We start from the raw sequence: 47,337 nt of genomic DNA, 5'->3' as shown, positions 1-47,337 counted from the left end.
GGGCCGGCCCGCAGCGGGCTTCCGGGGGTGCGGGGTCGGTCAGTTGAACTGGTCCGGGTGCGGACCGGTCCGCAGGTCGCGGTCGGTGGCGGCGATGGCGGCCATGTCCTCGTCGGTCAGCTGGAAGTCGAAGACGTCCAGGTTCTGGCGGATGCGCGCCGGGGTGACGGACTTCGGGATGACGATGTTGCCGAGCTGGAGGTGCCAGCGCAGGACCACCTGGGCGGCGGACTTGCCGGCGCGGGCGGCGATCGCGGTGATCGCCGGGTCGTCCAGGACGGCGCCCTGGGCGAGCGGGCTCCACGCCTCGGTGGCGATGCCGTGCTCGGTGTGGAAGGCGCGCAGCTCGGCCTGCTGGAGGCCGGGGTGCAGCTCGACCTGGTTCACGGCGGGCACCAACCGGCTTTCGTCCAGCAGGCGCTGGAGGTGGGCGGGCTGGAAGTTGGAGACGCCCGCGGCGCGGATGCGGCCCTCGGAGGCGAGGCGCTCGACGGCGCGCCAGGAGTCCAGGTAGAGGTCGCGGGCCGGGGTGGGCCAGTGGATCAGGTACAGGTCGAGGTACTCGAGGCCGAGCTTGGCGAGGCCGGCGTCGAAGGCGCGCAGGGTGGCGTCGTAGCCCTGGTCGGCGTTCCACAGCTTGGTGGTGACGAACAGGTCCTCGCGCGGCAGGCCGGAGGCGGCCAGGGCGCGGCCGACGCCGGTCTCGTTGCCGTAGATCGCGGCGGTGTCGATGCTGCGGTAGCCGGCCTCCAGGGCGGAGGCGACGGCGGCGGTGGTCTCGGCGTCGGGGACCTGGAAGACGCCGAAGCCGAGCTGGGGGATCTCGACGCCGTTGTTGAGCTTCACGGTGGGGACGGTGGGGTTGTTCATGGTGCGTGCTTCCATTCAGCGGGGGAGGTCGGTGAGGGTGTGGCGGACGGTCTGGGCGCTGATGAGTCCTCGGTGTGGTTCCCGGCGATGTGGTCGAGGCCCCCGGCGCCCAGGCGTCGCCCGTGGTCGGCGAGGACCTCCTGCGGTGTGCGGGTCACCGGGCGAGTTCCGCCAGCGCGGCGGTGGCGAAGGAGTGGTCCTGCTCCGGGGCGCCGCCGCCGAGGCCGATGGCGCCGACGAGCTTGCCGTCGCGGTGGATCGGGACGCCACCGGCGATGAAGAGGAGCGGCCGGTCGAGCGCGGTGGCCAGGGTGTGGAACGGTCCGTCCGGCTTGACGAGGTCGACCAGGTCGGCGGTGGGGGCGCCCAGCTGGAGGGCGGTGTACGCCTTGCGGGTGCTGGTCTCCCCGGAGATCAGCACGGCGCTGTCGTCGCGGAGGAAGGCGAGCAGGTGACCGCCCGCGTCCAGGACGGTGACGCTGACCGCGACCCCGGCCGCCTGGGCGGCGCGGCGGGCGGCGGCGACGAGGGTCTCGGCGTCGGCGGTGGTCAGCGGGGTGAGGGTGGTGCTCATGGTGGCGCTACTCCTGGAAGGAACGGGGAGAGGGGAACTGGGGAGGGGAACTGTCAGTGGTGGACGGGGACGGGAGCGGCGGTGACGACGCCCTCCCGTACGGGGGTGCGGCGCTCCAGGACGGCGGACCAGACGGCCAGCAGGAGCGCGGCTCCGGCGAGCAGCGCGCCGACCCAGTTCGGGGCGGTGTAGCCGAGGCCGACCGCGATCACCTGGCCGCCGAGCCAGGCGGCGAGGGCGTTGCCGAGGTTGAAGGCGCCGATGTTGACGGCGGAGGCCAGGGTGGGCGCGCCGTGCGCCTGGTCGAGGACCCGCTTCTGCAGTGGCGGGACGGTGGCGAAGCCGAGCGCCCCGACGAGCAGGATGGAGACCGCGGCGAGGATCTTGTTGTGCGCGGTGAGGGTGAACAGGGCCAGCACGACGGCGAGTCCGCCGAGGGAGGCGTAGAGCATCGGCATCAGCTTGCGGTCGGCGAACCTGCCGCCGAGCAGGTTGCCGAGGAACATCCCGACACCGAACAGGACCAGCAGCCAGGTGACGGCGCCGTCCGAGTAGCCGGCGACGTGGGTCATCATCGGCGCGATGTAGGTGATCGCCGCGAAGACACCGCCGAAGCCGAGGACGGTCATCGCCATGGCGAGCAGGACCTGCGGGTTGCGGAACGCCGTGAGCTCGCGGCGCAGGTGGGCGCCCTCGGGGCGGGGCAGGGCGGGAACGAGCTTGGCGATGCCGAGCAGGCCGACCACGCCGAGCGCGGCGACGCCGGCGAAGGTGACGCGCCAGCCGACGGCCTGGCCGATGAAGGTACCCAGCGGCACGCCGACGATGTTGGCGACGGTGAGGCCGGTGAACATCGTGGCGATGGCGCCGGCCTTCCTGTCGGGGGCCACGAGGTCGGCGGCGACCACCGAGCCGATGCCGAAGAACGCGCCGTGGGCGAGGGAGGTCACGATGCGACCGGCGAGCATCACTCCCATGGTCGGCGCCACGGCGGAGAGCAGGTTCCCCGCCACGAACAGGCCCATGAAGATCATGAGCATCGTCTTGCGGCCGATCCGGGTGCCGAGCACCGTCATCAGCGGGGCGCCGATGACGACGCCGATCGCGTAACCGGTGACCAGGAGCCCGGCGGAGGGGATGGACACTCCGTAGTCGCCGGCGATCTCGGGCAGCAGGCCCATGACCACGAACTCGGTCGTACCGATCCCGAAAGCCCCGATGGCCAGGGCCAGGAGCGCGAGAGGCATGGTGTGCTGCCTTCCATACGATTGCTGTTGCGCCTTACGTGCTCAAACAATAGTTGCACGCGCGGGCTAAGTGCAAGTGCGGGCATTCACCTGTCGCTGGCGGTGGGCGATAGCGGCAAACATGCGGCGCGGACGGGGCCGGGATCGCGCCGATCCCGGCCCCACCCGGGCTGGTCGGGCATCCCGGCGCCGCGGAGAGCAATGCTTGCATGGGCGGGATATGTGCGCTGGCCGATATTTTATGCAAGGGCTTATCCTTGAGGGCGTCGCACCCGGAAGGAGCCACGCCGATGACCGCCACGGACCCCGCGCTGACCGCCCTCGCCAACGGCTGGGCCGCCCTCTATCTCCTGGCCGGCCGGATCGAGGCGCACATCGAGCGCACCCTCCAGGCCCAGCACGACCTGAGCGTGCGCGAGTACTCGCTGCTCGACGTGCTCAGCCGCCAGCACGACGGCGAGGGCGGGCACCTGCAGATGAAGCAGGTCGCCGACGCGGTGGTGCTCAGCCAGAGCGCCACCACCCGCCTCGTCACCCGGCTGGAGGACCGCGGCCTGCTCTCGCGCTACCTCTGCGCGACCGACCGCCGCGGCATCTACACCGACGTGACCGGGCCCGGCCTGGAGCTCCTGGAAGCGGCCAGGCCGACCAACGAGTCCGCCCTCCGGGAGGCGCTGGACGAGGCCGCCAAGAACCCCGAGCTGGCCCCGCTGGTCGCCACCGTCGAGGAGATGAACACGTCGCGACGGCTCCCGGAGCCCGCTGCTGCCACGCGCTGAGCACGACGAAGCCCCGGAACCTCGCCAAGACGGTGCCGGGGCTTCGTGCTGACTACTTCCGCTCGGGCGCGTCCGCTACGCCCCCACGCCTCCTGCCGCGCTCCCGGGTCCCGCGTACAGGTGCCGCTTCGCCCTCAGCGGTGCGCCGCTTGTCCGACGAGGGCCGGCGCCTCGCCGAACACCGGCGTTCTGCCGTGAGCGTGCGCGCCTCATCCCCGCAGGTGAGGGCCGCTTCGACGGCCCGGCCCCGCCGGCGGCTCGCCCGCCGGCAGGTCGTGGTGCGGTCGCTTCACAGGGCCGGCTGACGGGCCTCGGTCAGCATCGCGCGTCCGGCCCGCCATTCGCCCAGCCCCGTCGGCACCAGGCCGATCAGGCAGCAGACGATCACGATGCCGCCCGCGATGGACACCGGGGTGACCGACTCGTCGGCGGGCACCGCCCGGGTCGGGTCCCCGGGCGCGTACCGGACCTCGACCACCGTGCCGAGCGCCACCGTTCCTGCCAGCCGGTTCCCCGAGTAGGTGCGGCCGTCGACCGTCCAGTGGCCCCCGCAGTGCGGGTTCCTGCTCAGTTCGTTGCAGCTGGTGACGGTGGCCGTCGTCCGGGTGTCCATCGCCACGTTGTCGCGCACCTGGCGGACCACCGTCGCAGAGCCGCACAGCGCCAGCATCACGAGCACGAAGGTCATCGCGCCCCACGCGGCACCCGGCGCCACGGGCCGACCCGACGCCTCGGCCATCCGAGTGGCCGCGCCGCTGTTACGCACCGTCAGATAGCCGCCGCACAGGATCGGCAGCATGACCGCGACGATCACGCTGACCACCAGATACGGCTTCCCGGAGAGGGCCACACCGATGAGCTCGATCCCCGCCGCGATCAGATAGCCGGCACCCAGCAACACGCTCTGCCGGTGCCAGCGAAGAACCTGCCGTGCCGATCCGTCATCCCCCCGCACGATCATGGCCCGACGCCAGCACTCGCCCTCACCGCCCCTGTCCGCCGGTCCTGTTGACGCCCCCGGCCCCTGCCGTCGACCGCCGGGACGCCCGTTTCGCGCAGCCGTCCCCGAAAGCCACTTCACGTGGGGGGCGTCGGGACGTAGTGTGCGAGCCGTGAACGAATTGATCTTTCGCGGGAAGGACCTGTACGGACACGCGAAGTACACGCGTCTCGCGCTACTCGGTGCCCTACTGGTCATTCAGGTGGCGTTCGGCGCCTACCGCCTCGGCGTCGTGGCCACCTGCTGGATGGTGGGCGCAACCATCGTGATCGTCGCCCCCTTGGCGCTGATGGTCCAACGGAGTTGGAGCCGGGTGGGGGCCGACGGGGTCACCATCTGCTGGGGCCTCGGGCGCGGCCGCACCCACGCCTGGCAGGACATCAGGTGGGTCGACATCCGCGAGACCAAGAACCGCCAATACGGGAACTCGCGCGCGACCCGGATATTCCTCGCGGGCGGCCGGCGGCGCTCGCTGCCCGGCCTCCAGGACAGCTCCACCTACCCGAGGCCCGACTTCGACGTGGACGTCCAGCGGGTCCTCAACTGGTGGGAGCTCAGCACCCACCAGGACACGCGGATCCGGCCCGCACGGAGCCTGCGCGACCGCATCTCCCCCACCGTCGTCGGGGTCCTCGCCGGAATCGTCATCGCGGTGGTGAGCTTCGTGGTCATCGCCGCCCAACAGCACTGACAGGCCGGGGGCGGCCGGACGCTGCCGTGACCGCACCCGGCACGCACACCACCCCGAGACGGACTCGGGATTCCTGACTTCGGCGTTTCGAGGCGATCGGCGCGTTGTTCTGTGGGCGGAAGGGCGGAAGTCGCCTACGGCAGACGCCCGCTCAGAGCCGCAGGTCCATCCGCTGCTCGACCGTGTCCAGGCCGAACTTGCGGGCGGAACGGGAGACGGTGAGCTCGAAACCGGCCTTCGCGTACAGGTGGTGGGCTGCATCGAGGCCCGCGATGGTCCACAGCAGCACGCCCTCGTACGAACGGGCGCGGGCCTCGTCCAAGGCGGTGTCCAGCAGCCGGCCGCCCAGGCCCCGGCCCCGGGCGACCGGGTCGAGGAGCACCCACCGCAGCTGGCCCCAGCCCGGGCGTTCGTCCGCCCGGACGAGGCCGGCGGCGCCGACCACGCGGCCGTCGAGCTCGGCGACCCACAGACGACCGGGCGCCGCACCGCCCTCGCGGGCCCGGGCGAGGACCAACTCGGCCATCCCGGCGGCGACATAGGCCTCCATGGTCTCGTCCGTGCCGTACTCGCGGGCGTAGAGGACACCGTGCAGGGCGGCGACGGTGCCGAGGTCCCCGGGGCGGACGGCCTCGCGGACGGTCGCGGATCCGGGTGCGGTGGCGGCCATGGCGGCATCCCTTCCAGGAGGACACTTCCACTGAAACAGTCGTTTCAGTGGAACGATAGACCACGTGTCCACCCCCACCCCCGCCGATGCGCCCTCCCGTCCGTCGCGGCGCCGCGAGGAGATCCTCGCCGCGACCGTCCGCTACGTCGCCGAGCACAACGTGTCCGACCTCTCGCTGCGCCCGCTGGCGGCCGAGATCGGCTCCAGCCCGCGGGTGCTGCTGTACCTGTTCGGGTCGAAGGAGCAGTTGGTCCGGGAGGTCCTGGCGGTCGGCCGGGCCGAGCAACTCGCGCTGCTGGAGCGCTGCGAGGCCGAGGGCGGCGACGCCCGCGAGACCCTCGAACTGCTCTGGGAGTGGCTGACGAAGCCCGATCACCGGGGCGCGCTACGCCTGTTCTTCGAGGGGTACGTCCGTGCCGTCGGCGGCTCCGGGCCCTGGCTGGACTTCGGCACCGCCTCGCTGGACGAGTGGTTGCCGCCCCTGGAACGCGTCCTGGACGGCACCGGCGCGAATCCCACCGTGGTGCTGGCCGTCCTCCGCGGCCTGCTGCTGGACCTCCTCGCCGACGGCGGCGGGGGCGGCGGGAGCGGGAGCGGGAGCAGGGACGGGGACGGGGACGGGGACGGGGACGGCAACGAGGGTGGCGGGAAGCACGCCGCCCGCGTCCACGCCGCCTGGCACGCCTTCCTCGACACCACCCTCGGCTGACGCCCGGCAGGGGGCCTGCGCCAACGTGACGCTTCGTGTTCGTGTGCCGGCGCTCGCGTCCTGGCGGTGTGCTGCCCATGTGCAGGCGGGGATCTGACCACGGGCCAGCAGGTCGGGCCGGAACTGGTGTTCCCGCTGCCGGTCCGCACGGTGGCCGTGGCGCCGGATGGCCGGCTGGTGGTGGGCTTCGGCTGGGAGGTCGCCGTGTTGGCCCGCCGTTGACCGGGCCCGCACGCACGTCTCGCCGCCGGACGGCGCCGGCGGCCCGTGGTCAGTTCGCGCCGGGCGGGAGCCAGCGCAGGGCGAACCAGAGCTCCATCCGGACCTCCGCGTCGCCGAGGTCGACGGCGAGCAACTCGCCGACCCGGGCGATGCGTTGGCGCACGGTGTTTCGGTGGAGCTGGAGCGCCGCCGCGGTGCGGTCCCAGCTGCCGTGCAGGGCGAGCCAGGTGCGCAGGGTCTCCCGGAGCACGGCCGGCCCGGGGGTGCCCGCGGCGGTCAGCGGGGCGAAGGTGCTGCGGGCGAGGGCGGCGGCGTCCTCGGGGGCGACCAGGGTGTGGACGCTCGGCCCGACGGCCTCGCGGTGGTGGACGGCGGCGGCACCGGTGGCCAGCGCGTGACGCAGGGCCCGGTCGGCCTGGGCGTCGGCAATCCTCAGCTCCGCCGTGGGGGCGGGTGCGCTGACGCCGAGCGTCCAGCCGAGCCGGGCGGCGGATTCGGTGTCCACGACCCGGTCCGGAGCCGCCGAGCCGGGCAGCAGCGCCCGCAGCCAGGTCCCGTCCAGGTGCAGGTGCGGTGTGCCGAGGGCGGTGCCGAGGGCGGCGAGTTGGACGGCCTCCCCGCCGCCGCCCGCCCGGCCGGTCAGCCGGCCGTGCACGACCACCCAGGCGCCGTCGGGCGGCAGCAGGGCGGCGGCCGCCTCCTCCGGTGCGGCGCCGAGCAGGAGCCGCACCAGGGCTCCCGCGCTGCGGGCGTCCGTGCCGAGCGCGTGCCGCGGGCTGGTGAGCAGCGAGAGCAGCACCACGGCCACCCCGGCCACGGACCGGTGGACGGCGGTCGGCGGTTCCTCGGCGGCGGTGACGAGCGTGAGCGGGCCGCCGGAACCGTCCGAGCCGGGCAGGGTCCGCACGGTCAGGTGCCGCCCGGCGTGGTGCTGGGCGGCGGCGGTCGGAGGCTGGGCGCGGCCTGCGGCGCGCGCGGTGGTCCGTTCCGCGAGGGCGCGCAGTTCGGCCAGGACCGGCACGGGCGGGCGCGCTCCGGCGCTGAACAGTTCGACGCCGCGCCCGTCCAGCAGTGCCGTCCAACCGCCCAGGTGCACGGCGAGTTGCTGGACGACCGCGCGCAGCGCGTCGGGGCGGGCGGCCGCGGAGGCGAGTGCGGACTGGGCTTCGGAGATCTGCCGCAGGCCGCGGTGGGCGGCCTCGGCCATCGCCGAGTAGGCGGCCCGGCCGACGGCGACGAACGGGGTGCCGTCGGGCACCCGCAGCAGGGGCAGGCCGTGCCGGTCGCAGGCGGCGACCAGGTCGGCCGGCACCTCGTCGTAGACCGGTGCGACGCCGAAGCCGAGTGCGGCGGCGCCCGCTTCGACGACGCAGCGCACGTAGGCGTCGATGCCCTCGGCGTCCTGCGGGAGGCGGACTCCGGCGGTGAGCAGCAGTTCGCCGCCGAGCAGGTAGGGGCCGGGGTTCTCGACCTCGGTGGTGCCGACGGTGCCGATCAGCCGGTCGTCGGCCGGTCCGGCGATCCGGCGCAGTCCGAGCACGGGGTCGGCGAGCAGGACGGTCAGCGGGACGGCGGGGCTGCCGGAGGCGGGAGTGGGGGCTGGGTCGGGCACGCCGGCGGCCTTTCGTCGGAGGTTTTGCACATCTGACCCCACGATATTGGATGAATCCGATACTTCTGCAGGCCAGGTGGGGCGGTTTAGGTTCAGCGCACGGCGTTTTCCCTCGGGCACCCCCGGCTCGCCCCCAGTTCCCCGCCTTTCCTGTGCGCCCCGCCAGTCCCGCCCGCTGCCCCGCCCGTCGCCCAGCCTGCTCCCCCACCCACAGCCCTGGCCCGGCCCGCTCCCCCAGCGCGTCCGGCCGGATCGGAGGACCCCCCATGACCCTCGATTACGTCGTGATGATCGGCTACCTGTTGGGCATCGTCGGCGTCGGCTGGTGGGGCAAGCGGCGCGCCTCCTCGAAGGCGGACTTCCTCGTCGCGGGCCGCCGTCTGGGCCCGGTGCTGTACACGGGGACGATGGCCGCCGTCGTGCTCGGCGGCGCGTCCACCATCGGCGGCGTGCGGCTCGGCTACTCCTACGGCCTGTCGGGCGCCTGGATGGTGTTCGCCATCGGGCTCGGCCTGCTGGCGCTGAGCATCCTCTTCTCCGCCCGGATCGCCCGGCTGCGGGTGTACACCGTGGCCGAGATGCTGTCGCTGCGCTACGGCGGGGCGGCGAGCGTGATCTCCGGCGTGGTCATGTGGGTCTACACCCTGATGCTGGCGGTGACTTCGACGATCGCCTACGCCAGCGTCTTCGACGTGCTGTTCGACGTGCCCCGCTGGGCGGCCGTGGTGATCGGCGGCACCATCGTGGTCGGCTACTCCGCGCTCGGAGGCATGTGGTCGATCACCCTCACCGACATGGTGCAGTTCGTGGTGAAGAGCATCGGGGTCCTGTTCCTGCTGCTGCCGGTCGCCGTCGTGAAGGCCGGCGGCCTCGCCCGGTTGAAGGCCGAACTGCCGTCCGGCTACTTCTCGTTCGGCTCAATCGGCGGCGACACCATCTTCACCTACGTGCTGATCTACACCTTCGGCATGCTGATCGGCCAGGACATCTGGCAGCGGGTGTTCACCGCCCGCACCGACCGGGTGGCCACGTACGGCGGCACGGTGGCCGGCGCCTACTGCCTGGCGTACGCCGTCGCCGGCGCGGTGATCGGGATGGCCACCAAGGCGCTCTACCCCCAACTGGCCAGCCCTGACAGCGCGTTCGCGACCATCGTGAAGAGCACACTGCCGGCCGGGGTGCGCGGCCTGGTCCTGGCGGCGGCGCTGTCCGCGATGATGTCGACCGCGAGCGGCGCGCTGATCGCCTCCGCCACCGTGGCCAACAACGACATCTGGGCCCGGGTACGCACGCTCGTCGGCCGGGGAGGGCCCGGCACCGCGGCCACGGACCATGACGAGGTGCGGTCCAACCGGCTGGCGATCGTGGCCCTCGGCGTGCTGTCGATCAGCGTCGCCTGCGTCTTGGACGACGTGATCTCGGCGCTCACCGTCGCGTACAACCTGTTGGTCGGCGGTCTGCTGGTGCCGATCCTGGGCGGGCTGGTCTGGCGGCGCGGCAACCTGCCGGGCGCGCTCGCCGCGATGGTCGCGGGCGGCGGCACCGTGATCGCGCTGATGGCCGCCAAGGGTGTCCTCGCCAACGAGCCGATCTACTTCGGCCTCGCCGTGAGCCTGGTCGCCTACCTGACCGTCAGCCTGGCCACCCGCCCGACCGATGCCACCGTGCTGGAGCACTGGCGCGGCCGGCTCGCCGGGCAGGCCGAGACCCCGGCCGCTCCCGCCGCCACCGCCCCGGCCGCCGCACTCTGAGAGGAAGCCTCATGGGCCTGCCCGCCGCACCGACCGTCACGTCCGGACCGCCCACTGCGTCCGTACCGACCACCCCGCCCGCACCGGACGAGGCCCGGCTGCGCCGCGAACTCGCCGCCGTGTACCGGCTGGTCGCCCACTTCCGGATGACCGACCTGATCTTCACCCACATCTCGGTCCGCGTCCCCGGCCCCGAGCAGCACTTCCTGATCAACCCGTACGGCCTGCTGTTCGAGGAGATCACCGCCTCCGACCTGGTCAAGATCGACCTGGCCGGGAACCCGGTGGAGCCGACCCCCCATCCGGCCAACCCGGCGGGCTTCGTGATCCACAGCGCCGTCCACGCGGCCCGCCAGGACGCCCACTGCGTGCTGCACACGCACACCCGGGCGGGCTGCGCGGTCGCCGCCCAGCGGGACGGGCTGCTGCCCCTCAACCAGATCTCGATGGAGTTCCACGACCGGGTCGGCTACCACGACTACGAGGGCGTCGCGCTCAACCTGGCCGAGCAGGATCGACTGGTCGCCGACCTCGGCGGGCACCCGGCGCTGATCCTGCGCAACCACGGCCTGCTGACCGTCGGCCGCACACCGGGCGAGGCCTTCCTGCGGATGTACTACCTGGACAAGGCCTGCGAGATCCAGATCGCCGCCCAGGCCGGCGGCGGCCCGCTCGTCCTGCCGTCCCGCGAGACCGCCGAGCTCACCGCCCGCCAGCTGACCGGCCAGGAGCACGGCTCCGACCTCCAGGACGACCGGGCCGCCGAGCTGGCCTGGGCGGCCCTCCTGCGCCTCGCCGACCGGATCGCCCCCGACCACGCGAACTGACCCCGTCGACCCGGCGCAACGCCCGCCCGCCGACACCCCGACGCCCGACACCGGCTCCCCGACAACGCCCCGACGACGCCCCGCCCGACCGACTCCAGGAGCAGCCATGAGCACCGCCCCCGGCCCCCACGCCCCCCACAGCCCCCTCGGCCCCACCGACTCCTCCCGGGTACCGCGCTACGCCGGGCCCGCCACCTTCGCCCGCCTGCCCCGGATCGACCAGGTCCCGCGCGCGGACGTCGCGGTCGTCGGCGTGCCCTTCGACACCGGCGTCTCCTACCGGCCCGGCGCCCGCTTCGGCGGCAACGCGATCCGCGAGGCCAGCCGGCTGCTGCGCCCCTACAACCCGGCCCAGGGCGCCTCGCCGTTCGCGCTCGCCCAGGTCGCCGACGCCGGGGACATCGCCGCCAACCCGTTCGACATCCACGAGGCGGTCGACACCGTCGAGGCGGCCGCCGGCGAACTGCTGGACACCGGCGCCCGGCTGATGACCCTCGGCGGCGACCACACCATCGCACTCCCGCTGCTGCGCGCCGTGGCCCGCCGGCACGGGCCGGTCGCGCTGCTGCACTTCGACGCCCACCTGGACACCTGGGACACCTACTTCGGCGCCGAGTACACCCACGGCACACCGTTCCGCCGGGCCGTCGAGGAGGGAATCCTGGACACCTCCGCCCTCTCCCACGTCGGCACCCGCGGGCCGCTCTACGGCAAGCAGGACCTCACCGACGACGAGAAGCTCGGCTTCGGCATCGTCACCTCCGCCGACGTCCTGCGGCGCGGCGTGGACGAGGTCGCCCAGCAGCTGCGCGAGCGGGTCGGCGACCGCCCCCTGTACATCTCCATCGACATCGACGTGCTCGACCCGGCACACGCCCCCGGCACCGGCACCCCCGAGGCCGGCGGACTCACCTCGCGCGAACTGCTGGAGATCCTGCGCGGCCTGAGCGGCTGCCACCTGGTCTCCGCCGACGTGGTCGAGGTCGCGCCCGCGTACGACCACGCAGAGATCACCGCGGTGGCCGCCTCGCACACCGCCTACGAGCTGACGACGCTGATGGCCCGCCAGATCGCGAGCGAACGGACGGAGCCGGGTCCGCGAGCCGGTGCGGGCGACCGCACCGACGCACACCCGGACGGCCGCACCGACGCCCGCACCGACACCCGTACCGACGCCCGCACGGAGTCCCACGACGCCACCGGCGAGGTGCGCGCATGACGCACCTCCGCAACGGCGGCGACCTGGTGGTCGAGTCACTCGCCACGCTCGGCGCCCGCTGCGTCTTCGGCCTGCCCGGCCAGCACGCCCTCGGCCTGTTCGACGCGCTGCGCCGCTCCGACCTGCGGTACGTGGGGTTGCGGGTGGAGAACAACGCCGGCTTCGCCGCCGACGGCTACGCCCGCACCGCCGGGACGGTGGCCCCGCTGTTCCTGTCCACCGGGCCCGGCGCGCTCACCTCGCTGGCCGCGCTCCAGGAGGCCGCCGCCGCCTCGGTGCCGGTGCTCGCCGTCTCCAGCCAGATCCCCTCGGCCGGACTGGGTGGGCGACGGCGCGGCTATCTGCACGAACTCGTCGACCAGCAGGCCAGCTTCCGCGACGTGGTGAAGTCCGTGCACACCGCCCGGACCCCAGCGCAGATCCCCTCCGCGCTGGCCGCCGCCTGGGAGTCGGCGCTGAGCGCGCCGTACGGGCCGGTGTGGGTGGAGATCCCGCAGGACGTCCTGCTCGCGCCGGTGACCGTACCGCCGGTCACCGGGCTGCGCGCCGAACCCCGGCCACCGGTCCCCCGCCCGGAGCTGATCGCCGAGGCCGCGGTGCTGCTGGCCGAGGCCGAACGCCCGGTGATCCTGGCCGGAGGCGGTGTGGTCCGGGCCGGAGCCGGTGACGAACTGCTGCGGCTGGCCGAGCTGTTGCGGGCCCCGGTGGCCTGCACCTTCGGCGCCAAGGGGGCCTTCCCCTGGGAGCACCCGCTGTCGCTGCGGTCCTGGCTGGAGGACCGCCACACCACCGATCTGCTGGAGGACGCCGACGTCCTGCTCGTCGTCGGCTCCGGCCTGGGCGAACTGTCCAGCAACTACCACACCATGGCGCCGCGCGGCCGGATCATCCAGATCGAGGCCGACGCGGGCAAGCTGGAGGCCAACCACCCGGCCTTCGGCATCCACGCCGACGCCCGCCTCGCCCTGACCGCCCTCTCCGACTCGGTGCCGGCCGCCGTACCGGACGGCCGGGCCGAGGCGGTGACCGCCGAACTGCTCAAGCGCGTCCAGGAGCGGATCGACGGCCAGGGGCTGGAACTCGAACAGGACTTGCTGGCATCCGTTCGCCACGCGCTATCGGACGACTCGCCGGTCTTCTTCGACATGACGATCCTCGGCTACTGGGCCTGGTCCGCCTTCGACGCCCGCCGCCCCGGAGCGATGCACTCCGCCCAGGGCGCCGGCGGCCTCGGCTACGGCTACCCCGCCGCACTGGGCGCCGCCGTGGCCACGGACGGCCGCCCGGTCCTCGCCGTCTCCGGCGACGGCGGCGCGATGTACTCGCTCGCCGAACTCGCCACCGCCCGCCAACTCGGCCTCAACGTCACCTGGTTGATCATCGACGACGGCGGTTACGGCATCCTGCGCGAGTACATGACGGGCGCCTTCGGCGAGGCCACCGCCACCGAACTGGCCCGCCCGGACTTCGTCCGTCTGGCCGAGTCCTTCGGCGTCCCGGCCGCCATGACCACACCCGACGACCTCGCACGGGACCTGGCCGCCGCACTCGCCGCCCCGGGCCCCAACGTGCTGGTCCTGCCCACCCTGCTGCGGATGTTCGCGCCCACCCACCTGGACGGCTGAACCACGGAGGGAGCGCGACGGCCGGACCCCCGCCCCGCCCTGCGGTCCCCGCCGCCCGGCGCGCTCCCCCCATCTGCCCCGCACCACCACGCCCCCGGACCGTCCGACGCCGTTCCGCCGGCCCTTGGATAGGCTGCCGCAATGGCCCTCGACTCCCCCCGGCTGCTGCGCGCCGACGCCGCCCGCAACGCGGAAAAGATCATCCGGGCTGCCCGGGAGGTCTTCACCGAACAAGGCCCCGACGCCCTCCTCGACGACGTGGCACGCCGGGCCGGCGTCGGAGCCGCCACGCTCTTCCGCCGCTTCCCCGACAAGGCCGCGCTGCTGCGGGCCGTACTGGACGAGCGCTTCGGCGAGAACGTCCGCCCCGTCATCCAGGCTGCCGCCCACGACCCCGACCCCGCCTCCGGACTGGCCCGCGTCCTGGAAGCGGCACTGGAATCGGTGGCCGGCGACTACAACGTGCTGGCCGCCGCCCGCTCCGCCGGCGTCCTGACCCCGGCGACCGGGCAGGAGTTCTTCGCCGCCCTCGACGCCCTCCTGGCGCGCGGTCAGCACGCAGGTGTGATCCGCGCCGACCTCGTACCCGACGACCTGCACCGCGTCGTCGTCATGCTGGTCTCGGTGCTGTGGACGATGGAACCCCACGAGGACGGCTGGCGCCGCTACCTGGCCCTGGTCCTCGACGGCCTCACCCCCGCCGGGGCCCGCCCGCTGCCCTGCCCCGCCCCCGCACTGCACACCCGCACACCCTGACGCCGAGGCGGGTGCCGGCCGCCCTTGCGGGGGCGGCCGGCACCACCGGACGTTAGCGCACCGGATCAGCGCACCGAATGCACCTGGATCGCCGAGGCCGGGCACATGGCGGCCGCCTGGCGGGCCAGTTCCGCCGCCCGTGCGCCGGGCTCGGCGGCGAGCACGACGACCTGCCCGGCCTCGTCCTGGTCGAACACCAGCGGCGCGGTCACCGCGCACTGCCCCGACGACACGCACCGCGAGGTGTCCGCCTCCACCCGCGCGACCGGCCGCTCGCGCGGGTGTTCCTCGTTCACCACAGGACCGGGACCTCGCTGAGGCCGCCCGCCAGCCGCTCGTCGTGGTCGCGCAGGCTCCGCGCGTCCACCGCCAGCCGCAGGTCGGGGAAGCGCCGGAACAGCGCGGTCAGCGCGACCTGCATCTCGGTGCGTGCCAGCACGTTGCCGATGCAGTAGTGGCCGCCGTGCCCGAAGGCCAGGTGCGCGTTGGGGGAACGCGACGGGTCGAAGGTGTCCGGCTCCTCGAACACCCGCCCGTCCCGGTTCGCGGCGTTGATCGCCACCAGCACCGCCTCGCCCCGCGCGATCGCGGTCCCCGCGACGGTGACGTCCTCGCGGGCGTAGCGGGTCAGGCCCAGGCCACCGGGCGAGGCCATCCGCAGGACCTCCTCCACGGTGGCGCGGGCCAGCGCCTCCGGGTCGGCGGCGAAGCGGTCCCGCCGGCCGGTGTCGCTCAGCAGGAACAGCACCCCCAGGTCGATCCGGGCCGACGTCGTCTCGTGGCCGGCGAACAGCAGCCCCACCGCCAGCCGGGTCATCTCCCCCTCGGTGAACGAGGGGTCCTCCGCCTGCACGGCCAGGATGTCGCTGATCACGTCCTGCCCCGGCTGCTTCCGCTTCTCCTCGGCGATGCCGGCCACGTACGCCTCGAACTCGGCCATGGCCGCGGCGCCGTCGGCCCCGCCGTACAGCGCGGCGATCCGCTCCGACCAGCCGCGCAGCAGGCCCCGGTCCGCGACCGGCACACCCAGCAGCTCGCAGATCACCATCACCGGCAACGGGAACGACAGGTGGTCGTGCAGGTTGACGGCGCGTTCCGGATCCCGCGCGCGCTCCTCCTCCATCGCGTCCAGGCAGGATGCGGCGAGCTCCCCGATCCGCTCGCCCAGCCGGCGCATCCGCGGCGCGCTGAACGCGGGCGCCAGCATCCGCCGCATCCGCGTGTGCTCGCGGTCCTCCTCCTCGGGCGAGGGGGCGGGGCGCGTGTGCAGCGCCGACTCCGAGATCCTCGGCGCGCCCTCGGAATCGGGGCGCAGCCGGGAGAACCGGGCGTCGCTCAGAACCTCCCGGGCCTCCTCGTAGCGGGTCACCAGCCAGGCCGGGTCGCCGGCGGGTGTCGTCACCCGCGTGATCGGACCTTCCTCGCGCAGACGCGCGAACAGCGGCGCCAGGTCCAGGGCGTCGGGGCGCTCGAAGGGTAACTGCGGTGCGGGGGCGGTCATGATGGGTCTCCTCACCGGCCAAAGGCCACAAGAGCAGCGAACGCTTGGCAGAACCGCCCTCTCCTGCACGTCCAGGCCAGGGCGGACGAACGGCGTCCCCGGCCAACAAGTGAGAGTCAGCTCTCTCTTCTCTCGGGAGCGTAACACCGTCGGCACGCACAGTCAGCCACTGGGCGAGATCGGCCCGTTCGGTGCTGGAGCGGGCCCGGCCCTCGGGAGAATCGAACGGAAATCGGCGGCGACGGGGGCCTTGATTCCGGTTCGGCGACGAGCCTGAAGCAGCGACCTGGGCGCGCAGACCGGCGCCCGCTACACCGGCATCTCGCTCACCGGCCGCATCCGCCGGTGGAACCACCCGGCGTGCACGCCGCCGCGGGACTCGCAGTCCTTGGTGCGGCACGCGGTGAAGCCGCTCCGCCGCCGGCCGCGCCGGCCACGTCGAGCGGGAGCCGCTCCGGCCCACCGGAGCAGGGTGCACCGCCGTTCAGGTGCGCGGCCGCCCACCGCCCCAGCTCGGCCAACGCGGGCTCCAACGCGTTGCCCGCTTCGGTCAGCCGGTAGGAGACCCTCAGCGGAGGGCCGGCGTCCACCTCTCGCAGGATCAGGCCGGCCTCGCCGAGTTCGGTGAGCCGCTCCGAGAGCATGCGCTCGCTGATGCCCGGGATGGCCCGCCGAAGATCGGCGAAGTACACGGGCCCCGGGATCAGGGTGACGACGATCAGGCCCGTCCACCGCTTGCCGAAGAGCTGGAAGACGCGCGCAATGCCCTCGTCGGCCTTCCTGCATGCCTGCTCGCCGTGATTCGCCATGCCACCAGGGTAGCCCTCGACCTACGTAGCTTTAGAAAAGTAAGTAGCTACTAGCTACGTAAGAAACCTCCGCCCCTAACTCTGGAGCCCTCCATGGCCACCCTGCTGCACCTCGACTCCTCCGCCCTGCCCCACGGCTCCGCCTCCCGCGAGGTCACGGCCACCTTCCGCAAGGCATGGGAGGAGCAGCACCCCGAGGGCACGGTCGTCTACCGCGACCTCGCGGCCGAGCCGCTGCCGCACCTCACCGCTGCCGGCATCACGGCCGCCTTCGCCGACCCGGCCGACCACACGGACGAGCAGAAGGCCGCTTTCGCCCTGCGCACCGAGCTGGCCGCGGAGCTGGAGAACGCGGACGCGGTGCTCATCGGCGCCCCCATGTACAACTTCACGATCCCCTCCAGCCTCAAGGCATGGCTGGACCACGTGATCATCATGGGCCGCACCGGCGGTGAGAACTCCTCCGTGGCGGGCAAGCCCGTCACCGTCGTCGCCAGCCGCGGCGGCTCCTACGCGCCCGGCACCCCGCGCGAGGACTTCGAGTTCGCGGCCAACTACCTGGAGAAGGCGCTGACCGGCCTGCTCGGCCTCAAGGTCGACGTCATCACGCCCGAACTGACCCTGGCCCGCACCGTCCCCGCGATGGCCGACCTGGTCGACCTGTCGGACGCCTCCCGCGCCCAGGCCCACGAGCAGGCCGCTGCCAAGGCCAAGGCCCTCGCCGCCGGCCTCTCCGCCTGACCAGCACCTGCGGACCGCACACCGGCACGGCGCGGACCGAACCCGGCCCCGCACCACCGCCGCTGCTGTCGTCGCGGGGGCGGGGCAGGGCCGCCCCCGCGACGCCCCCGCGACGACGGACGCCCCCGAATTCAGGCCCCGCCCCACCACCACCGGGCGGAAGCAGGCGCGCGACTCACCAGCCCGCGACGCCGCACCCCACCCAAGCGCCACTGCCTGCCCCACCGCGAAAGACGGTCGCCATGACCCGCCGCACCACCGACCCCACCCAGCCCTCCACCAGGCTGTCCGACCTCAGCACCGGCCCCTGGGTCCTGGACCCGGCCACGTCATCAGTGGAGATCAAGCACAAGTCGATGTGGGGACTGGCCACGATCAGGGCCGCCTTCACCAAGCTCAGCGGCGAAGGCGAGATCAGCCCCGACGGCTCCGCGCACGGCACACTGACCGTCGAGGCCGCGTCGATCCTCAGCAAGCAGGCCAAACTCGACACCCACCTGCGCTCCGCGGACTTCTTCGACGTCGACAGGTATCCGACGTTCACCTTCACCGCCACCCGCGTCGTCGCCGACAGCGCCGGAACCGCCAAGGTCACCGGCAGCCTCACCGTGCTCGGCACCACCCGCCCGCTCACCTTCACCGCCCGCGCCACCGCCGCCGGCCCGCACGAGGTGACCCTCAGCGGCGAGATCACCGTCGACCGCAACGACTTCGGCATGAACTGGAACAGAGCCGCAATGATCAAGGGCCTCACCACCGTCACCCTCACCACCCGCTTCACCCACCGCTGACCCACCGGTCCCCGCCCCCCGACCCGGCCCCGTACTGGGGCGGGCCCTGGAAGCGGAGCTGACGAGGTTGATCCGCAGGTTCCGCGGCACCTCACCGGCCGCGTTGTGTGGACGTACGCGACTTCGTCCTGTGGCTGCGGACGTGCCACAACCCGGCGCGGGACCGGCGCCGACCGGATGCGCCCGTACCGGGATCGCTGAACGCGCCACCGGCAAGCCGTACCTGAGGTCGGGCTACGCCCCGGCCACCGTCAACCACGCGGTGTCGGTGCTGGCGGCGTTCTACGACCACCATCTGCAGACCGGGCTGGGTCCCGTCGTCTCCTCGGTGCCGCCGCAGTCCCGTGAGAACCTCACGTCCGTCGCGACGGGCTCCTGGGCCCGGGCGCCGGTCCAGGAGCGGCGGTCTACCGGGATTCGGCGGGATACGCGGCGGTCGCGCGGATTTCGACGAGGAGTCCCGGGCTGGCGAGGCCGCTGACACCAATGATCGTCCAGGTCGGGTAGGGCGCTTCGACGAGGCGCTGCTTGGCCTCGATGAAGCCGGGCAAGTGCCGGCGGATGTCGACGTGGTAGCTGGTGACCTCGACGAGGGCGGACGGGTCGAGGTTCTCCAGTCGAAGGATCTCTTCGATCTTCCGGATGGCGATCTCGGTCTGCTCTTCGATGGTGTCCGGGATGGTTCCGTCGGCGCGGCGACCGATCGTTCCGGCGATGAACAGGAGGCCGTGCGCGCGGACCGCGGCGGAATAGCCGAAGCTCGCGAAGGCGCTGGTGGTTTGCCCGAAGACCGGGTTGTCCTCGGGGATCGCGACGGTGTGGACGGTCATTGCGGTGCTTCCTTTTCTTTGGTGACGCGGTCGTGTTCTTCGGTGACGCGGCCGTGGAGTCCGTGGAGTCAGTTGCCCCAGCGGGACGAACGGCAGGCGTGCTCCAGCCGGGTCCGGCCGAAGGTCTCGCGTTCACGGAGGAATTCGCCGGGGATCGTGTACCGGGGTGCGTTCTTCGGGTCTTTCGCGGCCTGCGCGACGATCGCGTCGGTGAGTGAGCGGATCATGTCCAGCCGTGGATAGGCGGCGTGCACGGCGTCGGCCTGCTCGTCGGTGACGGCGTCGATGTGGGCGGCGCCGATCGGGCCACCGAAGTCGAGTGCGACGCCCTCGCGGACGAGCACGCACAGCGTGCCACGGCGTTCTGCGATACCCGGGGAGGTGTGGAGGGCGATGGCCTGCCAGACCTGGTCGGCATCGATTGCCGGTACTCCGCGGTCGATGAGGAATGAGGCGGCCCGGTCGGCGCCTTCGACCTCGAACCGTTGGTTGTGCGGGCCGTCCGACGCCACGCCGAGGTCGTGCATCGCGCACGCGGCGAACAACAGGTCGTCCTGGTAGTCGTGGCCGACGACCAGGCCGAGGCGGCCGGCAACCAGCCGGGCGAACAGGTAGCTGCGGACGCTGTGGTTGAAGACGGACGGCGTTTCCACCGGTCGGATGAGGTTCATGACGGCGTCGGCAAGCGGTGTGCCTGGCAGCGTGATCAGGTCGGCGGTCGCCTCGCGGGTAGGTCCGGTCATGTCTTCAGCCTGGCCGTGACCGCCCTGACCTGGCGAGAGGCAAAATTTCCTTACTTCGCTAGAATCTTGCCATGGCAGTGCATCGAGTCGCGGTCCTGGCGCTGGACGGGGTCACCCCCCTCGACCTGGCGATCCCGACGCAGATCTTCACCACCCGGCCGGAAACCCCCTACGAGATGACCCTGTGCGCGCTTCAGCCGAAGGTGGCCACCAGCGCGGGTTTCGCCCTGGTCGCCGACGAGGGCCTGGAGCGGGTGAGCACCGCCGACACCGTGATCGTGCCGGGATTCGACCTGATCCTCCCGTTGCCGGACGCCGTGCTCGAGACACTGGCCGGAGCCCGCGACCGAGGCAAGCGTGTGGTGTCGATCTGCACGGGCGCTTTCGCGCTGGCCGCGGCGGGCGTCCTGGACGGGCTGCACGCCACGACCCACTGGAAGCACATCGACGAGTTCGAGCGGAGCTTCCCGGCCGTCTCGGTCGACCGCGACGTGCTCTACGTCGACGAGGGCGACGTGCTCACCTCGGCCGGGGTGTGCTGCGGCATCGACCTGTGCCTGCATATCGTGCGCCGCGACCTGGGCGCGGAGATGGCCAACCAGATCGCCCGCGGTCTGGTCGCCGCCCCGCACCGAGACGGTGGGCAGGCCCAGTACGTGCCGGCTCCCGTCGCGGTGGCCGGCGAGGCGTCGCTGTCCGGTACCCGTGGATGGGCCCTGCAGCGGCTCGGCGAGCCGCTCTCGCTGCGCGTGCTCGCCCGGCACGCGGGCCTCTCGCAGCGCACCTTCATGCGCCGGTTCACCGAGGAGACGGGCACGACCCCGTTGCAGTGGATGCTCAACGCCCGGCTGGGCAGGGCGCGGGAGCTGCTGGAATCCACGGACCGCTCGGTGGAGCAGGTGGCGCGGGACTGCGGGCTGGGCACGGCGGCCAACCTGCGGCTGCACTTCCGGCGCGCACTGGACACCACCCCCACCGCCTACCGCCGCACCTTCACACGCTCGACGTCGCGCAGTCCGGCCTGTTCACCAGCGGTCACGCCCTCGGCCTGAGAACGGCCACCACGACACTGCGGGGTTTCACAGGCGGGTCGCTGCCGTCCGATGAGAGATTTCGCAGCGCCTGTGAGGCTCCTACGCGAGCCAGGAGGGCTACCGGATCAGGCGATCACGCCTCCGCGGTGATCCGGACTTTGAGCCGGTCGTATTCGGCTACCGCGTCCGGCACGTGATCGAAGCAGTCCTCCCACCTGTCGTTGCTGTACGACGACGTCCTGGACGGCGATGCGCTCCGTCGCCACCGGGCCGCCGCCTGGGAGGTGTTCGGGCCGGGCGCGGCGACCCGGTCGGCCGACGCACTGCTGATGCTGGCGTTCGAGGTGCTCGCAGGCCCCGACGGCGAAGCCGTCGCCGGCGAGGCGTCGGCTGCCCTGCTGGACACGCTCATCCAGCTCGCGGTGGGTGAGAGCCTGGACGTGCTGTTCGAGGCCGCGCCCCGCGTCGAGCTGTCCGAGTGCCTGGAGATGGTGTCGGGCAAGACGGCGTCGCTGATCTCCTGCGCCTGCCGGCTGGGCGCCCTCCACGGCGGCGGCGGGCCGGCGCAGGTCGAGACCCTGGCCGCGTTCGGACACGACCTGGGCATGGCGTTCCAGCTGGTGGACGACCTGCTGGGGATCTGGGGCGACGAAGCGGTCACGGGCAAACCGGTCTTCGCGGACCTGCGGGCACGCAAGCTCTCGGTGCCGGTGGTGGCCGCGATGGCCTCGAACACCGCGGCGGGCGACGAACCGGCCCGCCGCTACGCGCTGCCGGCCGGCCCTGGCCGGGCCGGGGAGGCGGAGCTGGCCCGGCTGGTGGAGGAGGCCGGCGGCCGGCGCTGGACGGTGGAGCGCGCCGCCGAGCACGCGGACGGGGCCCGACGCCGTCTGCGGAGCCTCGCCGACGGCCCCGGCGCGGTGCCCGGCGCCGTCGCCGACCTCGACGCGCTCTGCGAACTGATCGTCAACCGGTCGTACTGAGCCGGTCGCCCCCGGCGCGGGAGGACCAGGGCGCCGGGGTATCGAGGATGTGCGCACGGCCCTGCCGGTGACGAAGTCCCCGGCCTTGACTTCCTCCCCCGGCTGGAGCCGGGGGATTCCCCTCAGCCTCGCGGCTGAGCCGCTGCGCGCGAGCGCTGCGGTCGGGATGTTTCCTGCTTCACCGACGACTGCCCGCCCGGAGTGCTCCGTTGAGGTCTTACACCGTCTCCACAGGCTGTAACCGCCAGTCCGGCGGCCAGGATGTTGCGTGCCGCGTTCACGTCCCGGTCGTGCTGTGCGCCGCAGGCGCATGCCCACTCGCGGACGTTCAGTGGCATCTTCGCGGCGGTCACGCCACAGGCCGAACACAGTTTCGAGCTGGGGAACCACCGGTCGACGGTCACCAGGTCCCGGCCGTACCACCGAGCCTTGTACTCCAGCATGGACCGCATCTCGGTCCAGCCCGCGTCACTGATGGCACGGGCGAGCGTCCGGCTCCTGAGCATGCTCCGGACCGTCAGATCCTCGATCACGACCGTTTGGTTCTCGCGGACGAGCCGAGTGGTGAGCTTGTGCAGGAAGTCCCTGCGACGGTCGGCGATGCGCGCGTGCACTCGAATCCCGCACGTCACAGCACTGCGGTCCGCCCCGGGGGCGAAACGCAGCCACCTGACCCGCTACGCGGGCAGTCCACTTCCTCCCCCGGCTGAAGCCAGGGGTATCCACGGAGGTCCATGATGAACAGCGGGTCGGCCGGCTACGGCCACGGGTAGCCCACCTGCTCCGGCCGGTAGCCTCCGCAGAGCTCGGCGGTGGCACGGGGATCGCCTGCGGTCAGCTGCGCTTCAAGGTGCTCGGCCTGGTCCGACGGGTCGTCCGCGGAGATCGGCAGGGTCATCAGGAACTGGGCCCAAGGCAGATCCGTCTCGTCCCGGCCAGGGGGATGCCTCAGGACGACGTCGATCCGATCGGGTTCCCCGCGGAAGGCCCAGACCGCCTCCAACTCGCACTCCCACCTGGCGAGCCAGTCCTCGCGTCCCCTCAGCCCCGCCTCCAGCAACGTCGCGACCACTGCCGCCGGCCACTCCCAGCCGCGGTCCCCTTCGGCTCGCAGGACCTCGGCCTCGTACTGATCCGCGGCGAACCGAAACTCCGGCAGGTCGAAGCCCCGCTCGACCGGGTCGCGCCAGCCCGCCCAGACGACATGCTCCTCGTCGCGCGTGACCGTCACGTACAGAGCGCTGCAGCACCGCTCAAAGCCGCACCCGGATCGAGCGAGCCGAACCTCGTGGGGAGTTCCGGTGGCATGCAACGGCCCGCCCCGGCCCAGGAGATACCGGGGGCCTGATCCCGCGAACGGGGGGCCGCCCGATTCCCTGCTACGCAGGGACAGGTCGGCCAGGAGATCCCGGCCACTGACGAACGGGCGGACCTCCACGCCGCCCTCGCCGGGCGGTGGGCAGACGATGCTCAGACTGAGAAGATCCGGTTCCGTGGCCACCGGCAAAGGATCGCGGAGCCGGCCGCAGCTGTCATGTGAATTTGCAGGGCCTCCGCTCCTGGCAGCCGCCGGTCCCCGCCTGTAGCGTCGCCGCATGACCGACGAGACCACGGCCAGGGCAGGCAGAGAGTTCTACACGTTCGACGGCCGGATCCTGGAGGTCTTCGGCAGCTGTCCGAAGCGGTTCCACATCAAGAACATGGACCTGCGGGTCACGGGCCCCGACCGGAAGGGGAGGCGGACCGTCGAGATCGTCGCCGGTCCGCCCGAAGCCCCGGCGACGCAGCACACATGGCACCACTCGGCCGAGGAATGGCAGCGGGCCCAGGGCCTGGAAGCCCTGCTGGAAGCGGTACGGGCGGGTATCGCGGCGGCCCGGGAGCACGGAGCCTGAGGGTTTTCCGCAACCGTGGTCGAGGACGGCCGCCGCAGGACGACGTCGGCATCGAGTCCTCGGTGGCGCAGTGACACAGGTCAACTGACCGAATGAAGCTGGTCGGATCGAAACCTTGCAGAACGTGTCCGGCCCCGACGGAGACGTCGGGGCCGGACACGTTCTGGGCAGGTCGGGTGGACCAGCTGCTGGAGGGGTGGCCGCTCGGGATCCGGTTGTGGGGTTCTGGGGGTGTTGCGGTTGACCCGCCGACGCCGTGTCTCCTTCCGCCCCGGTCGTGCCCGCTGCGGTCCGGCGGGTGGGGCACTCCAAGGAGTGCCCCACGCCGTGCCGCCCGTCAGCCGGCGTGGAGGGCGAGGGTCGGGGAGAGTCGGGAGGCCCGGACGGCCGGGTAGAGGCCTGCGACCGTGCCGATGAGCAGGGTGGCGGCGAAGCCTCCGGTGACGGCCCACAAGGGGATTACCCAGGGCAGGCCGCCCGAGGCGGCGAAGGCGTAGGTGGCGGCCGCGCCCAGGGCCACGCCGGCCAGTCCGCCCAGTCCGGAGAGCAGGAGGGACTCCGTCACGAACTGGAGGAGGATCTGGCCCCTGGTGGCGCCCAGGGAGCGGCGCAGTCCGATCTCGTGCCGTCTCTCCAGCACTGAGATGATCATCGTGTTGGCGACTCCGACGCCGCCGACCAGGAGCGCCACCCCGCCCAGCCCGAGCAGGAGGTCGGTGAACGCCCCCTCGGTGGCGGCCTTGGCCTGGAGCGCCGAGGAGGGGTCGGTGACCTGCACGTTGTGCGGGTTCTGCGGGTCGACGGTGCGGGGGATCAGCGCGCGGACCGCGCTGACCGTCTGGTCCGTCGACCGTTCGTAGATCTGGGTCGGGTGGCCGTCGAAGCCCAGCAGCGTGCCGGCGCCGTCCCAGCCGATCAGGGCGGCCCGTTCGATCTCGGGGGCCAGCGGCAGCGGGTCGAGGATGCCGATGACGGTGAAGTACTGGCCGCCGATGTGGACTTGCTGGCCGGGGGCGGTGATGCCCAGGCGCTGGGCCGCGACGTGTCCGAGCACCGTCGACGGGTAGCGTCCGTTGGCCTCGTTGAGCCAGGTGCCCGAGCCGACCGCGCCGCGCACGACGTCCAGGAGTCCCTCGGTGGCGGCCTTCACGGTGATGCCGCCGGTCTCGCCGTCGGGGATCTTCTCACTGCGTCTGACGGACTGCGCCAGGTCCCCGGTCGCGCCGACCTGCTCGACCCCGGGGACGCGGCCCAGCATGCCGGTCGACTCCTCGGGCAGCTTCACCTTCTCGCCGAACAGCCCCTGGCCAGGGGAGGCCACCAGCATATTGGTGCCCAACTGGTCGAGTTGCCGCAGGAGTTGGGCCTTGCTGGAGGAGGAGATGCCGACCACCGCGATCATGGTGGCGATGCCGATGGCGATGCCCAGCGCGGACAGCACCACCCGCAGCGGCCGGGTGCGCAGGCCGGCCGAGCCGACGTGGAGGACGTCGCGGGGGCCGAGCCGGGCCGGGGCCAGCCGGGTGCGGCTCACCGCTGCCCACCCCGATCGGCCGGGGCGGCGGCGCCGGTACGCAGATCCGCCACGACGCGGCCGTCGCGGATGCGGACCTGGCGTGGCAGGCTGTCGGCGATCTCGCCGTCGTGGGTGATCACCGCGATGGTGGCGCCCTGGGCGTTGAGGTCGTACAGCAGCTCCATCACCGCTTCGCTCGACGCGGAGTCCAGCGCGCCGGTCGGCTCGTCGGCCAGCAGCAGGTCCGGTTCGCCGACCACCGCCCGGGCGATGGCCACCCGCTGGCGCTGGCCGCCCGACAGCTCGTGCGGACGGTGGTGCATGCGGTCCGCGAGCCCGACCCGCTCCAGGGCCAGGGCCGCGCGCCTGCGGCGCTGGGCGCGCGGCAGGCCCGAGTAGAGCAGGCCCTCGGCGACGTTGTCCCGGGCGCTGACCCCGGCCACCAGGTGGAAGGACTGGAAGACGAAGCCGATGTGCCGGGCGCGCAGGGCGGACAGCCTGCGGTCGGAGAGGGCGGCGACGTCGTGGCCCGCCAGGGTGACGGATCCGGCGCTGGGCCGGTCCAGGGTGCCGACGATGTGCAGCAGGGTGGACTTGCCCGACCCCGAAGGGCCGACGATGGCGAGCAGTTCGCCGCGTCCGATGCGCAGGTCCACCCCGTGCAGCGCCGTGACCCCGCCCGGATACTCCTTGGTGACCTGGTTCAACTCGACCACCGTGCTCATGACTTGGGCACCCCGACCTTCATTCCCTCGGTCAGGTCGGTCCCGCTGACCTCGACCCGGCCCTGTCCGAACATGCCGAGCTCGACCGGGACTTCGCGCACCTTCCCGTTCTCCACGATCTGGATGCCGAAGCCGCCGCCGGACAGCGCGAGCAGTGCGTTGACCGGTACGGTCAGCACGTCCTTGTGGACCTCGCCTTCGAGCTCGACGGTGACGGGCGCCTGGTCGAAGCCCTCCGCCTGCCCCGGGTCGTCGAAGACCACCCGGGCGGTGATCTTGGCGGGCTTGTCCGGGGAGCCCTGCTCCTTGCCGTCCTCACCGATGGTGCGGTCGACGGAGGCGACCTTGCCCTTGGCCTTGCCGCCGCCGGGCAGGGCGACCTCGACCCGGGTGCCGGGCTTGGCGAGGTCGGCCCGGGAGACCTCGATCTTGATCTGCACCTGCCGTTCGGAGCCGGTGGCGGTGAGGACCGGCTTGCCGGGAGCGGCCTGGTCGCCGACGGCCGCGTCGTTCTTCTTGATCCGCACCGCCGCGGGCGAGAAGGCGATCTGGTCGGGGCCGATCTCGCCGCTCCGGGCCAGGCCGTGGGCCTTCTGCCAGCGCTTGACCGCATCCGCCGTACCGGCGGTGAACTTCTCGTCCGCGGCCAGCCCCTTGCCGTAGCCCAGGTCGCGGAGGTTCTCCTTCAGCTGCCTGACGTCCGGCCCCTCGTCTCCGGCCTTCAGCGTCCGGTACATCGGGCGCTCGCCGACCATGAGCCGGACCTTCCGGCCGTCGACCTCGTAGAGGACCCCGTCGCGTTTCACCACTGCGCCGGCCTCCGGGAGCCAGGTGAGGGTGCCCGGCACACCGGCGTTGATCCGGCGCTCCTCGGCGTAGCCGAGGACCCCGTCCACTCGGGTCCGGCTGCTCAGGTCCTGTCGTTCCACCGAGCCCGTGCTCGGCGGCAGCCCGTCCGTGCGTGCCACGCCGGCGTTGCCGCTGCCTCCGGCCTGCGAGAGGGCCGTGACCCCGCCCGCGAGCGTGACCGAGGTGGCCAGCACGGCGATCAGGTACGTTCGGCGGCTGCGCCCGCGCTCACTGCGCATTCTGACCACTGCACGCCTTGTTCGCCTGGTCGAACCTGTCCTTCTCGGCGCCCTCCGGGATCTTCATCGCCGATCCCGACATCGCCGAGTCGCCGTCGAACTTCGGGTCCGGCATGTCCACACCGTTACCGCGCATGCACCGGGCGAATGCGAGGGCCTTGTCCTTGTCGGCCTGGGACATCTTCGCGCCACCCGAGCCACCGGCTCCCCCGCAGGCCTTGAGGGCTTCCGCCATCTTGTCCTGGCCGCCCTCCAGGACCATGGCCCGCGGGTCCTGGCCCGGCTCGGGCTCCTTCACCTGGGCGCCGTGTTCGCGCAGGCACTTACGGTGCTCGTAGGCCTGGTCCGCCGCCGCGCCCTTGCCCGACGAGTCCGAGCCGCCGCCCCCGCCGGAGCCCGTGCCGCCTCCGCCACAGGCCGTGGCGAACAGCGCGAGCCCTGCCACCAACGCGGCCGCCGCGCCGTACCTGTGGTTCCGCATGTGGTTCCGCATGGAATTCCTCCGTGTCCGATGACGAGTGGCCGATGACGAGTGGCCGATGACGAGCGGCCGACCGCTCCGGCCGCTCCGGCCACGCAGAGGCTGGCACGCACCCGCATTTCGCCGCTGTCAGCCGAGACCTTTACGGCGACGAAAGGTGGCTTTCAGGTACACCTGGTGTCATGCGTGTACTGATCGTGGAGGACGAGGAATTCCTGGCGGACATGATCGCCGAGGGATTGCGGCGCGACGCCCTGGCCGTCGACGTCGTGTACAACGGCGCCGACGCGCTGGAGCGGCTGAGGCTCACCGACTACGCCGTGCTCGTGCTCGACCGCGACCTGCCCGGGGCGCACGGCGACGAGGTGTGCCGGAGCGTCGTCGAGCAGCGACTGCTGACCCGGGTGCTGATGCTCACCGCCTCCGGTACCGTCCGCGACCGCGTCGACGGCCTGGACCTGGGCGCGGACGACTACCTCACCAAGCCGTTCGCCTACGAGGAACTGCTGGCCCGGGTCCTGGCGCTCGGCCGCCGCACCCACCCCGCCCTTCCGCCGGTCATCGAACGTGCGGGCATCACCCTCGACACCGCCCGCCGCCAGGCCTTCCGGGAGGGCCGCTACCTCGCCCTGTCCCGCAAGGAATTCGGCGTACTGGAGGTGCTGATGCAGGCCGAGGGCGCCGTGGTCTGCGGTGATGACCTGATCGAGCAGGTGTGGGAGCAGAACATGGGATACCGCACCAACGCGGTTCGGGTCGTCCTCAGCAAACTCCGCGCCAAGCTCGGCGAGCCCTCGGTCATCGACACCGTGCCCGGCCACGGCTACCGCATCGGCGTCCCGGCGTGAGGCGCTTCGCCCCGGCCGGCCTGAACCGCCCTCCGCTGCCCGGCCGACCAAGCCCGCGGCTGCCGGGCGGGGAACGGGGCCGGCTGACCATGCTCTACGGCGGGCTGCTCGTCCTCGCCGGGGCCATGCTCATCTTCCTGGTCAACTTCCTGGTCCGGGAGAACCTGTACACCTCGATCAGCACGGCCGTCGCCGTCGAACCGCGACTGGCCGCACTGGGGACCCCGGACCCCTCTGCGGCGAAAACCCTCACGGTGGGAACCGCCGCACCCGCAAGCGCTCTACCCGGAACCACCTCCGCCGACGGCGGACAGTCCCACTTCCAGGCCGTCAAGGTCGTCACCCAGGCCGCCGAGCAGGCGGCCCAGAGCCAGCTGCTGACCGTCTCCCTGATCGCGCTGGCCGCCTTCGCCGTCATCTCGGTGGCACTGGCCTGGTGGATGTCGGGGCGGGTGCTGCGCCCGGTGGCGGTGATCACCAACACGGCGCGGCGGCTCTCGGGTGAGAACCTGCACGAGCGGATCGCCCTCGACGCACCCCCGGGCGAGCTCAAACAGCTCGCCGACACCTTCGACGCCATGCTCGACCGCATGGAACAACTGGTGGGTGCGCAGCAGCGGTTCGCGGCCAACGCCGCGCACGAACTGCGGACTCCGCTCGCGGTGCAGCGGGCCGCCGCCGAAATCGGGCTGGCCACCGCGGACCCGGCCGCCGTCGCCCGGGTCCGCCGCAAACTGATCGAGGTCTCCGAGAGCAGCGAACGGCTCATCGAGGGACTGCTGTTGCTGTCCGTCTCCGACCAGAGGCTGGACCGGCGCGAACCGGTCGCACTGGACCAGCTGGCCCGCGCGGTGGCCGCCGAGTGCGCCGCCGCGCAGGAGCCCCGGGAGAACCGCGTCACCGTCCGGACCGACACCGTCCCCGTGTCCGTCGAGGGTGATCCGGTGCTGCTGGCACACCTGGTACGCAACCTGGTCGGCAACGCCCTGCGCTACAACCACGACGGCGGCCGGGTCGAGGTCGGCGTGCACGACGGTGTCCTGGAGGTCGCCAACACCGGCCCCCAGGTGCCGCCGGAGACCGTCCCCTACCTCTTCGAGCCCTTCCGCCGCCTCCGGGAGCGCCGGCACAGCCCGGGTGAGGGCGCGGGCCTGGGCCTGTCCATCGTCGCCTCCATCGCCCGCGCCCACCACGCTGCCATCACCGCCGTCCCCGGCGGCACGGGCGGACTGCGGGTCCGGGTCGAGTTCCCCACGGCCTGATCCGGCTGCCCGAAGGCCCGGGCGCACGGCCGTCCCGTGCAGTGCCTTCCGGAGGACGACGGGGAAGGTCAACCGACAGAATTCGCTGACCTGTGAGCATGCCTGGTCGCTGACGTGATCGTTCCCGCTGCTCTGGAGATCTCTCCCTCGACCTCCCACCACCAACACCCTGAAGCGCCGAGGTCAGTACCAGCGCGGCGGGGGCGAGGGTGAAGCCCGGGGTGTCCCCCAGGCGGGCTTCCCAGGGCTGGTCCCGGGTACCGGAGATGGCAGCTCGGAGTCTGCGCTGGACATGGGGTCTGGCCTCAGGTCCTGTCCGTGCGGTCTCCGTGGGGCCGGCGGTCGCCCTCGTGGGGACTCTCGTCTCACGTCAGCTCGTGGTAAATCGTGATCTTGATCGGTTCCGCCAGGAGGTCTTCCACCGCGGCGGCGAGGTGCTGGGAGTGCGCGCTCCGGAAGTGGCGCTGGAGGTCCTCGGTGTGTCGCCACCGCTCGATGGCGATGAATTCCCCTGGGGTTTCGATGCTCTGCTGGATGGAGTAGTGCAGGCTTCCCTCCTCGTTCCGCGTGGGTTCGACGACCGACTGAAGCAGTTGTGCGAGCTCTGCCTCCTTGCCCGCCTTGGCGACGACCTGTCCCACGACCGTTACCTCACTCATCGGCTCCGCCTCTCTCGTTGTCGCGTCGGGGTGTTGTTCCGCTCGGATGGGCGCTCCCCGCCCTTCCTGCCGGATCGGCTCCTCCGGTGCTCACTGTCGCCGTCCGGTCGCGGGGGTGTGTCCATGGGCGGCGCCGATGGGGAGTGCGGGGAAGACCATGGACGGGTCGTCGAACAGGGAGAAGAGCCGGCCGTCGGCGGTGTCGAGCAGTCCGTGATCCTGGAACGACGGTGCGAGGCGGGCGAGCGAGAGCGCGTAGAAGCCGCGCTTTCCACCGGGGACGAAGGGGTGCCGCCGCTGGTGGGTGATGCCCTCCAGGCCGTGAGCGGCGAGGATCACCGGGAGGGTGCTGCCGAGCTCGGGGTGTGCTCCGGCGAGTGTCATCAGCTGGTGCACAGCGGTCGCGAACTCCAGGAAGGCTGTGGCCGCTTTCCTGTCCGGGGTCTGTGCGGCGGCAATGGCGAGTGCCTCGGCACTGGTGTCGATCGCCTCGGCGAAGAGCCGCCCGTGTGGTGCCAGCGAGGGAATCAGCCGGGCCAGGACGGATTCGGGGTCCGGCAGGTGCTCCAGTACGGATCTGGCGTGGATCAGATCCCAGGAACCGGGTGGCAGAGCGTCTGCGGTGATGTCGTGTTCGATCACTTCGACCCCGGGATGGGTGATAGTGCTCAGGAATCGTGGATCGGTGTCGGTTGCCACCACTCTTCCGGTCTCTCCGGCGATCGATGCCAGGAGACGGGCGATACTGCCGGCTCCCGCGCCGACTTCGAGGCATGACCACCCGGGTGCCGGGTTCACCCGGGTGAGGATCTCCTCGGTTCCGGGGTCGTAGACCTGCTCGATCGTGCGCAGGCGGTCGAATTCGAGATCCGCTCGGGCGGCTGAATCCAGAACGTAAGGAGTGGGTTGCGGGCGATTCGGATCGGTCATGGTCTGCCTCTCTGTTCTCTCCGGGCCAGGTGAGTGGCGCTGGGCCGCCGGCGCGAGCGCGCGCCGCCTCGGATCCGGCCCCCGCCGGTCATCCGGCTTGCAAGCCGAGTGAGCGAAGGTGGCCGGTCACATCACCTGAGGTCTCAGTGGCCAGCGAGATGTATCCGTCCGGCCGCACGAGGAACAGGCCGTGGGGTGCGTACGCAACGGCGGCGAACCCCGCGGCGTCCGAGACGTCGTGGCCGACACGCACCACACGGACCACCGCGGGGTCCCGGGCGCCGGCGGGCCGGATGGGCGGGCTTCCGAAGGAGAGCAGCGTGAAGTGGGGGCCGCGGAAGAGGTCGAAGAGACGTACAGGGGCTCCGTCGCGCCCGGTACACGGAGCGTCCGGTGCGCGGTCGCCCGCGTGGAGGGCTTCCTCGGCTAGGGCGGGGCGCATCTCCGTGTTGGGTGGGATGCCCCGGTATCCGAGCGCCAGGTGGTGCGTGCTGCGGTCACGATGCGCGGCCAGTTCTCTGACCCGGTCCGACCCTTGGTGGATGCGGGTGCTCACGCCCAGTACCTCCGCCGCGGCCGGCCGACGCTCCGCCTCGTAGGAGTCCAGGAGCGAGGGTGCCGCTTGGCCGGTTGCCGCGAGCGCCAGTTTCCAGCCCAGGTTGTAGGCGTCCTGGATGCTCGCGTTGATGCCCTGGCCGCCCGCCGGGGAATGAACATGCGCGGAGTCACCGGCCAGGAATACCCGGCCGCCCCGGAAGTGCTCCGCCAGTGCCGCTCGGGCCCGGAAGACCGATGACCACCGCACCTTCCGTACCCGCAGGCCCGTGCGGGCGGCCACCAGCTCGCGGACCCGCTCCGGGGCGGGGTCGGGGGTTCCCTCCGCGAACCGCGCGATGACCTGGAAGTAGTCTGTTCTGGCGACGGGACAGATCGCGGTCATGATGCCGGCCGCGTTGCCCCAGGTGTGCCAGTGCTCGCGGTCCAGTGCGGGGATATCGGCATCGGCCACGAGCAGGGGCCGGGTATCCACTTCTTCGCGGTCGAACCGTACGCCCAGGATTTTCCGTACGGTGCTGCCGCCCCCGTCCGCCCCGACCAGGTAGTCGGCCGTGATCTCCCGCGTCTGTCCGTCGGCCCGGACGACCTGGGCCCGCACCCCGGCCTCGTCCTGGGAGAATCCGTCGAGCCGCGATCCGAACTCGACACGGTGGCCCAGCTGCAGCAGTCGCTCGCGGAGCAGTTCCTGGGTACGCGACTGAGGAAGCATCAGGGGTTCGGCGTAGGGCGTGGACCCGGTGGGCTCACCACGGGAGATGACGTCCCACTCCTTGACGATTCTTCCCTCCTCCCAGGCCACCATCGGCGGCAGCGGCGCTCCCTCCGCCTGTACGGAGTCGATGATTCCGAGGTCGTCGAAGACCTCGAGGGTGCGCGGCTGGAGACCCTTGCCCCGTGATCCCGGAAAGGGGCCTGTGCCGGCATCGATGATCCGGAAGTCGACGCGCCGGCGGGCCAGTTCCACCGCCAGGACCAGTCCGGCAGGTCCTCCTCCGGCAATCAGAACGGATGTGTGGTGGCGGGTACTGTCCATGGCATGTCCCCTCTTCAGTGGTTCAGGCCGCCAGGTGCCGGCCTGCCGCGGTGGGATCGAATGTGAGGATGAGTGATTCGGGGCCGCGGGAGTAGAAGCCGGTCTCCTCGTAGGAGGCGTCCTGGGGAAAGCCGATGTTCTCCATGAGGTCGAGCAGCATGGTCACGACCGTCTCCAGTTCCCTGCGCGCGAATGCCGCCCCGACGCACGAGTGCATGCCGGCGCCGAACCCGAAGTGGGTCGCAGCGGCGGTGAAGGACCGTTCGGGACCGAGGTCGGTGCGCTGGAGCTCGAAGGTGTCGGGCTGCTCGAAGGCACGAGGATCGCGGTTGGCCGCGGCGAGCATGCACCAGACCATGGTCTCGGCCGGTATGGCGACACCGGAGATCTCGACGCTCTCCGCTGTCCTGCGGGGGATCAGCTGTACGGGCGGTGAGTAGCGGAGAGTCTCCGCGATGGCGGCGGTCACCAGCCCGGGATCGCTGCGGACCAGGGCCATCTGATCGGGGCGGGTGATCAGATGCCGGAACAGCAGGGCCAGTGTCTTGTCCGCCGGTTCGGTCGCGGCGAGGAGTACGTTGTGGCACAGAGCCGTGACCTCGTGCAGGCTCATCCGTCCGCTCTCGTACTCCGTGTGACACATCAGCGAGATCACATCCTGGCCGGGGTTCTCGCGCCGTTCCTCGATGAAGGGCCGCAGGTAGTCCTCCAGACGGCGGGCACACTGGACGCAGTACCGGTGACGCTCCTCGGTCAGGGTGACGCTCGTCACGAACTCGGCCACGCCCTGGAACCAGGAGTGCACATTGCGCCAGTCGCCTTTGGGCAGTCCGAGACTGTCCAGCGCGACCCAGATGGCCAGCGGCTGTCCGAAGTCCTTCACCAGGTCGAACCGGCCGCGCCGCAGATGGGGGCGGATGAGCTCCTCCACGTTGCGGCGGATGAGCGGGATCTGGTTCTCCAGCATCGGTCCGGTGTATCCGCGGATCATCGTTCGGTGCTTTGCGGTGTGTTCGGCGCCGGTCATCTGCGCCAGGACGCGACCGCGCATGACCGGCTCGGCGCGCTCTCGCAGCGCCTGGGTGGTGAAGATCTGGTCCTCGGTCAGAACCCGGCGGACATCTTCATGCCGGCTCAGGAAGTAAGCACCGATGCCGGGTTCGTAGTGGACGGGGTCGTTCTCTCGCAGCTGGGGGTACCAGGCGTACGGGTCCCGGGCGAACTCGTCGGACAGGACGCTGATGATGCGGGCAGTCGAATGCATGGTGTTCCCCTCTCACCGGGTTGGCCGTCACCAGGCCACGGGCAGACAGGCCGGACGGATGAACGTCAGATCGCTTCTCCAGGGAATCTCGTGTTCTTCCACGGCCAGGCGCAGGTGTGGGAAGCGTTCGAACAGAGCGGGGCAGACGATGGTGAGAACCAGCCGGTCGAGGTCGCCGTCCGTGACGGGTCCAAGGCTCGTGCGGAAGTCCGCTGGACGGACGACCGGACGATGGATGTCGAATTTCGCCGGGGTGGGGTAGTGCTCCTCGTCCCAGGCCGCGCCGAGGGGCGAGCCGCACAGCGTGTCTCCGGCCTTGATCAGGGTGCCGTGCAGTTCCAGGTCTCTGAGCGCGACATGGGCGGGGCCGAGTACCGTGCCCGGGTGGTAGCGGCGCAGTTCCCCTGCTGCGGCCCGCCACAGCACCGGATCGCGCAGGCACTCCCGTAACGGTTTGGGGTGGAGCAGGAGAGTGAACGGGCCGGTCAGCAATGCCGAGAAGAGTGACCTCGCGCACCGGACGGGCAAGCCTGTCACCACGGTGTGCGGCGGTTCGGTGTCGGCCTCCCGCTGTTCGTGGGCTTTGACGGGCGCACCGGCCGCATCACCGCGGACGGGGCCGTCCCGGAGGTTGTCTGTGAGCGGGTGCAGGTCCGGATTCCTGATAGCCGAATTTCCTGGGGGATCTTCCTGGATCAGAAGGTTCCGCAATTCCTGGGGATCGAATGACAACCCGAAGACCTCGCGGCACACGGCGGCTGTCAGCGGCGCCGCCAGTTGTTCCAGGACATCGGCCGGGTTGTTCCCGGTTTCCATGGCGTCCAGGACGAGACCGGTCTGTTTCACGATCGCCGCCCGGTGGGATTCCACCGCCCGCGTCGCGCAATTCCCGGCGCTAGGCTGCCCGGCCCGCGAGCGTGCTGCCCCGCTGATCCAGGCCGGAGAGGGAAGTGCTCCAGCGGCATCGCTCAGCCGCACGAGGTCCGGGTCGGTGAATATTCGCAGGATGTCGTCCCGCCGGGAGATCATCCACAGCCGGGATCCATCCGGAAGCTCGACCGGGCAGACCGGCCGCCGTCGGCGTGCCCAGTGGATCACGGGCGGAGGTGTGCCCAAGGGGCCCAGCGTGAAGGGAAACCTCAACGGTACTTCCGGTGTTACCGCCGGCATCGGGAGCTGCCTGAGCTGCCTCATTTCGAACCGTCCGGCAGTACGGGCTCGGCCACGACGAACCCCTGCTGTGCAGCCGACCGCAGCCCTGTCGCCGGGCCGGCGAGCACGGCTGTGGCGAGCTCGATCCGCCGGTGGTAGACGAACACCGAAGAAGGCACGTCGAAGATCGACGGGCTGTCCACGATCAGCGGCAACTCGGCGATCGGATAACTGACGCAGGCGTCGACCTGCTCCTCGCCGGGCTCCGTATCCACGATGGACCGGACCGCTCCCCGGGCAACCGCCCGGCAGGCCGCCCTGAGGGCGGCATCGGCTTGGTACGCCGTCCTGGCCTGCTCGCGCAACGTCGTGTACTCGGGTCGGCTCATCAGCTGGGTCCAGGTGTGCACGTGCTGTTCCGGCGCGGACACGCCGGCACGTGACAAGGCCAGCACCGCGGGATTTCTGAGCTGGTTCACGGCCCGCCGTACACGGCCCACCGCCTCCAGTGGCCTGACGCCAGCGGCGGTGAGGGTGTGTGCCGCCTCGAACCCGGGAACCAGGACGTCGACCCTCTTGAACTGTCCGGCCGCCCATTGGACCAGTGCCTCCACCCGGCGTGGTGTGTAGTAGCCGTTGAACGGACTCAGGCCCACGAGGCAGTGGTCGGAGGCATCGGCGATCCGGCGGCAGTTCTCGCTCTGCGGGCGAATCAGGAAATCCATGGTCACCACCGGTCGCCTGCAGCTGTGTGCCACGTTCTCATGCCAATACCTTTCCCGGTCGCCAGGTCTGAAAGTCCGCCATGAAGTGGGTGGCCCAAGGACGGCCGTCGCGCCAGAATGCACATCGAATGACCTGCCCGAACGGCTCAGTTCATTTCGAGAGGGAATTTGTCTTCTCGTCACGACTGCCGTCCGGGCGGCATACATGCAATTCGACGGTCGAGTCGTGCGCGTCACTCGCGATCACTCCGCAGTGCGCCGACGCCTCCTCGCCGTGCTGCCACACACTACGGGATGTCATGACGATGCGATAGGCCTTATTGCCATATTGGTTCGGCCTGGGAAGCCGCCTTCGACGGGCGGTGAAAATCGTTATTGTGTTCGTCAATAGGAGAATATTTCGAATGCGCCCGCCCGTCGCTCCGCAACCCGTGACGACTCGCCGTTGATCACAGATGTCCGGCACGAGCCGCACGCGTCTTCTCCGGTGCTCAGCCTGGGCGGTCGGAAGGACGATCTCGCGTTCGGGGTGACCGCCGGCGACATTGCCCTGGCGGACCGCGCGCCCGCCGTGGCCCCTGGGATCGCAGTGGCCCCGGCCCGGGCCGCGAGTCCGCTCGCCGTGCACGTGATCCTGGACTCCTGGTGCCCGCTCACCGGCTGGGCACGGTCACTGCGTTGCAAGCGAATGCCGAGATCTTCTGACGGTCGAGGGCCACCAGGTCGTCCCACAGGGCGGCCAGGCGTGGCAGGTCGGCGGCCGCGTCGCGCAGCCGCCCGTACATCTGCGCCTGGGCGGCGGCCTCGCGGGCGCGGCGGTCGCACTCGGCCGCCAGGGCCTGGGCCTGGGCCGGGGTCTTCACGTCGCTCCGGGACCGGGGTGTCTCCACCAGCGGCACGGTAGCGCCGGCACGTCGGCGGGCCAAGCCGGATGCCGCGGCGCCCGTGCCCTGACCCCGTAGCGCGCACGCGCGCGACGAGGCCGGGCCGCCGCCGACTCCTACATCGGCGCCTGTGGGCTACCCCAGTCATAGGTGGTGATCTGGTAGGCCACCAGGTCGGGGCGAACCGACGCGAGCCGGGAGGCGACGTCGCCGCTGGACATCGCCACCGGCCCGACCGCTGCGCCGCCGCCGTCGGCGGCGATGGAGGTGAGCTCGATACCGGTGGACTTGAGCGCGGCGGCCAGCGGCTGGGCCTGCCCGACGGCGATGGAGTCACCCATCCACAGGATCCTTGAGGGCTTCTTCAGCCCTTCGGTGCCGGGCGAGGACGGCCGCGCAGAGGACGCCACCCCGGCGCAGGCCCCGGTTAACGGAAGGGGTGTCGTGGTCATGGGACGTTCGGTGTTCGTAGGTCATGCGGAAGAAGCTAGGAGGCCTCTTTTCACGCCGTTTGACCGTTGTGTCACCGCGGTTCGACGACCTCATGAGCATCACGTAACCGACGTCCCTGAGCTCACAGCCTCACCCCGCTGGAGTTCGGAATCACCCATCCCGAGGTGCGTGTGCCGTCAACTCCTGCCCGGGGCGGCGAGGCCGGTGTCGGTCGGGAGCGGTGGCTTCCGGCCGGCACCGGCCTCGTGAGGGGCCAGGAGATCTACCAGCGGCGGGGTGGCGCTGCCGGGTCGAGCTTGGCGGCGAGCGCGGAGAGGAAGGTCGGGAGCTTGTCGACCATGGCCTTGGGGACCGGGGTGGTCTGGATGCCGCCCCGCCGCACGTCCTCGACGACGAGCGTGTAGGTGCCGTTCTCCTCGACGAGTTCGGCGGCGTAGAGCAGTGTTTCCGTTGAGGTTTCCATCAGGGACCTAGGCTTGGGTGTCGTTGAGCCAGGCGGTCCACGCCGCGGTGGCCTGCTGTTCATCGGTGTCCTCGGCGAACAGGTGGTGGCCGAGCCAGATCGGCACGTTCCAGGTGCTGCCGTTGAAGAACCGGTAGAGCGCGTCCGGGCCGCGCAGACCGACGAAGTCGGTGCTGAGCCAGTCCACGACCACCTCCTCCGAGCCCCTGTCCGCACCGGGGAGGTGGAGCGGCACCCGGTCGCCGACGGCCGCGTCGTCGGCGAGGCCGAGGCGGCGGCGCAGCGCGGCGAAGTCGGCCGGTTCGGCGGTGGGTTCGGGGCGCTGGGCCCTGACGTAGACGGCGGGGCGGCCGGCGAAGTGGCGCAGGTACTCGGCGAGGCCGTGCTGGTAGAAGTCGACGTGCTTCTCGGCAACGTCCGACTTGGCGTCCCACATCCAGGCCTCGTCGACGATGCCCGTGTGCACCCAGTGGATCCCCATCCGCAGGTGGCTCGATCCGCCGTCGGCGGGCTCGATGCGGTAGCTGAGCGTGTTGGAGAAGCCGCCGTCCTGGGTCGCCCGGACGGCGAAGTGCCGCGGCGGCTCCCAGGCCACGACGGTGGAGTCGCCCCGGGTGGCCTTTCCGCCGACGCGCGGCTCGACCTCCATCGGGTACAGCCAGCCCAGGTTGCCTGCGCCGGTGGCGACGGCGGCCCAGACCTGCTCGGGCGTGGCTGGCAGGTCCTGTTCCCGGCGGACCTCGAACTCTCGGGCCATGGTCAGTTCTCCTTCGTCGTCGTTCATGGTCAGTGGGTGAGCGGGAGGGTGCTCAGCCGCCGTTGCAGCGGGTTGGGCCGCCATTCCAGCGCCGCCTCGTCGGCCAGCCGCAGCTCGGGCAGTCGGCGGACCAAGGTGCCGATCGCCACCTCCGTCTGGAGCTTGGCCAGCGGGCCGCCGAGGCAGAAGTGCGGCCCGTGGCCGAAGCTCAGGTGCCGGTTTCCGGGGCGGGTCAGGTCGAGCCGGTCGGGGTCCTCGAAGCGCTCGGGATCGCGGTTGGTCGCGCCGAGGAACAGGTACGCCAGCTCGCCCTCGCGCAGTAGTTGCCCGCCGATCTCCAGGTCCTGCGCGACGACCCGGACGATCGCCTGGGTCACCGTGTCGTAGCGGGCCAGCTCCTCGACGGCGCCGCGGATCAGCCCCGGATCCGCGCGCAGCCGGGCCAGCTGGTCGGGGTGGCGCAGCAGGGCCAGCACGCCGTTGCCGATCAGGTGGGTGGTGGTCTCGTCGCCTGCGGTGATCAGGACGAAGCAGGTGGACAGCAGTTCGGAGTCGGTGAGCCGGTCGTCCTGCGCCTGGGTGGCGACCAGGGCGCTGATCAGGTCGTCGCCCGGTTCACGCCGGCGCCGCCGGATGAGCCCGGACAGGTACTCCTCGTACTGCCCGATCGCCTCCTCGGACTTGTCGATGTCCTCGCCCAGCCGCCCGAAGCGGTGGAACCAGCTCTTGACCTGGGGCCGGTCCCCGTCCGGAATGCCGAAGAGCTCGCAGACGGCGGACATCGGCAGTGGGGAGACGACCGCTTCGATCAGGTCCATGGTCGGCCCGGCCGCGACCGCCTCGTCGATGAGCCGGTCGACGATCCGCTGGACGCCGTCGCGCAGGGCTTCGACGCGCCGGGCGGTGAAGGCGCGGTTGGCCAGCTTGCGCAGCCGGGCGTGGTCCGGCGGGTCGGTGTTGGTCATCACCCGGCCGAGCCGGTCGGAGAGCCGGCTGAGGGCCTTCAGATCGCCGCCCAGGCCGCCGTAAGCACGGGTCATCCGGTCCCGGTCGTTGGACAGCCGCAGGTCGCCGAGCGCCGTCTCGACGTCGGCGTACCGGGTGAGGTACCAGATGCCCTGGGCGCTGCGGTGGACAGGGCTCTCGCGCCGCATGCGGGCGTAGAACGGGTACGGGTCCCGCCGGGCCTCGGGGGTGAGCAGGTCGGCGGCGAGGTCGTGGGGCGGGGCGAGGCCCGCCGTGCGGCGGGCCTCGTCCGTGGTGTCGGTCAGGTTCACTGCGGGCCGCGCTACCGCTGGGCTTCCATGGCGTCGGCGAGGCTCCTGGGCCGCATGTCGGTCCAGGACTTCTCGACGTACTCCAGGCAGGCGGCGTTGGTGTCGGGGCCGTGGACGACGGTCCAGCCGGCCGGGACGTCCGCGAACTGCGGCCAGAGCGAGTGCTGGTTCTCGTCGTTGACGAGCACGAGGAAAGTGCCGTCCTGGTCGTCGAAGGGGTTGGTCATGGGTCAGTCCTCCTGGTGGGAAAGGGTGGTGGTGCCATCGGCACGATCGGTGTCACCGGTGCCATCGGCGCGATCGGTGTCACCGGTGGCCTCGGCGAGCCTGGCGGCCAGGATCGGTCCGATCTGCGCCAGCGAGCCGGTTTGGGTCATCCGGTCGTGCCGGGTGGTGATCTCGTGGGATTCGATCCGGCCGGCGACGTACGGGCGCCAGATTTCGGGCCCCGCGTTGTCCTCGGCCCGGTCGATCGTGGAGTTGAAGAGCAGCAGGTCTCCGTCGAAGTCGCCGGGGACGAAGTCGACCGCCAGCCTGGCGTTGTTGATCATGATCTCGACGATCACCTCGATCTGTCGCTCGTTCAGGCCGGCCAGCGCGCTGCCCCGCCGGTTCAGGACCTCGGCGACCTCGGCGTAGGTGATCTCCTGGTCGCCCAGCTCGTCCGGGTCGACGTCGAGCACCCCGACGAGCACGTCGCGCACGGTGGGCACCGGCACCTCCGCGAACTGCACGTCCTTCACCGGGTAGGCGTCGAGGATCGCCAGCAGTGCGGTCCGTTCGCCGCGTGACTGCAGCTCGCAGGCGAGCGCGTGGGCGATCAGCCCGCCGGCGGACCAGCCGAGCAGCAGGTACGGGCCCTCCGACTGGATCTTCTGGATCTGGTCGGCGTAGTCGGCCGCCATCTCCTCGTAGGACGTCGGCAGGGTTTCGGGCCGGCCGAGGCCGCGCGCCTGGATGGCGTAGACCGGGTGCTGCGGGCGGAGGTGGTTCAGCAGTCCGCTGTACGACCAGCTGATGCCGCCGCCGGGGTGGATGCAGAACAGCGGTGTCCCGGTCCCGGTCGAACGCAGCGGCAGCACCACGTCCAACGCGTCGTCGGGATCGTCCATGAGCAGCCGCTCGGTGAGACCGGCGACGGTCGGCGCCTCGAACAGCATCCGCAGGCCCAGCTCCAGGCCGAGCGTCTCGCGGACCCGGGAGGCCAGCCGGGCGGCCAGCAGCGAGTGCCCGCCGAGGTCGAAGAAGTTGTCGTCGATGCTCACCTGCTCCCGGCCGAGGACCTCGGCGAAGAGGCCGCACAGCAGCTGCTCCTGCGGCGTCCGGGGTCCGCGCCCGGCGGCCGAGGCCCCGTACTCGGGGGCGGGCAGGGCGGCCCGGTCCAGCTTGCCGTTGGCGGTCAGCGGCAGCGCGTCCACGGTGACGAACGCCGCCGGCACCATGTAGTCCGGCAGGTCACGGCGCAGCCGGCCGGCCAGCTCGCCCGCCTCGGGCGCGCCCTCGGGGGCGGGCACCAGGTAGGCGACCAGCCGCTTGTCGCCCGGCCGGTCCTCCCGGGCGACGACGGCCGCCTGGGCGACGCCGGGGCAGCCCGCCAGGACCGCCTCGATCTCTCCGGGCTCGATCCGCAGGCCGCGCAGCTTGACCTGGTGGTCGGCGCGTCCGGCGAAGTCCAGCGTGCCGTCGGCCCGCCACGACGCGAGGTCGCCGGTGCGGTACATCCGGCTCCCGTCCGGCCCGTACGGGTCGGCGGTGAAGCGCTCCGCCGTCAGGCCGGCCCGCCCGAGGTAGCCGCGGGCCACGCCCGTCCCCGCGAGGTACAGCTCGCCGACCATGCCGGTCGGCACCGGGCGCAGCCTGTCGTCGAGCACGTAGGCGCGCATGTTCGCCATCGGCCGGCCGATCGGCACGGTCGCGGCGTGTTCGGGCAGGACGCCCACCGGGTGGCAGGTGGCCAGGGTGGTGGCCTCGGTGGGCCCGTAGCCGTTGACCACCTCGATGCCGGGGCAGGCCGCCAGCACCCTGGCGACGGCGGCCGGGGAGACCACGTCGCCGCCGGTCCACACTTCGCGCACCCCGGCGAGCAGGCCCGGGCGCTCCTCGGCGACCAGGCGGAACAGTCCGGCCGTGAGCCACAGTCCGGTCACCCCGTTCGAGGTGATCGTGTGTTGCAACAGGTCGAGGTCGAGCTGCTCCGGCGGTGCGACCACGACCCGGCCGCCGTTGAGCAGCGGCACCCACAGCTCGTAGGTGGAGAGGTCGAAGGCCGTCGGGGAGTGCATCAGCACCCGCTCGTGTCCGCCGCCGCGGAACTCGGGGGTCAGCGCGTGACCCACCACGTCACGGTGGGTGACGGCCACGCCCTTCGGCCGACCGGTCGAGCCGGAGGTGTACATGATGTACGCCAACTGCCCGGGTTCACAGGGAACTTCGAAGCCGGAGGGATCGGCGGCCTCGGACTGCACCAGCGCGGTGGTCACCTCCTGGGTGAGCACCAGGGCCGCCCCGCTCTCCCGCAGGATCAGGTCGATCCGGGAGGAGGGGAAGCGCGAGTCCAGCGGCACGTAGGCGCCACCGGCCTTGATGATCGCCAGGATCGCCACGACCAGCTCCGCCGAGCGGTCCAGCATGACCGCGACCGGCGTCTCCGGCCGCACGCCCTGGCGGACCAGTGCCCGGGCCAGGCGGTTGGCCCGCAGGTCGAGCTCCCGGTAGGTCAGCTCGGTGCCGCCGGCCACGACCGCGACGGCCTCCGGGGTGGCCCCCACCTGGCGGGCGAACAACTCCGGTACCGCGGCTCCGGGCAGCTCGGCCACTGCACCGTTGGACCCGGCGAGCAGTCGGCGGCGTTCCTCGACGGGCATGATGTCGATCCGGCTGATCGGCCGGTCGGGGTCGGCGACCGCCGCGCGCAGCAGCCGGGCCAAGCGCTCGAACAGCAGCTCCACGGTGGCCGGGTCGAACAGGTCGGTCGCGTACTCCACCGCGCCGACCAGGCCGTCGGGGGCGCCGTCCGGGCGGAACTGCTCGGCCAGGCTGAAGGTCAGGTCGACCCGCGCGGTCCCGGTCGGCGCCTCCAGGTGGCCGGTCTCCAGCCCCGGCAGCGCGAACTCGCCGAGCGGCGCGTTCTGCAGGGCCAGCATGATCTGGAACAACGGGTGGTGCGCCAGCGACCGGGCCGGGTTGACCACCTCGACCAGGTACTCGAACGGCACGTCCTGGTGGTCGTACGCGGTGAGCGCCTTCTGCCGGACCCGGCCGACGAGTTCGGAGAAGCCCGGGTCGCCTGCGGTGTCGGTGCGCAGTACCAGGGTGTTGACGAAGAACCCGACGAGCTCGTCCAGCGCCTGGTCCGTCCGGCCGGCGATGGGGCTGCCGATCGGGATGTCGGTGCCGGCGCCGAGCCGGGTGAGCAGGGCCGCGAGTCCGGCCTGGAGCACCATGAACATGCTGGCGCCGCGCGCGGCGGCCAAGTCCCGCAGGGCTTGGTGCAGTTCGGCGTCCAGTCGGACCACGACCCGGTCGCCCCGCTGGGAGGCCACCGGCGGCCGCGGCCGGTCGGCGGGCAGCTGCAGCTGCTGCGGGACGCCGGCCAGCTCCTCCTTCCAGTAGGCCAGTTGCCGGGCGAACAGGCTGTCCGGGTCGGCGGCGTCACCGAGCAGGTCGCGTTGCCAGGCGCTGTAGTCGGCGTACTGCACCGGCAACGGGGACCACTGCGGGGCCTCGCCCCGGCAGCGGGCCGCGTAGGCCGCGGCGAGGTCACCCGAGAGCGGGCCCATCGACCAGCCGTCGGCGGCGATGTGGTGCACCACGACCAGCAGCACGTGCCGCCCGGGGGCCAGGGCGTACAGCTCCGCCCGGACCGGCGGCTCCGCCGCGAGGTCGAAGCCGCACTGCGCCGTCTCCGCCAGGCGCTCCGCCAGCCGGCTCTCGTCGAGCTCGACCACCGGCAGTGCGGGGTGCGCCTGCGCGGCGCTCAGCACGACCTGGTGGGGCGTGCCGTCCGTCTCACGGAAGACCGTCCGCAGGCTCTCGTGCCGGGCGACCACATCCGCGAGCGCGGCGTGCAGGGCCGGGCGGTCCAGTTCGCCGGTCAGGCTGAGCGCGAGCGGCATGTTGTAGGTGGCGCTCGGCCCGTCCATCCGGTGCAGGAACCACAGGCGGCGCTGGGCGAAGGACAGCGGCACCCGCTCGGGCCTCGGCCGGACGATCAGCGCGGGCCTCGCCGCTCCGGAGCCGTCCAGGCGGGCCGCCAGCCCTGCCACGGTCGGGCTCTCGAACAGCGTCCGGACCTCCAGCTCCGCGCCGAGGGTGGCCCGGACCCGGGAGGCCAGCCGGGTCGCCAGCAGGGAGTGCCCCCCGAGGTCGAAGAAGCTGTCGTCGACGCCGACCTGTGCCAGGCCGAGCACCTCGGCGAACAGCTCGGCGAGGAGTTGCTCCTGCGGGGTGCGTGGCGCCCGTCCGACAGCGACGGGACCGAGGTCGGGGGCCGGCAGCGCACGGCGGTCGAGCTTGCCGTTGGCGGTCAGCGGCAGTGCCTCCAGCGCCACGAACGCCGACGGGACCAGGTAATCGGGCAGCCGGCTCCGCAGCCAGTCACGGAGTTCGCCCAGGAGGGCGCCGGTGCCCCGGCCGCCGGTCGGGCGGTTGGTCAGCGAGGACAGCGCCTGGCCCGTGGCCCGGGCGGGCCGGTAGGCCTCGACCGGAGAGCGGTGGAGCGCCTGTGGGTCGGTGAAGACGACGTCCACGGCGTCCGCCGCAGCGGCCGACCAGGTGACGACCGCCGAGCGGCCGGACTCCGACCCGAGGGCGTGGAAGTCCTCCGGGTCGGGGAGGTCGGCGTCCTCCGGGGCGTGCAGCCGTTCCAGCAGTTCGGCGAGCGAGCCGTCCCCGTTCTGCACCGCCCGGGCCAGCGCGGCTTCCCGCGCCACGCGGCGGTTCGGCACCCCCGTGATCCGCAGCACTCCGACGGACGGCTGGGCGAGCAGCTCGCGCAGTTCGGCCGGCCCGGCGACCTGCTGCCCCCACGCCAGCTCGACCGACCGGTCCGGGGCCGTCGGGGTGACCGGCTGCTTGTGCAGCGTCACGTCGTAGCGGTAGCGGGTCAGCTCGTTGTGGTGGCGGCCGCGCTTGACCTCCACGGCCACCGCGCCGATGTCCGTGCCGTTCTCCCGCAGGGCGGTGAAGAAGTCCGGGTCGACCAGGAGTTCCTTCTCCACCCGGAGGGACTGCTCCACCGCGCGCCGCACGGCGGGCAGGTCGGCGCCGTCGGCGGCCCGGTGCAGTTGGACGGCGGTGGCCAGCGGGCGCAGCAGTCGCAGGTTGCGGATGTCGCCGAGGAAGAGCGCGCCGCCGGGGGCGAGCAGTCGCATCAGCTTTTCGATCACGTCGGTGAGGTAGTCGGCGGACGGGAAGTACTGCACGACCGAGTTGATGACGATGGTGTCGAAGTGCCCGGCGGGCAGGCCGTCGGTGTCGTGCGCCGGGCGGGTGTGCAGCACGACGCGTCCGGCCAGCTGCTCCTGCCGGGCGATCTGGGCGGCCAGCGCGTCGATCGCGGTGGCGGAGAAGTCGGTCGCCCAGTAGGTCTCGCAGTGCGGTGCGATCTGCGAGAGGAGCAGACCGGTGCCGACGCCGACCTCCAGTACCCGGCGGGGGTGCAGGGCCAGGATGCGGGCCACGGTGGCGTCGCGCCATTCCCGCATCTGCTCGGCGGGGATCGGGCTGGCGTCGTAACTGCTGTTCCAGCCGACGAAGTTCTGGCCGAAGGCGGTTTCCTCGGGGGTGATGGGCAGGGCGTCGTAGATGTCCTGCCACTCGCCCACGTGGTCGGCTTCCAGGGCGCTGTCGCGGGCCTCCGTCTGGTGGGGGACGACGTAGCCGATGAGGCGGTCGTCCTGGGCGAGGACGGCGGCCCGGGCGACGGCGGGGTGCTCGGCCAGGGCCGTCTCGATCTCGCCGGGCTCGACCCGGAAGCCGCGCACCTTCACCTGGTCGTCGGCGCGGCCGACGTACTCCAACTGCCCGTCGCCCAGCCAGCGCACCACGTCGCCGGTGCGGTACATCCGGCTGCCCGCCTCGAACGGGCAGGCGACGAAGCGCCCGGCCGTCAGGGCCGGCCGGTTCAGGTAGCCGCGCGCCAGACCCGCGCCCGCGACGTACAGCTCGCCGGGCACGCCGGGCGGCACCGGCCGCAGCCGCTCGTCCAGCACGTACACCCGCGCGTTGGCGATCGGCCGCCCGATCGGCGGCACGCCCGCCCCCGCCGCCAGCGGGTCGCTCATCGTCGCGCACACCGTCGTCTCCGTCGGGCCGTACGCGTTGACCATCCGGCGCCCCGGGGCCCAGCGCGCCACCAGCTCCGGCGGGCAGGCCTCGCCCGCCACCACCAGGGTCGACACCGTCACCGCGCCCTCCGGCAGGGCCGCCAGGACGGACGGGGGCACGGTCGCGTGGGTGACCGCGAGGCCCGGGTCGGTCAGCGCGGCGACCGGCTCCGCCGCCGGGGGCAGCACCAGGGCCGCGCCGCGCAGCAGGGCGGTGAAGATCTCCGACACCGAGGCGTCGAAGCTGGGCGAGGCGAACTGGAGCACCCGGCTGTCGGGTTCGATCGCGAACCGCTCGATCTGGGCAGCGACCAGGCTCGCCACGCCGCCGTGGGCGACCACGACGCCCTTGGGACGGCCGGTCGAACCCGAGGTGTAGATCACGTAGGCCGGGTGCCGGACGTCGAGGGCCACCTCCGGACCGGTCTCCGGCCAGTCGCCCTCGACCACCATGGCGGAGTCATCGACCATCAGCGCCGGACGGGCGTCCTCCAGCATGAAGTCGATCCGTGACTGCGGGTACGCCGGATCCACCGGCAGGTACGCCGCCCCGGCCTTCAGCACACCCAGGACCGCCACCACCGACTCCACCGAACGCGGCAGCGCCACCGCCACCAGCTGCTCCGGACCCACGCCCCGGGCGATCAGCGCATGCGCGAACCGGTTCGCCCGCGCGTTCAACTCCCGGTACGTCAGCTCGGCACCACCGGACACCAGGGCGAGCGCATCCGGCGTCGCCGCCACCTGCACCGCGAACGCCTCCGGCACCGGCACGGCGGCCACCTCGCGGGCGGTCGCGTTGCCCCGCTCCAGCAGCCGGCTCCGCTCGTCGGAGTCGAGGAGGTCGATCCCCCCGATCGACCGGTCCGGATCGGCGGTGACGGCCTCCAGCAGGAGCGTCCAGCGCCGCACGAGGACCTCGACCGTCGAGCGGTCGAACAGGTCGGTGGCGTACTCGACCACGCCGACGATCCCCGCCGGTTCCCCGGCCGGACCGAACTGCTCGACGAGGCTCACCCCGAGGTCGAACTTGGCGGTTCCGGTGGCCACCGCGTAG

At 72.0% G+C, this 47,337-nt stretch carries 42 protein-coding genes and 3 pseudogenes; 15 read left to right on the top strand and 30 right to left on the bottom strand.

Annotated elements, in window-relative coordinates; all coding sequences use genetic code 11:
- Positions 1 to 39 precede the first annotated feature (39 nt).
- The 3 genes from ACFWPT_RS34320 to ACFWPT_RS34310 form a co-directional block, all read right to left on the bottom strand.
- Positions 40 to 870: an aldo/keto reductase gene (locus tag ACFWPT_RS34320; RefSeq protein ID WP_380381075.1), complete on the bottom strand. Its 831-nt coding sequence runs from the start codon at positions 868 to 870 to the stop codon at positions 40 to 42.
- 154 nt (positions 871 to 1,024) lie between these two features.
- Entirely contained in the window at positions 1,025 to 1,444 is a 420-nt protein-coding gene (locus ACFWPT_RS34315; RefSeq protein ID WP_063351790.1) for a heme-binding protein, read from the bottom strand.
- Positions 1,445 to 1,497: 53 nt separating this feature from the next.
- Positions 1,498 to 2,691, bottom strand: coding sequence for an MFS transporter (locus ACFWPT_RS34310; RefSeq protein ID WP_380486599.1), 1,194 nt, complete (start codon positions 2,689 to 2,691; stop codon positions 1,498 to 1,500).
- A gap of 290 nt (positions 2,692 to 2,981) precedes the next feature.
- Here ACFWPT_RS34310 and ACFWPT_RS34305 point away from each other — a divergent pair, with 290 nt between their 5' ends.
- Positions 2,982 to 3,470 carry a MarR family winged helix-turn-helix transcriptional regulator gene (locus ACFWPT_RS34305; protein ID WP_380486597.1) on the top strand — a complete coding sequence of 163 codons (489 nt, stop codon included), beginning with the start codon at positions 2,982 to 2,984 and terminating at the stop codon, positions 3,468 to 3,470.
- Positions 3,471 to 3,759: 289 nt separating this feature from the next.
- Here ACFWPT_RS34305 and ACFWPT_RS34300 read toward each other — a convergent pair whose 3' ends face one another.
- A complete protein-coding gene (locus ACFWPT_RS34300) occupies positions 3,760 to 4,371 on the bottom strand; it encodes a hypothetical protein (RefSeq protein ID WP_380486595.1) in 612 nt (203 codons plus the stop codon).
- 211 nt (positions 4,372 to 4,582) lie between these two features.
- On the opposite strand from ACFWPT_RS34300, the gene ACFWPT_RS34295 reads away from it, so the two are divergent.
- A complete protein-coding gene (locus ACFWPT_RS34295; protein WP_380486593.1) occupies positions 4,583 to 5,161 on the top strand; it encodes a hypothetical protein in 579 nt (192 codons plus the stop codon).
- A gap of 151 nt (positions 5,162 to 5,312) precedes the next feature.
- Here the strand turns inward: ACFWPT_RS34295 and ACFWPT_RS34290 are convergent, their stop codons facing one another.
- Positions 5,313 to 5,831 carry a GNAT family N-acetyltransferase gene (locus ACFWPT_RS34290; RefSeq protein WP_380337828.1) on the bottom strand — a complete coding sequence of 173 codons (519 nt, stop codon included), beginning with the start codon at positions 5,829 to 5,831 and terminating at the stop codon, positions 5,313 to 5,315.
- Between the two features lie 64 nt (positions 5,832 to 5,895).
- Here ACFWPT_RS34290 and ACFWPT_RS34285 point away from each other — a divergent pair, with 64 nt between their 5' ends.
- A complete protein-coding gene (locus ACFWPT_RS34285) occupies positions 5,896 to 6,540 on the top strand; it encodes a TetR/AcrR family transcriptional regulator (RefSeq protein WP_380486590.1) in 645 nt (214 codons plus the stop codon).
- Positions 6,541 to 6,811: 271 nt separating this feature from the next.
- On the opposite strand, the gene ACFWPT_RS34280 is transcribed toward ACFWPT_RS34285, so the two are convergent.
- The gene (locus ACFWPT_RS34280; RefSeq protein WP_380486588.1) at positions 6,812 to 8,374 is read right to left on the bottom strand and encodes a PucR family transcriptional regulator; all 1,563 of its coding nucleotides are present in this window, start codon (positions 8,372 to 8,374) and stop codon (positions 6,812 to 6,814) included.
- Between the two features lie 266 nt (positions 8,375 to 8,640).
- Here ACFWPT_RS34280 and ACFWPT_RS34275 point away from each other — a divergent pair, with 266 nt between their 5' ends.
- From ACFWPT_RS34275 to ACFWPT_RS34255, 5 genes and pseudogenes are all read left to right on the top strand, one after another.
- Positions 8,641 to 10,125 (top strand): sodium:solute symporter, encoded by a 1,485-nt coding sequence (locus ACFWPT_RS34275; RefSeq protein WP_380486586.1) that lies wholly within the window; start codon positions 8,641 to 8,643, stop codon positions 10,123 to 10,125.
- An 11-nt stretch (positions 10,126 to 10,136) separates the two neighbouring features.
- On the top strand, positions 10,137 to 10,952 hold the full coding sequence (locus tag ACFWPT_RS34270; protein ID WP_380486584.1) for a class II aldolase/adducin family protein: 816 nt from the start codon (positions 10,137 to 10,139) through the stop codon (positions 10,950 to 10,952).
- A 106-nt stretch (positions 10,953 to 11,058) separates the two neighbouring features.
- Positions 11,059 to 12,036: pseudogene (gene speB / locus ACFWPT_RS34265) on the top strand (agmatinase); the annotation flags it as partial.
- Positions 12,037 to 12,167: 131 nt separating this feature from the next.
- Positions 12,168 to 13,796, top strand: coding sequence for a thiamine pyrophosphate-binding protein (locus ACFWPT_RS34260; RefSeq protein WP_380486582.1), 1,629 nt, complete (start codon positions 12,168 to 12,170; stop codon positions 13,794 to 13,796).
- Positions 13,797 to 13,937: 141 nt separating this feature from the next.
- Positions 13,938 to 14,552 carry a TetR/AcrR family transcriptional regulator gene (locus ACFWPT_RS34255; protein ID WP_063351803.1) on the top strand — a complete coding sequence of 205 codons (615 nt, stop codon included), beginning with the start codon at positions 13,938 to 13,940 and terminating at the stop codon, positions 14,550 to 14,552.
- 65 nt (positions 14,553 to 14,617) lie between these two features.
- Here ACFWPT_RS34255 and ACFWPT_RS34250 read toward each other — a convergent pair whose 3' ends face one another.
- The 3 genes and pseudogenes from ACFWPT_RS34250 to ACFWPT_RS34240 form a co-directional block, all read right to left on the bottom strand.
- Positions 14,618 to 14,848: a ferredoxin gene (locus ACFWPT_RS34250; protein ID WP_380486580.1), complete on the bottom strand. Its 231-nt coding sequence runs from the start codon at positions 14,846 to 14,848 to the stop codon at positions 14,618 to 14,620.
- A complete protein-coding gene (locus ACFWPT_RS34245) occupies positions 14,845 to 16,053 on the bottom strand; it encodes a cytochrome P450 (RefSeq protein ID WP_380486578.1) in 1,209 nt (402 codons plus the stop codon). The genes ACFWPT_RS34250 and ACFWPT_RS34245 overlap by 4 nt, the downstream gene beginning before the upstream one ends.
- 458 nt (positions 16,054 to 16,511) lie before the next feature.
- Positions 16,512 to 16,862 (bottom strand): annotated as a pseudogene (locus ACFWPT_RS34240) (winged helix-turn-helix transcriptional regulator); the annotation flags it as partial.
- Between the two features lie 93 nt (positions 16,863 to 16,955).
- On the opposite strand from ACFWPT_RS34240, the gene ACFWPT_RS34235 reads away from it, so the two are divergent.
- Positions 16,956 to 17,603: an FMN-dependent NADH-azoreductase gene (locus ACFWPT_RS34235; protein ID WP_380337805.1), complete on the top strand. Its 648-nt coding sequence runs from the start codon at positions 16,956 to 16,958 to the stop codon at positions 17,601 to 17,603.
- 242 nt (positions 17,604 to 17,845) lie between these two features.
- Entirely contained in the window at positions 17,846 to 18,394 is a 549-nt protein-coding gene (locus tag ACFWPT_RS34230) for a YceI family protein (RefSeq protein WP_380486576.1), read from the top strand.
- A gap of 407 nt (positions 18,395 to 18,801) precedes the next feature.
- Here the strand turns inward: ACFWPT_RS34230 and ACFWPT_RS34225 are convergent, their stop codons facing one another.
- Together ACFWPT_RS34225 and ACFWPT_RS34220 are read right to left on the bottom strand one after the other, a co-directional pair.
- Positions 18,802 to 19,224 carry a Rid family hydrolase gene (locus ACFWPT_RS34225; protein WP_380486574.1) on the bottom strand — a complete coding sequence of 141 codons (423 nt, stop codon included), beginning with the start codon at positions 19,222 to 19,224 and terminating at the stop codon, positions 18,802 to 18,804.
- Positions 19,225 to 19,292: 68 nt separating this feature from the next.
- On the bottom strand, positions 19,293 to 19,967 hold the full coding sequence (locus ACFWPT_RS34220; protein WP_380373455.1) for an HD domain-containing protein: 675 nt from the start codon (positions 19,965 to 19,967) through the stop codon (positions 19,293 to 19,295).
- 71 nt (positions 19,968 to 20,038) lie between these two features.
- Here ACFWPT_RS34220 and ACFWPT_RS34215 point away from each other — a divergent pair, with 71 nt between their 5' ends.
- Both ACFWPT_RS34215 and ACFWPT_RS34210 read left to right on the top strand, forming a co-directional pair.
- The gene (locus ACFWPT_RS34215) at positions 20,039 to 21,019 is read left to right on the top strand and encodes a GlxA family transcriptional regulator (RefSeq protein WP_380486572.1); all 981 of its coding nucleotides are present in this window, start codon (positions 20,039 to 20,041) and stop codon (positions 21,017 to 21,019) included.
- 203 nt (positions 21,020 to 21,222) lie between these two features.
- The gene (locus ACFWPT_RS34210; protein WP_380486570.1) at positions 21,223 to 21,984 is read left to right on the top strand and encodes a polyprenyl synthetase family protein; all 762 of its coding nucleotides are present in this window, start codon (positions 21,223 to 21,225) and stop codon (positions 21,982 to 21,984) included.
- Between the two features lie 122 nt (positions 21,985 to 22,106).
- Here ACFWPT_RS34210 and ACFWPT_RS34205 read toward each other — a convergent pair.
- Both ACFWPT_RS34205 and ACFWPT_RS34200 read right to left on the bottom strand, forming a co-directional pair.
- Positions 22,107 to 22,601: pseudogene (locus ACFWPT_RS34205) on the bottom strand (RNA-guided endonuclease TnpB family protein); the annotation flags it as partial.
- A 140-nt stretch (positions 22,602 to 22,741) separates the two neighbouring features.
- Positions 22,742 to 23,215, bottom strand: a complete 474-nt coding sequence (locus ACFWPT_RS34200) for a hypothetical protein (protein WP_380486568.1) — start codon at positions 23,213 to 23,215, stop codon at positions 22,742 to 22,744.
- A 364-nt stretch (positions 23,216 to 23,579) separates the two neighbouring features.
- Between ACFWPT_RS34200 and ACFWPT_RS34195 the strand changes: the two genes are divergently transcribed.
- Positions 23,580 to 23,879 (top strand): hypothetical protein, encoded by a 300-nt coding sequence (locus tag ACFWPT_RS34195; protein ID WP_380486566.1) that lies wholly within the window; start codon positions 23,580 to 23,582, stop codon positions 23,877 to 23,879.
- 337 nt (positions 23,880 to 24,216) lie between these two features.
- On the opposite strand, the gene ACFWPT_RS34190 is transcribed toward ACFWPT_RS34195, so the two are convergent.
- Genes ACFWPT_RS34190 through ACFWPT_RS34175 form a run of 4 tightly spaced genes read right to left on the bottom strand, consistent with a single transcriptional unit; the run spans position 24,217 to position 27,689 of the window.
- Complete coding sequence (locus tag ACFWPT_RS34190) at positions 24,217 to 25,413, bottom strand: ABC transporter permease (protein WP_380486564.1); 1,197 nt, start codon at positions 25,411 to 25,413, stop codon at positions 24,217 to 24,219.
- Positions 25,410 to 26,120, bottom strand: a complete 711-nt coding sequence (locus ACFWPT_RS34185; protein ID WP_063351819.1) for an ABC transporter ATP-binding protein — start codon at positions 26,118 to 26,120, stop codon at positions 25,410 to 25,412. The genes ACFWPT_RS34190 and ACFWPT_RS34185 overlap by 4 nt, the downstream gene beginning before the upstream one ends.
- Complete coding sequence (locus ACFWPT_RS34180; protein WP_380373436.1) at positions 26,117 to 27,208, bottom strand: efflux RND transporter periplasmic adaptor subunit; 1,092 nt, start codon at positions 27,206 to 27,208, stop codon at positions 26,117 to 26,119. The genes ACFWPT_RS34185 and ACFWPT_RS34180 overlap by 4 nt, the downstream gene beginning before the upstream one ends.
- Positions 27,198 to 27,689: a hypothetical protein gene (locus tag ACFWPT_RS34175; RefSeq protein ID WP_380486562.1), complete on the bottom strand. Its 492-nt coding sequence runs from the start codon at positions 27,687 to 27,689 to the stop codon at positions 27,198 to 27,200. The genes ACFWPT_RS34180 and ACFWPT_RS34175 overlap by 11 nt, the downstream gene beginning before the upstream one ends.
- Before the next feature lie 182 nt (positions 27,690 to 27,871).
- Here ACFWPT_RS34175 and ACFWPT_RS34170 point away from each other — a divergent pair, with 182 nt between their 5' ends.
- Both ACFWPT_RS34170 and ACFWPT_RS34165 read left to right on the top strand, forming a co-directional pair.
- On the top strand, positions 27,872 to 28,537 hold the full coding sequence (locus tag ACFWPT_RS34170) for a response regulator transcription factor (RefSeq protein WP_063351822.1): 666 nt from the start codon (positions 27,872 to 27,874) through the stop codon (positions 28,535 to 28,537).
- 89 nt (positions 28,538 to 28,626) lie between these two features.
- Complete coding sequence (locus ACFWPT_RS34165) at positions 28,627 to 29,799, top strand: sensor histidine kinase (protein WP_380486601.1); 1,173 nt, start codon at positions 28,627 to 28,629, stop codon at positions 29,797 to 29,799.
- A gap of 365 nt (positions 29,800 to 30,164) precedes the next feature.
- Here ACFWPT_RS34165 and ACFWPT_RS34160 read toward each other — a convergent pair whose 3' ends face one another.
- The 13 genes from ACFWPT_RS34160 to ACFWPT_RS34100 all read right to left on the bottom strand — a co-directional run.
- Positions 30,165 to 30,458 (bottom strand): putative quinol monooxygenase, encoded by a 294-nt coding sequence (locus ACFWPT_RS34160; RefSeq protein ID WP_380486560.1) that lies wholly within the window; start codon positions 30,456 to 30,458, stop codon positions 30,165 to 30,167.
- A 90-nt stretch (positions 30,459 to 30,548) separates the two neighbouring features.
- On the bottom strand, positions 30,549 to 31,388 hold the full coding sequence (locus tag ACFWPT_RS34155) for a class I SAM-dependent methyltransferase (protein ID WP_380486557.1): 840 nt from the start codon (positions 31,386 to 31,388) through the stop codon (positions 30,549 to 30,551).
- An 88-nt stretch (positions 31,389 to 31,476) separates the two neighbouring features.
- Positions 31,477 to 32,979 (bottom strand): FAD-dependent monooxygenase, encoded by a 1,503-nt coding sequence (locus ACFWPT_RS34150; RefSeq protein WP_380486555.1) that lies wholly within the window; start codon positions 32,977 to 32,979, stop codon positions 31,477 to 31,479.
- 22 nt (positions 32,980 to 33,001) lie between these two features.
- Positions 33,002 to 34,243: a cytochrome P450 gene (locus tag ACFWPT_RS34145; protein WP_380486553.1), complete on the bottom strand. Its 1,242-nt coding sequence runs from the start codon at positions 34,241 to 34,243 to the stop codon at positions 33,002 to 33,004.
- Between the two features lie 27 nt (positions 34,244 to 34,270).
- Positions 34,271 to 35,341, bottom strand: a complete 1,071-nt coding sequence (locus ACFWPT_RS34140) for a cytochrome P450 (protein WP_380373416.1) — start codon at positions 35,339 to 35,341, stop codon at positions 34,271 to 34,273.
- A 92-nt stretch (positions 35,342 to 35,433) separates the two neighbouring features.
- On the bottom strand, positions 35,434 to 36,120 hold the full coding sequence (locus ACFWPT_RS34135; RefSeq protein WP_380486550.1) for a tRNA-dependent cyclodipeptide synthase: 687 nt from the start codon (positions 36,118 to 36,120) through the stop codon (positions 35,434 to 35,436).
- 653 nt (positions 36,121 to 36,773) lie between these two features.
- Entirely contained in the window at positions 36,774 to 37,010 is a 237-nt protein-coding gene (locus tag ACFWPT_RS34130) for a hypothetical protein (RefSeq protein WP_380373413.1), read from the bottom strand.
- 110 nt (positions 37,011 to 37,120) lie between these two features.
- Positions 37,121 to 37,345 carry a hypothetical protein gene (locus ACFWPT_RS34125; RefSeq protein ID WP_380486548.1) on the bottom strand — a complete coding sequence of 75 codons (225 nt, stop codon included), beginning with the start codon at positions 37,343 to 37,345 and terminating at the stop codon, positions 37,121 to 37,123.
- 374 nt (positions 37,346 to 37,719) lie between these two features.
- A complete protein-coding gene (locus tag ACFWPT_RS34120) occupies positions 37,720 to 37,920 on the bottom strand; it encodes a hypothetical protein (protein WP_380486546.1) in 201 nt (66 codons plus the stop codon).
- 7 nt (positions 37,921 to 37,927) lie between these two features.
- On the bottom strand, positions 37,928 to 38,704 hold the full coding sequence (locus ACFWPT_RS34115; RefSeq protein ID WP_380486543.1) for an SRPBCC family protein: 777 nt from the start codon (positions 38,702 to 38,704) through the stop codon (positions 37,928 to 37,930).
- Positions 38,705 to 38,706: 2 nt separating this feature from the next.
- Positions 38,707 to 39,954 (bottom strand): cytochrome P450, encoded by a 1,248-nt coding sequence (locus ACFWPT_RS34110; protein ID WP_380486541.1) that lies wholly within the window; start codon positions 39,952 to 39,954, stop codon positions 38,707 to 38,709.
- Between the two features lie 11 nt (positions 39,955 to 39,965).
- On the bottom strand, positions 39,966 to 40,181 hold the full coding sequence (locus tag ACFWPT_RS34105) for an MbtH family protein (protein ID WP_380373401.1): 216 nt from the start codon (positions 40,179 to 40,181) through the stop codon (positions 39,966 to 39,968).
- Positions 40,182 to 40,184: 3 nt separating this feature from the next.
- A partial coding sequence (locus tag ACFWPT_RS34100) for an amino acid adenylation domain-containing protein (RefSeq protein ID WP_380486539.1) occupies positions 40,185 to 47,337 on the bottom strand: 7,153 nt, incomplete at its 5' end.

It is taken from the genome of Kitasatospora sp. NPDC058478 (genome assembly GCF_042720345.1).
Classification (GTDB): Bacteria; Actinomycetota; Actinomycetes; order Streptomycetales; family Streptomycetaceae; genus Kitasatospora.
Note: the sequence above shows the minus strand (reverse complement) of the source record. Positions and strands in the feature narration are given on the sequence as shown.

Bases quoted from the DNA above. Each gene is read 5' to 3' on its own strand.
- ACFWPT_RS34290 (WP_380337828.1), bottom strand. From the start codon at position 5,831: ATGGCCGCCACCGCACCCGGATCCGCGACCGTCCGCGAGGCCGTCCGC.
- ACFWPT_RS34170 (WP_063351822.1), top strand. From the start codon at position 27,872: ATGCGTGTACTGATCGTGGAGGACGAGGAATTCCTGGCGGACATGATC.
- ACFWPT_RS34115 (WP_380486543.1), bottom strand. From the start codon at position 38,704: ATGAACGACGACGAAGGAGAACTGACCATGGCCCGAGAGTTCGAGGTC.
- ACFWPT_RS34255 (WP_063351803.1), top strand. From the start codon at position 13,938: ATGGCCCTCGACTCCCCCCGGCTGCTGCGCGCCGACGCCGCCCGCAAC.
- ACFWPT_RS34120 (WP_380486546.1), bottom strand. From the start codon at position 37,920: ATGGAAACCTCAACGGAAACACTGCTCTACGCCGCCGAACTCGTCGAG.
- ACFWPT_RS34165 (WP_380486601.1), top strand. From the start codon at position 28,627: ATGCTCTACGGCGGGCTGCTCGTCCTCGCCGGGGCCATGCTCATCTTC.
- ACFWPT_RS34135 (WP_380486550.1), bottom strand. From the start codon at position 36,120: ATGGATTTCCTGATTCGCCCGCAGAGCGAGAACTGCCGCCGGATCGCC.
- ACFWPT_RS34220 (WP_380373455.1), bottom strand. From the start codon at position 19,967: ATGACCGGACCTACCCGCGAGGCGACCGCCGACCTGATCACGCTGCCA.
- ACFWPT_RS34215 (WP_380486572.1), top strand. From the start codon at position 20,039: ATGGCAGTGCATCGAGTCGCGGTCCTGGCGCTGGACGGGGTCACCCCC.
- ACFWPT_RS34315 (WP_063351790.1), bottom strand. From the start codon at position 1,444: ATGAGCACCACCCTCACCCCGCTGACCACCGCCGACGCCGAGACCCTC.
- ACFWPT_RS34105 (WP_380373401.1), bottom strand. From the start codon at position 40,181: ATGACCAACCCCTTCGACGACCAGGACGGCACTTTCCTCGTGCTCGTC.
- ACFWPT_RS34305 (WP_380486597.1), top strand. From the start codon at position 2,982: ATGACCGCCACGGACCCCGCGCTGACCGCCCTCGCCAACGGCTGGGCC.
- ACFWPT_RS34195 (WP_380486566.1), top strand. From the start codon at position 23,580: ATGACCGACGAGACCACGGCCAGGGCAGGCAGAGAGTTCTACACGTTC.
- ACFWPT_RS34185 (WP_063351819.1), bottom strand. From the start codon at position 26,120: ATGAGCACGGTGGTCGAGTTGAACCAGGTCACCAAGGAGTATCCGGGC.
- ACFWPT_RS34235 (WP_380337805.1), top strand. From the start codon at position 16,956: ATGGCCACCCTGCTGCACCTCGACTCCTCCGCCCTGCCCCACGGCTCC.
- ACFWPT_RS34175 (WP_380486562.1), bottom strand. From the start codon at position 27,689: ATGCGGAACCACAGGTACGGCGCGGCGGCCGCGTTGGTGGCAGGGCTC.
- ACFWPT_RS34320 (WP_380381075.1), bottom strand. From the start codon at position 870: ATGAACAACCCCACCGTCCCCACCGTGAAGCTCAACAACGGCGTCGAG.
- ACFWPT_RS34125 (WP_380486548.1), bottom strand. From the start codon at position 37,345: ATGGGTGACTCCATCGCCGTCGGGCAGGCCCAGCCGCTGGCCGCCGCG.
- ACFWPT_RS34260 (WP_380486582.1), top strand. From the start codon at position 12,168: ATGACGCACCTCCGCAACGGCGGCGACCTGGTGGTCGAGTCACTCGCC.
- ACFWPT_RS34230 (WP_380486576.1), top strand. From the start codon at position 17,846: ATGACCCGCCGCACCACCGACCCCACCCAGCCCTCCACCAGGCTGTCC.
- ACFWPT_RS34245 (WP_380486578.1), bottom strand. From the start codon at position 16,053: ATGACCGCCCCCGCACCGCAGTTACCCTTCGAGCGCCCCGACGCCCTG.
- ACFWPT_RS34310 (WP_380486599.1), bottom strand. From the start codon at position 2,691: ATGCCTCTCGCGCTCCTGGCCCTGGCCATCGGGGCTTTCGGGATCGGT.
- ACFWPT_RS34145 (WP_380486553.1), bottom strand. From the start codon at position 34,243: ATGCATTCGACTGCCCGCATCATCAGCGTCCTGTCCGACGAGTTCGCC.
- ACFWPT_RS34270 (WP_380486584.1), top strand. From the start codon at position 10,137: ATGGGCCTGCCCGCCGCACCGACCGTCACGTCCGGACCGCCCACTGCG.
- ACFWPT_RS34275 (WP_380486586.1), top strand. From the start codon at position 8,641: ATGACCCTCGATTACGTCGTGATGATCGGCTACCTGTTGGGCATCGTC.
- ACFWPT_RS34225 (WP_380486574.1), bottom strand. From the start codon at position 19,224: ATGACCGTCCACACCGTCGCGATCCCCGAGGACAACCCGGTCTTCGGG.
- ACFWPT_RS34155 (WP_380486557.1), bottom strand. From the start codon at position 31,388: ATGACCGATCCGAATCGCCCGCAACCCACTCCTTACGTTCTGGATTCA.
- ACFWPT_RS34160 (WP_380486560.1), bottom strand. From the start codon at position 30,458: ATGAGTGAGGTAACGGTCGTGGGACAGGTCGTCGCCAAGGCGGGCAAG.
- ACFWPT_RS34180 (WP_380373436.1), bottom strand. From the start codon at position 27,208: ATGCGCAGTGAGCGCGGGCGCAGCCGCCGAACGTACCTGATCGCCGTG.
- ACFWPT_RS34150 (WP_380486555.1), bottom strand. From the start codon at position 32,979: ATGGACAGTACCCGCCACCACACATCCGTTCTGATTGCCGGAGGAGGA.